The sequence below is a fragment of the Pseudomonas sp. xss_2 genome (assembly GCF_043104195.1).
In the GTDB taxonomy this organism is placed as follows: domain Bacteria; phylum Pseudomonadota; class Gammaproteobacteria; order Pseudomonadales; family Pseudomonadaceae; genus Aquipseudomonas; species Aquipseudomonas urmiensis.
Genome location: NZ_JBICKL010000076.1, coordinates 1 through 56,022 on the forward strand (window position 1 = coordinate 1; position 56,022 = coordinate 56,022).

General features: G+C 61.7%; 52 protein-coding genes and 1 riboswitch (1 of these 53 only partly in view). Of the genes, 27 read left to right on the top strand and 25 right to left on the bottom strand.

Annotation, left to right across the window (positions count from 1 at the left end; translation table 11 throughout):
• Positions 1-200 precede the first annotated feature (200 nt).
• Entirely contained in the window at positions 201-668 is a 468-nt protein-coding gene (locus tag ACF8K2_RS18425; protein ID WP_186553604.1) for a (2Fe-2S)-binding protein, read from the top strand.
• A 15-nt stretch (positions 669-683) separates the two neighbouring features.
• Positions 684-4,241 (top strand): molybdopterin cofactor-binding domain-containing protein, encoded by a 3,558-nt coding sequence (locus tag ACF8K2_RS18430; RefSeq protein WP_392466658.1) that lies wholly within the window; start codon positions 684-686, stop codon positions 4,239-4,241.
• Positions 4,242-4,244: 3 nt separating this feature from the next.
• On the opposite strand, the gene ACF8K2_RS18435 is transcribed toward ACF8K2_RS18430, so the two are convergent.
• On the bottom strand, positions 4,245-4,883 hold the full coding sequence (locus ACF8K2_RS18435) for a TetR family transcriptional regulator (protein ID WP_392466661.1): 639 nt from the start codon (positions 4,881-4,883) through the stop codon (positions 4,245-4,247).
• Positions 4,884-4,991: 108 nt separating this feature from the next.
• On the opposite strand from ACF8K2_RS18435, the gene ACF8K2_RS18440 reads away from it, so the two are divergent.
• A complete protein-coding gene (locus ACF8K2_RS18440) occupies positions 4,992-5,954 on the top strand; it encodes an XdhC family protein (protein WP_392466664.1) in 963 nt (320 codons plus the stop codon).
• Between the two features lie 316 nt (positions 5,955-6,270).
• Entirely contained in the window at positions 6,271-6,561 is a 291-nt protein-coding gene (locus tag ACF8K2_RS18445) for a DUF3077 domain-containing protein (RefSeq protein ID WP_312154168.1), read from the top strand.
• A gap of 129 nt (positions 6,562-6,690) precedes the next feature.
• On the opposite strand, the gene ACF8K2_RS18450 is transcribed toward ACF8K2_RS18445, so the two are convergent.
• Positions 6,691-7,719 (bottom strand): hypothetical protein, encoded by a 1,029-nt coding sequence (locus tag ACF8K2_RS18450; protein ID WP_392466667.1) that lies wholly within the window; start codon positions 7,717-7,719, stop codon positions 6,691-6,693.
• A gap of 350 nt (positions 7,720-8,069) precedes the next feature.
• On the opposite strand from ACF8K2_RS18450, the gene codB reads away from it, so the two are divergent.
• From codB to ACF8K2_RS18470, 4 genes are all read left to right on the top strand, one after another.
• Entirely contained in the window at positions 8,070-9,329 is a 1,260-nt protein-coding gene (gene codB, locus ACF8K2_RS18455; protein ID WP_392466669.1) for a cytosine permease, read from the top strand.
• Positions 9,326-10,543: a PucR family transcriptional regulator gene (locus ACF8K2_RS18460; RefSeq protein WP_392466672.1), complete on the top strand. Its 1,218-nt coding sequence runs from the start codon at positions 9,326-9,328 to the stop codon at positions 10,541-10,543. The genes codB and ACF8K2_RS18460 overlap by 4 nt, the downstream gene beginning before the upstream one ends.
• Positions 10,544-10,547: 4 nt before the next feature.
• Positions 10,548-11,789: a cytosine deaminase gene (codA, locus tag ACF8K2_RS18465; RefSeq protein ID WP_392466675.1), complete on the top strand. Its 1,242-nt coding sequence runs from the start codon at positions 10,548-10,550 to the stop codon at positions 11,787-11,789.
• Between the two features lie 152 nt (positions 11,790-11,941).
• The gene (locus ACF8K2_RS18470) at positions 11,942-12,679 is read left to right on the top strand and encodes a hypothetical protein (protein ID WP_392466678.1); all 738 of its coding nucleotides are present in this window, start codon (positions 11,942-11,944) and stop codon (positions 12,677-12,679) included.
• Between the two features lies 1 nt (position 12,680).
• On the opposite strand, the gene ACF8K2_RS18475 is transcribed toward ACF8K2_RS18470, so the two are convergent.
• Positions 12,681-13,220, bottom strand: a complete 540-nt coding sequence (locus tag ACF8K2_RS18475) for a WYL domain-containing protein (protein WP_392466681.1) — start codon at positions 13,218-13,220, stop codon at positions 12,681-12,683.
• A gap of 93 nt (positions 13,221-13,313) precedes the next feature.
• Positions 13,314-13,757: a PaaI family thioesterase gene (locus tag ACF8K2_RS18480; protein ID WP_392466684.1), complete on the bottom strand. Its 444-nt coding sequence runs from the start codon at positions 13,755-13,757 to the stop codon at positions 13,314-13,316.
• A gap of 175 nt (positions 13,758-13,932) precedes the next feature.
• Positions 13,933-14,047, top strand: a riboswitch (TPP riboswitch).
• Between the two features lie 78 nt (positions 14,048-14,125).
• Here ACF8K2_RS18480 and ACF8K2_RS18485 point away from each other — a divergent pair.
• Together ACF8K2_RS18485 and tenA are read left to right on the top strand one after the other, a co-directional pair.
• On the top strand, positions 14,126-14,773 hold the full coding sequence (locus ACF8K2_RS18485; protein ID WP_186553592.1) for a TenA family protein: 648 nt from the start codon (positions 14,126-14,128) through the stop codon (positions 14,771-14,773).
• A gap of 2 nt (positions 14,774-14,775) precedes the next feature.
• Positions 14,776-15,435 carry a thiaminase II gene (gene tenA / locus ACF8K2_RS18490; RefSeq protein WP_392466687.1) on the top strand — a complete coding sequence of 220 codons (660 nt, stop codon included), beginning with the start codon at positions 14,776-14,778 and terminating at the stop codon, positions 15,433-15,435.
• Positions 15,436-15,482: 47 nt separating this feature from the next.
• Here tenA and ACF8K2_RS18495 read toward each other — a convergent pair whose 3' ends face one another.
• Positions 15,483-16,397, bottom strand: a complete 915-nt coding sequence (locus ACF8K2_RS18495) for a LysR family transcriptional regulator (RefSeq protein ID WP_186553590.1) — start codon at positions 16,395-16,397, stop codon at positions 15,483-15,485.
• A 251-nt stretch (positions 16,398-16,648) separates the two neighbouring features.
• Here ACF8K2_RS18495 and ACF8K2_RS18500 point away from each other — a divergent pair, with 251 nt between their 5' ends.
• The 3 genes from ACF8K2_RS18500 to ACF8K2_RS18510 are packed head-to-tail and all read left to right on the top strand — an operon-like array spanning position 16,649 to position 20,249.
• Positions 16,649-17,953, top strand: coding sequence for an MFS transporter (locus ACF8K2_RS18500; protein WP_186553589.1), 1,305 nt, complete (start codon positions 16,649-16,651; stop codon positions 17,951-17,953).
• 32 nt (positions 17,954-17,985) lie between these two features.
• Complete coding sequence (locus ACF8K2_RS18505; protein ID WP_312153967.1) at positions 17,986-19,227, top strand: Zn-dependent hydrolase; 1,242 nt, start codon at positions 17,986-17,988, stop codon at positions 19,225-19,227.
• Positions 19,227-20,249 (top strand): histone deacetylase family protein, encoded by a 1,023-nt coding sequence (locus ACF8K2_RS18510; RefSeq protein WP_392466692.1) that lies wholly within the window; start codon positions 19,227-19,229, stop codon positions 20,247-20,249. Before ACF8K2_RS18505 ends, ACF8K2_RS18510 begins: the two co-directional genes overlap by 1 nt.
• Before the next feature lie 187 nt (positions 20,250-20,436).
• Here ACF8K2_RS18510 and ACF8K2_RS18515 read toward each other — a convergent pair whose 3' ends face one another.
• The 5 genes from ACF8K2_RS18515 to ACF8K2_RS18535 all read right to left on the bottom strand — a co-directional run bounded on the left by ACF8K2_RS18515 (position 20,437) and on the right by ACF8K2_RS18535 (position 23,364).
• Positions 20,437-20,718 (bottom strand): bacteriocin immunity protein, encoded by a 282-nt coding sequence (locus ACF8K2_RS18515; RefSeq protein ID WP_392466696.1) that lies wholly within the window; start codon positions 20,716-20,718, stop codon positions 20,437-20,439.
• Complete coding sequence (locus ACF8K2_RS18520) at positions 20,715-20,966, bottom strand: bacteriocin immunity protein (RefSeq protein WP_392466698.1); 252 nt, start codon at positions 20,964-20,966, stop codon at positions 20,715-20,717. Before ACF8K2_RS18520 ends, ACF8K2_RS18515 begins: the two co-directional genes overlap by 4 nt.
• 314 nt (positions 20,967-21,280) lie before the next feature.
• A complete protein-coding gene (locus ACF8K2_RS18525) occupies positions 21,281-21,562 on the bottom strand; it encodes a bacteriocin immunity protein (RefSeq protein WP_392466700.1) in 282 nt (93 codons plus the stop codon).
• The gene (locus ACF8K2_RS18530; protein ID WP_392466702.1) at positions 21,559-21,798 is read right to left on the bottom strand and encodes a bacteriocin immunity protein; all 240 of its coding nucleotides are present in this window, start codon (positions 21,796-21,798) and stop codon (positions 21,559-21,561) included. Before ACF8K2_RS18530 ends, ACF8K2_RS18525 begins: the two co-directional genes overlap by 4 nt.
• Positions 21,799-21,939: 141 nt before the next feature.
• Positions 21,940-23,364: a PLP-dependent aminotransferase family protein gene (locus ACF8K2_RS18535; RefSeq protein ID WP_392466704.1), complete on the bottom strand. Its 1,425-nt coding sequence runs from the start codon at positions 23,362-23,364 to the stop codon at positions 21,940-21,942.
• Between the two features lie 473 nt (positions 23,365-23,837).
• Here ACF8K2_RS18535 and ACF8K2_RS18540 point away from each other — a divergent pair, with 473 nt between their 5' ends.
• Positions 23,838-25,250: an amino acid permease gene (locus ACF8K2_RS18540; RefSeq protein ID WP_392466706.1), complete on the top strand. Its 1,413-nt coding sequence runs from the start codon at positions 23,838-23,840 to the stop codon at positions 25,248-25,250.
• 62 nt (positions 25,251-25,312) lie between these two features.
• Here ACF8K2_RS18540 and ACF8K2_RS18545 read toward each other — a convergent pair whose 3' ends face one another.
• On the bottom strand, positions 25,313-25,783 hold the full coding sequence (locus tag ACF8K2_RS18545; RefSeq protein WP_392466709.1) for a FecR domain-containing protein: 471 nt from the start codon (positions 25,781-25,783) through the stop codon (positions 25,313-25,315).
• Positions 25,784-25,964: 181 nt separating this feature from the next.
• Between ACF8K2_RS18545 and tam the strand changes: the two genes are divergently transcribed.
• Positions 25,965-26,741 (top strand): trans-aconitate 2-methyltransferase, encoded by a 777-nt coding sequence (gene tam / locus ACF8K2_RS18550; protein WP_392466711.1) that lies wholly within the window; start codon positions 25,965-25,967, stop codon positions 26,739-26,741.
• Here the strand turns inward: tam and ACF8K2_RS18555 are convergent.
• The 4 genes from ACF8K2_RS18555 to ACF8K2_RS18570 form a co-directional block, all read right to left on the bottom strand.
• Positions 26,738-27,100 (bottom strand): DUF2784 domain-containing protein, encoded by a 363-nt coding sequence (locus ACF8K2_RS18555; RefSeq protein WP_392466713.1) that lies wholly within the window; start codon positions 27,098-27,100, stop codon positions 26,738-26,740. The two genes, tam and ACF8K2_RS18555, sit on opposite strands and share 4 nt — an antisense overlap.
• Positions 27,101-27,167: 67 nt before the next feature.
• Positions 27,168-28,088 carry a pyridoxal-phosphate dependent enzyme gene (locus ACF8K2_RS18560; protein WP_392466717.1) on the bottom strand — a complete coding sequence of 307 codons (921 nt, stop codon included), beginning with the start codon at positions 28,086-28,088 and terminating at the stop codon, positions 27,168-27,170.
• A 16-nt stretch (positions 28,089-28,104) separates the two neighbouring features.
• Positions 28,105-28,815, bottom strand: a complete 711-nt coding sequence (locus ACF8K2_RS18565) for a transcriptional regulator (RefSeq protein ID WP_392466719.1) — start codon at positions 28,813-28,815, stop codon at positions 28,105-28,107.
• A gap of 178 nt (positions 28,816-28,993) precedes the next feature.
• The gene (locus tag ACF8K2_RS18570; protein ID WP_392466724.1) at positions 28,994-30,697 is read right to left on the bottom strand and encodes an amidase; all 1,704 of its coding nucleotides are present in this window, start codon (positions 30,695-30,697) and stop codon (positions 28,994-28,996) included.
• Positions 30,698-30,960: 263 nt separating this feature from the next.
• Between ACF8K2_RS18570 and ACF8K2_RS18575 the strand changes: the two genes are divergently transcribed.
• Positions 30,961-32,931: a BCCT family transporter gene (locus ACF8K2_RS18575; RefSeq protein ID WP_392466726.1), complete on the top strand. Its 1,971-nt coding sequence runs from the start codon at positions 30,961-30,963 to the stop codon at positions 32,929-32,931.
• A gap of 39 nt (positions 32,932-32,970) precedes the next feature.
• Here ACF8K2_RS18575 and yghU read toward each other — a convergent pair whose 3' ends face one another.
• Positions 32,971-33,810 (bottom strand): glutathione-dependent disulfide-bond oxidoreductase, encoded by an 840-nt coding sequence (yghU, locus tag ACF8K2_RS18580; protein ID WP_368973179.1) that lies wholly within the window; start codon positions 33,808-33,810, stop codon positions 32,971-32,973.
• 254 nt (positions 33,811-34,064) lie between these two features.
• Positions 34,065-34,970: an AraC family transcriptional regulator N-terminal domain-containing protein gene (locus ACF8K2_RS18585; RefSeq protein WP_392466729.1), complete on the bottom strand. Its 906-nt coding sequence runs from the start codon at positions 34,968-34,970 to the stop codon at positions 34,065-34,067.
• Positions 34,971-35,149: 179 nt separating this feature from the next.
• Between ACF8K2_RS18585 and ACF8K2_RS18590 the strand changes: the two genes are divergently transcribed.
• The gene (locus ACF8K2_RS18590; protein ID WP_392466731.1) at positions 35,150-36,202 is read left to right on the top strand and encodes an NAD(P)-dependent alcohol dehydrogenase; all 1,053 of its coding nucleotides are present in this window, start codon (positions 35,150-35,152) and stop codon (positions 36,200-36,202) included.
• Positions 36,203-36,291: 89 nt separating this feature from the next.
• On the opposite strand, the gene ACF8K2_RS18595 is transcribed toward ACF8K2_RS18590, so the two are convergent.
• Positions 36,292-37,608, bottom strand: coding sequence for a hypothetical protein (locus ACF8K2_RS18595; protein WP_392466733.1), 1,317 nt, complete (start codon positions 37,606-37,608; stop codon positions 36,292-36,294).
• Positions 37,609-37,808: 200 nt separating this feature from the next.
• Between ACF8K2_RS18595 and ACF8K2_RS18600 the strand changes: the two genes are divergently transcribed.
• The gene (locus tag ACF8K2_RS18600) at positions 37,809-39,014 is read left to right on the top strand and encodes a sugar transporter (RefSeq protein WP_392466736.1); all 1,206 of its coding nucleotides are present in this window, start codon (positions 37,809-37,811) and stop codon (positions 39,012-39,014) included.
• Positions 39,015-39,032: 18 nt separating this feature from the next.
• Here the strand turns inward: ACF8K2_RS18600 and ACF8K2_RS18605 are convergent, their stop codons facing one another.
• Entirely contained in the window at positions 39,033-39,617 is a 585-nt protein-coding gene (locus tag ACF8K2_RS18605) for a LysE family translocator (protein WP_392466739.1), read from the bottom strand.
• A 50-nt stretch (positions 39,618-39,667) separates the two neighbouring features.
• Positions 39,668-40,498: an AraC family ligand binding domain-containing protein gene (locus ACF8K2_RS18610; RefSeq protein WP_392466741.1), complete on the bottom strand. Its 831-nt coding sequence runs from the start codon at positions 40,496-40,498 to the stop codon at positions 39,668-39,670.
• Between the two features lie 172 nt (positions 40,499-40,670).
• On the opposite strand from ACF8K2_RS18610, the gene ACF8K2_RS18615 reads away from it, so the two are divergent.
• Positions 40,671-41,126, top strand: coding sequence for a hypothetical protein (locus ACF8K2_RS18615; protein WP_392466743.1), 456 nt, complete (start codon positions 40,671-40,673; stop codon positions 41,124-41,126).
• A 65-nt stretch (positions 41,127-41,191) separates the two neighbouring features.
• On the opposite strand, the gene ACF8K2_RS18620 is transcribed toward ACF8K2_RS18615, so the two are convergent.
• Entirely contained in the window at positions 41,192-43,735 is a 2,544-nt protein-coding gene (locus tag ACF8K2_RS18620) for an ATP-binding protein (RefSeq protein ID WP_392466745.1), read from the bottom strand.
• Positions 43,736-43,992: 257 nt separating this feature from the next.
• On the opposite strand from ACF8K2_RS18620, the gene nfsB reads away from it, so the two are divergent.
• The 3 genes from nfsB to ACF8K2_RS18635 all read left to right on the top strand — a co-directional run bounded on the left by nfsB (position 43,993) and on the right by ACF8K2_RS18635 (position 45,182).
• Positions 43,993-44,643, top strand: coding sequence for an oxygen-insensitive NAD(P)H nitroreductase (gene nfsB / locus ACF8K2_RS18625; RefSeq protein ID WP_392466747.1), 651 nt, complete (start codon positions 43,993-43,995; stop codon positions 44,641-44,643).
• Between the two features lie 105 nt (positions 44,644-44,748).
• Complete coding sequence (locus ACF8K2_RS18630; RefSeq protein WP_392466750.1) at positions 44,749-44,904, top strand: hypothetical protein; 156 nt, start codon at positions 44,749-44,751, stop codon at positions 44,902-44,904.
• Positions 44,905-44,972: 68 nt separating this feature from the next.
• Positions 44,973-45,182: a hypothetical protein gene (locus ACF8K2_RS18635; protein ID WP_186555154.1), complete on the top strand. Its 210-nt coding sequence runs from the start codon at positions 44,973-44,975 to the stop codon at positions 45,180-45,182.
• Between the two features lie 67 nt (positions 45,183-45,249).
• Here the strand turns inward: ACF8K2_RS18635 and ACF8K2_RS18640 are convergent, their stop codons facing one another.
• The gene (locus ACF8K2_RS18640; RefSeq protein ID WP_392466753.1) at positions 45,250-46,404 is read right to left on the bottom strand and encodes a cysteine desulfurase family protein; all 1,155 of its coding nucleotides are present in this window, start codon (positions 46,402-46,404) and stop codon (positions 45,250-45,252) included.
• 164 nt (positions 46,405-46,568) lie between these two features.
• Positions 46,569-47,495, bottom strand: coding sequence for a LysR family transcriptional regulator (locus ACF8K2_RS18645; RefSeq protein ID WP_186555156.1), 927 nt, complete (start codon positions 47,493-47,495; stop codon positions 46,569-46,571).
• Positions 47,496-47,635: 140 nt separating this feature from the next.
• Here ACF8K2_RS18645 and ACF8K2_RS18650 point away from each other — a divergent pair, with 140 nt between their 5' ends.
• Positions 47,636-48,862, top strand: coding sequence for an acyl-CoA dehydrogenase (locus tag ACF8K2_RS18650; protein WP_392466755.1), 1,227 nt, complete (start codon positions 47,636-47,638; stop codon positions 48,860-48,862).
• 77 nt (positions 48,863-48,939) lie between these two features.
• Here the strand turns inward: ACF8K2_RS18650 and ACF8K2_RS18655 are convergent, their stop codons facing one another.
• The gene (locus tag ACF8K2_RS18655) at positions 48,940-50,292 is read right to left on the bottom strand and encodes an SPFH domain-containing protein (RefSeq protein WP_392466757.1); all 1,353 of its coding nucleotides are present in this window, start codon (positions 50,290-50,292) and stop codon (positions 48,940-48,942) included.
• Positions 50,293-50,613: 321 nt separating this feature from the next.
• Between ACF8K2_RS18655 and ACF8K2_RS18660 the strand changes: the two genes are divergently transcribed.
• From ACF8K2_RS18660 to ACF8K2_RS18670, 3 genes are all read left to right on the top strand, one after another.
• Positions 50,614-51,096 (top strand): GNAT family N-acetyltransferase, encoded by a 483-nt coding sequence (locus tag ACF8K2_RS18660; RefSeq protein ID WP_392466759.1) that lies wholly within the window; start codon positions 50,614-50,616, stop codon positions 51,094-51,096.
• Between the two features lie 140 nt (positions 51,097-51,236).
• Positions 51,237-52,628 (top strand): PAAR domain-containing protein, encoded by a 1,392-nt coding sequence (locus ACF8K2_RS18665; RefSeq protein ID WP_392466762.1) that lies wholly within the window; start codon positions 51,237-51,239, stop codon positions 52,626-52,628.
• A gap of 83 nt (positions 52,629-52,711) precedes the next feature.
• Positions 52,712-53,023 (top strand): hypothetical protein, encoded by a 312-nt coding sequence (locus tag ACF8K2_RS18670; protein WP_392466765.1) that lies wholly within the window; start codon positions 52,712-52,714, stop codon positions 53,021-53,023.
• Between the two features lie 76 nt (positions 53,024-53,099).
• Here ACF8K2_RS18670 and ACF8K2_RS18675 read toward each other — a convergent pair whose 3' ends face one another.
• The gene (locus tag ACF8K2_RS18675; RefSeq protein WP_392466768.1) at positions 53,100-54,191 is read right to left on the bottom strand and encodes a TerC family protein; all 1,092 of its coding nucleotides are present in this window, start codon (positions 54,189-54,191) and stop codon (positions 53,100-53,102) included.
• Between the two features lie 331 nt (positions 54,192-54,522).
• On the opposite strand from ACF8K2_RS18675, the gene ACF8K2_RS18680 reads away from it, so the two are divergent.
• A protein-coding gene (locus ACF8K2_RS18680; RefSeq protein ID WP_392466770.1) for a TonB-dependent siderophore receptor crosses the window boundary here: on the top strand, positions 54,523-56,022 show its 5' portion. Its footprint extends 723 nt past the window's final position; only the first 1,500 of its 2,223 coding nucleotides appear in the window; its start codon is at positions 54,523-54,525; its stop codon lies beyond the right edge, outside the window.

Consider the following 56,022-nt stretch of genomic DNA (forward strand, 5'->3'; position numbering starts at 1 on the left):
GCGCCACATCAAATGGATAATCTCACAACGCAATCCTCAACCCCCAATCCCCAACCCCCCCCAGAATCATCCCTGGCCTGCTTCTTGCCTGATCATTTCATGTAGTGAGTACTTACCTAAATAAGCGCGCCATTTGAGTTGTTTGGTAGCGCCCAGGTACTCGCCCTGAACGGCATGCAACCACCAGAGATGAGCCAACAATGCAAACAACCATCTCCCTGCGAATCAACGGTCAGCCCGTCGAAGTCAACGCCATGGCCGACACCCCCTTGCTGCTGATCCTGCGCAACGACCTGTGCCTGAACGGCCCCAAGTACGGCTGCGGCCTAGGCGAATGCGGAGCCTGCACGGTGATCATCGACGGCGTCGCCGCACGCTCCTGCGTGATCCCGCTGTCCGGCGCCGCCAACCGCGACATCACCACCCTCGAAGGGCTGGGCAGCAAGGCCGCGCCGCATCCGGTACAGCAGGCGTTCATCGATGAGCAGGCGGCCCAATGCGGCTACTGCATGAACGGCATGATCATGACCGCCAAGGCCCTGCTTGACCGCATCCCCGATGCCAGCGACGAGCAGATCCGCAACGAGCTGTCCGGCAACCTCTGCCGTTGCGGCACCCACGTCGAAATCCTGCGCGCCGTGCGCCGCGCTGCCGGCCGCCTGGCCTGAGATCCGGAGCTGAACATGAACCACTCACAACACGTTCCCAGCCGCGAGCAACTGCTGGGCAAAAGCGGCGTATTGCTGATCGTCGACCAGATCACGCCGCCCTCCGGGCCGGTGGCCAAGGGCGTGACGCCCACGCTCAAGGCACGCGAGCTGGCACTGTTTCTTGCGGTCAGTGACGACGGCATGGTCTACGCCTTCAACGGCCACGTCGACCTGGGCACTGGCATTCGCACCTCGCTGGCGCAAATCGTTGCCGAAGAGCTCGATCTGCGCATGGATCAGGTGCACATGGTACTGGGCGACACCGAGCGCGCTCCCAACCAGGGCGCGACCATCGCCAGCGCCACCTTGCAGATTTCCGCCGTGCCGCTGCGCAAGGCCGCGGCCACGGCGCGGCGCTTCCTCCTGCAACAGGCTGCCCAGCGCTTGGACTGTGCGCCAGATGCGCTGCGCATGGAGGAGGGCGCAGTGATCAGCAGCGACGGCCGTAGCCTGCGTTTTGCCGAGCTGGTTCAGGGCGACAACCAGCAACTGCCGATTGCCGAGGATGCGCCGCTCAAGGCGGTCGACGACTATCGCCTGGTCGGTCGCAGTGCGGCGCGGGTAGACATCCCTGGCAAAGCCACTGGCGAGCTGACCTACGTCCACGACATGCGCCTGCCCGACATGCTCCATGGCCGGGTGATCCGCCCACCCTATGCCGGCCACGACAGCGGCGACTTTGTCGGCAACAGCTTGCTGGCGGTGGACCATGACTCCATCGCCCATCTCCCCGGAGTGATCGCGGTGGTGGTGATCCGCGACTTCGTCGGTGTCGTCGCCGAGCGTGAGGAGCAGGCGATCCGCGCCGCCCAAGTGCTGAAGATCAGCTGGAAACCGCACACTGGCAAGCTGCCAGATCTGAGCGATATCGCCCAGGCGATCCGCGACAACCCCCGCGTGCAGCGTACCGTGCTGGATCAGGGCGATGTCGACGGCGGCATCGCCAATGCCAGTCAGCGCCTGAGCCGCAGTTATCTGTGGCCCTATCAGCTGCATGGCTCGATTGGCCCGTCGTGCGCCTTGGCCGATTTTACCGAGGGGCAGATCCGCGTCTGGTCCGGCACGCAGAACCCGCACCTGCTGCGCGCAGACCTGGCTTGGTTGTTGGCGTGCGACGAACAGCGCATCGAGATCATCCGCATGGAAGCCGCTGGCTGCTATGGCCGCAACTGCGCTGACGATGTCTGCGCTGACGCGGTGCTGTTGTCCCGTGCGGTCGGCCGCCCGGTGCGGGTGCAGCTGACCCGTGAGCAGGAGCATGCCTGGGAGCCCAAGGGTACCGCACAGTTGATGGAAATCGACGGCGGCCTGAATGCCGATGGCACCGTGGCCGCCTACGATTTCCAGACCAGCTATCCCTCCAACGGCGCACCCACCTTGGCCTTGCTGCTCACCGGCGCGGTAGAGCCGGTGCCGGCGCTATTCGAGATGGGCGACCGGACCTCGATCCCGCCGTATGACTATGAGCACATGCGCGTGACCATCAACGACATGACACCGCTGGTGCGCGCGTCGTGGATGCGCGGTGTGTCGGCGATGCCCAACAGCTTCGCCCACGAGTCGTACATCGACGAGCTGGCCTTTGCCGCAGGCGTCGATCCGGTCGAGTACCGCCTCAAGCATCTGTCCGATCCGCGTGCCATCGATTTGGTCAAAGCCACCGCCGAACGGGCCGACTGGCAGCCGCGCAGCGAACCCATGCAAACCCCTGCCGAAGGTGATGTGTTGCGTGGTCGGGGCTTCGCTTACGCGCGCTACATCCACAGCAAGTTCCCAGGTTTTGGTGCTGCGTGGGCTGCTTGGGTGGCCGATGTTGCGGTTGATCGGCGCACCGGCGAGGTGGCCGTGACCCGCGTGGTAATCGGCCATGACGCCGGGATGATGGTCAACCCCGAAGGGGTGCGGCATCAGATTCACGGCAATGTGATCCAGTCGACCAGCCGCGTGCTCAAGGAACAGGTGAGCTTCGAGGAGTCCACCGTGGCGAGCAAGGAGTGGGGTGGCTACCCAATCCTGACCTTCCCCGAGGTGCCGGCGATCGATGTGATGATGCTGCCGCGCCAACATGAACCACCGATGGGCAGCGGTGAGTCGGCTTCGGTGCCGAGCGCGGCGGCCATCGCCAACGCGATCTTCGATGCCACGGGTATCCGCTTTCGCGAACTGCCGATCACCGCCGAACGGGTGCGCGCGGCGCTGAACGCTGAAAACCAGGCCCCTGAGCCGCCAGCGCAGCCCGCGAGCAAACGCTCGAAATGGTGGTTCGGCTCGCTCGCCGGGGTAATCGGCGCGGCATTGGGCATGGCCGCCACGGCGTTGCCCTGGCGCGCCGAGATCGCCCCGGTAACGCCACCGGCCGCTGGTAGCTGGTCGGCCTCGATGCTCGAACGTGGGCGCCAAGTGGCGGCGGCCGGTGATTGTGCGGTGTGTCATACGGTCAGCGGTGGCAAGGTCAATGTCGGCGGCCTGGCGATGGATACGCCGTTCGGCACGCTGTACAGCACCAACATCACCCCCGACCCGGAAACCGGCATTGGTCGCTGGTCATTCGCCGCGTTCGAACGGGCCATGCGCGAGGGCATCAGCCGCGATGGCCGACACCTGTATCCGGCGTTTCCCTACACCTCGTTTCGCACTATCACCGACGCAGACATGCAGGCGCTGTACGCCTATCTGATGTCGCAGACCCCGGTCCGCCAGGAGGCGCCGGCCAACCAGATGCGTTTCCCGTTCAACCAGCGCCCGCTGATGGCGGGTTGGAACGCGCTGTTTCTCAAGCGCGGCGAGTATCAGCCCGACCCGCAGCGCAGCGCACAGTGGAATCGTGGTGCCTATCTGGTCGATGGCCTGGGGCACTGCACTGCCTGTCATTCGCCGCGCAACCTGATGGGCGCGGAAAAGGGCGGTTCCAGCTATCTGGCCGGCGGCATGGTCGATGGCTGGGAAGCGCCAGCGCTGAACGCGCTAGGCAAGTCTGCGACGCCGTGGAGCGAGAGTGAGTTGTTCACGTATCTGAGCACTGGCTTTTCCGATAAGCACGGCGTTGCCGCAGGCCCCATGGGGCCGGTGGTCAGCGAGCTGGCCAGCTTGCCGCAGAGCGATGTGCGGGCGATCGCCCATTACCTGACATCCCTCGACGGCACACCGCAGCAGGTTGCAGCCAAGCCCGCGCCACAAGTCGATTCGCAGGTTTCGTTGAGTAACGGTGAGCGCCTATTCAAGGGCGCCTGCATGGCCTGCCACAGCGATGGGCTTGGGCCGAAACTGTTCGGCGTCAGCCCGTCGATGGCAGTCAACAGCAACGTCCATAGCGCGCTGCCAGACAACCTGCTGCGCGTGGTGCTACATGGCATTGCCCATCCAGCAACCCCCGACCTGGGCTACATGCCAGGGTTCAAGGACAGCTTGTCGGACCGCCAGGTAGCGGACCTTGCCGCTTACCTGCGCCAGCGTTTTGCTGGCAGCCAGCCGGCCTGGGAGGGGCTGCAGGCCAAGAGTGCTCAGGTGCGTGTCAATCCTGGCAGCCACTGAAGCTCAGCGGCGCAGGCCGCGCAGGGCCAGGTCGCTGATGAACGCCAGCCAGTCGGACTTGGCCTGCTTGTCGGCCAGGTCCACGGCAAGGAAGGAGCTGAGGGTGTAGCGGTTGGAGTTATAGAAGTAGCACAGCGAGGCGATCATCAAGTAGGTGTGCTTGATGTCGATATCGAGGCGGAACAGGCCCTGGGCCTGGCCCGCCTCGATGATTGGCCGCAATACGCCGACCGCCTCGCCGGACAGCGCCTTGAGGTTCTGCGACTTCTTGGCGTGCTTGCCCTGATGAAGGTTTTCCGTGGCCAGGATGGTGACGAATTCCGGGTGGCGCACGTAGTAGTTCCAGATGAACGCCACCAGTTCGCGCAGGGCGTTTTCGGGGTCGCACAGGTCCAGGCGCAGCTTGGCTTCGGCTTGGTTGAAGCTTGCGTAGATATGCTCCAGCACGCTGATGAACAGCTGCTCCTTGTTGCCGAAGTAGTAATAGATCATGCGGTCATTGGATTTGGCCAACGAGGAGATCTGCTCGATGCGCCCACCGGTGAAGCCTTCCTTGCTGAACACCTTCACCGCGGCCTGGAGGATGTTGTGTTTGGTGCGGTCGGCCTGCTGGGCGCGAACGCCGGTTTTGCGAGTCTGCATGGGGGATCACTGTGCGGCTGGCAAGAGCGCTAACACTGCCATAGACCCTAGGGCCTTTGCGCGGCTTTTTCAGCAGAACGGTTAACGATGCCAATGAGGTAAGCGAACATGCAGCATCTTGATCTGCAGGTCATCGACAAGGCCCTGCAATGGGCGCGGGCCGGCGAGACGATCTGGCTTTGCACGGTACTGTCCACCTATGGCTCGGCCCCACGCTCCCCGGGCGCGATGCTGGTCTGCAATGGTGGGCTGGAATCCGTTGGCTCGTTGTCGGGTGGCTGCGTCGAGGAGGAGTTTCTCGCAAGCCTTGGGCGCGGAGCCTTTACCCAGGCGGCGCAGGTGGTGCGCTATGGCGATGGGCAGGCGCAGAGCCGCCGTTTGCGTTTGCCGTGCGGCGGCGTGCTGGTGGTGTTGGTCGAACGTCGTGAGTCGAATGCTCGCTGGCTGGCGCATTTGCAGGCGCTGCGCAGTGCGCTCCTGGGCCAGCAGTGGGTAACGCGCAGGATCGCGCTGGCAAGCGGCAGCTTCGAGGTTTATGCCGACAGCAGCGTGGCCGTGCGCCTGGCCGAGGAAGTGGTCGAGATCGGCATCGGTCCGGCACTGCGCTTGCTGCTGGCTGGGTTATCTCCGGTGGCCGAGGCCTGCGCTGCTATCGCCCGCACGCTCGGTTGCGAGGTCATCGCCTGTGATCCGCGTGAAGAGATGGCGCATGTGCAGCTTGAAGGCGTGCAGATGCATCGCGTGCTGCCCTCGTTGTTCATTGCCGAGGGTGGCTGCCATGGCGCCACGGCCGTGGTCGCACTGACGCACGATCCGAAGATCGATGACTTGGCCTTGCTGGAGGCGGTCGATACCCAGGCGTTCTACATCGGCGCCATGGGGTCGCTGGCAACTTCCGCCAAGCGCGCTGAGCGCTTGCGGCGTATCGGTGGATTGACCGAGGCGCAGATCAGGCGCTTGCACATGCCAATCGGCCTGGACCTGGGAAGCAAGTCGCCGGCAGAGATTGCGCTGGCGGTCATGGCGGACGTATTACGGGTGTATCGAGGAAAAGCGCGGGACGCTTTGTAGAACCGTTCTTGCCGGCAGTGATCTCGAGCAAGTCGGCAATTTGTAGGAAAGCGCGCTTTTTTTCCTCAATTCTTGTAGTCCAATTCCCAAGGGCGTCGTTTCCCTGCTCAGCCCATTGTGACGCCCCGGCGGCACGTCTAGTCTCGCCGTGCCTGTCGCGCTTCACTCCAGCATCCACCAGTCCCACGGGCAGAGATTCGCGTAGGGTTGCGTTGAATCGGTCTGGCAGGTACTGGGGTGTTGCGCGAGAGGTTCTATCGATCATGGACAAGAGAAGGGCAGCACAATGGACGACCAAACGCTGTTGAACCAGATTATGAAATTGAAGACCACAGGTGTGGCCACGTTTGCCTGCGATACGCCCAAGGGCAAAGTCGAGCTGTTGCGGGTGATGCCCGGGCTGGCGGCCGAAGAGGTGCTGCAGGACGTGGTGAAAATGTTGAGCTGTATGACCGAGCTCACCCGCCGCGCCATGGCCCGGCCGGACGATGTGGAAGTGTTGATGCGGTCGGGTTACTACCTCAATGGCATGGCCAAGGCGTTGGTAGAGGATCTGTTGCTGGGCTTGCATGGCGAGTCGGGCGCTGAGGGCGCTACAGCGCATTGAGTATTGCGGCTATTCAGCCGTCATCGCGGGACAAGTCGCAGCGGCCTACCGCCGCTGCTAATGATTTGCACCATCACCGGGCTTGCATTGGTCCTGTTCTGCGAAAGCGCAGCGATTCGCCCGCTCGCCTCATTGTCGAGCCGAGGTACCCAGCAATGCCTCGATCTCAGCCAAGCTCTTCTTCGCCGGCACACAGGTGATCGGTTCGAAACGATAGCCAAGCTTGTCGTCAGCGATAGCGATGGCAGCAGTATCGTTCGCAAGTGGGGCAATCATGGCACCACGCTTGTCCGAAAGGCCGCAGTAGGAAGCCGGCAACGTGAACGCAGCGAAGGCAATTGCCTCACGTGCTGGTTTTTCATACGTCGATTTGCGTGAGAGTTCGGCCATCGCAGTCAGCGCTATCAACGCACACAGGTAGATCGCCACCACTGCAGCCAAGTCAGGCAGCGCGTCATATTTCTGTTTTTTGCGCATGCTGAAGTAGTCGCGCACCATCGAGCGCAGCATCAGGAACAACGAGCCGAACACCACCGCCCCCAGCGCTATCGCCACGCCCGCCGACCACAGTGACACAGTCATGATCACACTCAGCAGAAGTTGTGCGCCGACCAACTCGCGCGGTGGCAAGTGGGTCAGCTCGGCAATGACGTGATCGGCGAGAACCTTCGAAAGTGTCGCCACCCCGATCGCCAGCAGACCTGCCAGGGATTTCCACGGCAGGCGGTCGCGCAGTTTGCTGATCTCGAAGTAGCAGTACAGGAAGGCCATTCCAGACAACCAGGTCAAACCCAGCAGTGATCGGCCGAAGAGAGGGTTGAGCGGCATGCCCAGCTTGGCCAGGGCGCCAGTGGCGTAAAGAACCACAGCAAAGAAGCCGAAGATCATCATCACATGCCGCGTCAACGACCAGTCCTTGACGATCAGGTAGCGGCGATAGCACCAGACCCGTTTGCGTGGTGTGGCATAGACATTGGCGCCATAGCCCGATAACGCTGGGGCGATGATGAACAGGGTGACGCAGAGCAGTACCTCAAGCATTGCCTTTCCTTGTTTGATCTCTCTTGCTCGCCGGTCGACCGACCGGACAAGCGTCCATGGGTGCAGTGCGCACGTGGCGCGGGTTGCGATTGTGCAGGCCATGGCAGAGAGATGCATCCCTAGGGAAGGCATTTGGGAAGCGTCTGACGTGATGCAGAAGCTTGGTAGTGGGAAGTGTTAAGCAAAACGCCGATGGAGGGGGCTGAGCCTGCGGTCCGGGGTAGATAGCGGTCAAGCCCAGCTCGGTTGCCTTCGTTTCTGAACTACTCAGCACGTCCCCAAACAGTGCAGGCATGCTTTAAAATGAGTCTCCAAGCACAATAATTTTGCCTTTAGTTGGTTTTAGCTATGCATGTTGCATATAAATCGATAGTTGAATTGCTGACTTTTTCCGCCTGCTCCTCGTCCCGCGTAAGCGGCCCACATATTGCTCTAGCTGCTGCTATCGACAACCCGGAGCCCCAGCCATGAGCGCGCCCAGCGAATTCCCCCTCTCAGAAGCCCCCCAATCAGCCCGCAAGGGCTTGCTACCGATTGCCATGGTGCTGTTCAGCTTCACCTTCTTCACCGGCACGATGTTCGCCGGTGGCAAGTTGGGCATGGCCTTCAACTTCGTCGACATGCTGTGGATCGCGACCATTGGCAACAGCTTGCTGGCGCTGTACGCCGCCAGCTTGGCCTTCATCGCCTCGCGCAGCGGTCTGAACACGGTGCTGATGGGGCGCTTCTGCTTTGGCGAGGCAGGCAGCCGGCTTTCGGATTTTCTCCTGGGCTTTGCCGAACTGGGCTGGTACGCCTGGGGCACGGCGACGGTGGCGATCGTGCTGGTCAAGCTTCTGGGCCTGGCCGATGGTTTTACCATCCCGCTGATGGTGTTGTTTGGCCTGGGCTTTAGCATCACCGCAATCATTGGTTTCAAGGGCCTGGACCTGCTGTCGCGGGTGTCGGTGCCCTTGATGTTCGTCCTGCTGGTGGTGTCGATGGTCATCGCCACCCGCGATGCCGGGGGCTTTGCCGGGCTGGCGGCGGTCATACCGCATGAGGCGATGAGCTTTTCCGCCGCGGTGACCATGGTCTTTGGCACCTTCGCCAGCGGCGCCACCCAGGCCACCAACTGGACGCGGTTGTCGCGCAGTGGGCGGGTGGCAGTGACTGCGAGTGTGGTGAGTTTTCTGCTGGGTAACGGGCTGATGGTGGTCGCGGGGGCCTGGTGTGCGATGGTCTACCAGCAGGCGGATATCGTCGAGGTGATGATCCTCCAGGGCCTGTCGTTCGCGGCGGTGGTGATGCTCTGCCTGAACCTGTGGACCATCCAGGGGCCGACCATCTACAACGTTTCGGCGGCGGCCTGCCATTTGCTGCGCAGCGAGCGTCGGCGCACGGCGACCCTGGTCGCGGCGGCGGTAGGCATCGTGCTGGCGATTGGCGGTATGTACGAGTTGCTGATCCCGTTCCTGGTGCTGCTGGGCTCGATCATTCCGCCTGTGGGCGGAGTGATCATGGCCGACTTCTGGTATCGCCACCGTGGTCAGTATCCGGCCTTGGCGTCGGTGAACCTGCCGCGCTACAACCTCAAGGGCTTGTCGGCCTACGCGGTGGGCGCGTTGTTGGCCTATTGCTCGCCGTGGGTTGCGCCACTGGTGGGGATTGGCGCCTCGGCGCTGTGCTACATCCTGCTGCTTGAACTCAGTGGCCGGCGGCGCACCCTGGCGCAGGTCGAGCCGTGAGCCTGGCGCTGGAAGAGATCCTTTGTCTGCCTGGGCTGCAGGAGATGGTTGTTCGCGCTGGGGCGCGCAACGTGCAGCGGCGCGTGCGCTGGCCTTATGTGGCGGAGAACGAGGGCATCGCCGAGTGGGTGATGGGCGGCGAGCTGGTGTTCGTCACCGGCATCAACCATCCGCGCGGCGAGGCCAATCTGTTGAGCCTGGTCGAAGACGGCGAGGCGGTTGGCATTGCCGGGATGGTGATCCTCACCGGCGGCACGTTCATCCAGGGTATTCCGACCGCGGTGATCGCGCGCGCCGAGCAGTTGGGCCTGCCGCTGATCGAGCAGCCCTATGCGCTGAAGATGGTGGTGGTCACTCATTTGATCGGCACGGCGCTGGTGCAGATGAGCCAGGTACGGCGCTCGCGCAACGATATCCTGGGCCAATTGCTGACTGGGGATTACCCAAGCCTGGCCATCGCTCGCCAGCGCGCAGCGCACCTGGAACTGGCGCTGGATAGGCCGCGGCGTTTGGTGGCGCTACGCCTGTCGGCGGTCGATGAGTTGTTCGAGCGCCATGGTCCGGCGCACGGTGAGCGTCTCTGGCAAAGCACCCGCCAAGCGCTGGAAGATCATCTTCACGCCTGGTGCCGGAATCGCCCAGGCGCGGTGATGGCGCAGTTGCCGGGCGATCTGTTGGTGCTGTTGTTGGCCGAGGATGGCGACCTGCGCATGGCCTTGGCCGAGTTGCATCGGCAGCTGCTGGAAGTGGCGGGGGAGATGGGCCTGTTCATGGGCCTGTCGAGCCTCGCCGAGGACTGCGCGCATTACCGCCAGGCCCTAAATCAGGCGCGCCAGGCCCTGGAGGTGGCGCAAAACCTGCGACCAGCCACGGGCCTGTGCGACTTCAGCGAGCTAGGTGTATTGCGCTTGCTGCAAGGCATCGTCGACCGCTCGCTGATCGACGACTTCGTCGGCCAGACCCTCGGCCCGTTGATCACGCCTGGGCGCAAAAAACCGTATTCGCTGGTGCACACCCTCGACGCGCTGCTCAAGGAAAACGGCAATGGCCTGAAGGCCGCGCAGCGTCTGGGTTTGCACCGCAACACCATCAACCAACGTATGCAACGTATCGAGCAATTGAGCGGGCAGTCGCTGGACGACCCGCTTTTCCGTATGAATGCTTCGGTCGCTATGCTGATATGGCGCATGACCGAAGCCCAAGGCAAGGAGTAACCCCATGAACATCATCAACGCACGCCTGCGTGGCAAACCCGGCCTGTTTCGGATCGAACTCAACGGCGAGCGCATCGCCGCCATCGAGCCGCAAACCGCGGCGCTGGCGCTGAGCAATGCCGATGACCTGGACGCCCAGCAGAACCTGGTGGTAGCGCCGTTCATCGAGCCGCATATCCACCTCGACGCCACGCTCACCGCCGGCGAGCCGAATTGGAACATGAGCGGTACGTTGTTCGAGGGCATCGAGCGCTGGGCCGAGCGCAAAGAGCTCAACACCCACGAAGACACCAAGACCCGCGCCACCAAGACCATCGGCATGCTGGTCGATCACGGCATCCAGCATGTGCGAACCCACGTCGACGTGACTGACCCCAAGTTGACGGCGCTCAAGGCGATGATCGAGGTGCGCGAAGAAGTTCGTCACCTGATCGATCTGCAGATCGTGGCTTTCCCGCAGGAGGGCATCGAGTCGTACGCCAATGGCCGGGCGCTGATGAGCGAGGCGGTGGCGATGGGTGCCGATGTGGTCGGTGGTATTCCGCACTTTGAGAACACCCGTGACCAGGGCGTGTCGTCGATCAAGTTTCTGATGGACCTGGCCGAGCGCAGCGGCTGCCTGGTGGATGTGCACTGCGACGAGACCGATGACCCGCAGTCACGCTTTCTCGAAGTATTGGCCGAGGAGGCGCGGGTACGTGGCATGGGCGCGCGGGTCACTGCCAGCCATACCACGGCCATGGGCTCCTACGACAATGCCTACTGCTCCAAGCTGTTCCGTCTGTTGAAGATGAGTGGGATCAACTTTGTTTCCTGTCCGACCGAGAGCATCCACCTGCAGGGGCGTTTCGATACCTATCCCAAGCGCCGTGGCCTGACCCGGGTGGCCGAAATCGACCGGGCGGGGATGAATGTGTGCTTTGGCCAGGACTCGATCGTCGACCCGTGGTATCCGCTGGGCAATGGCAACATCTTGCGCATTCTCGAGGCGGGGCTGCACATCTGCCACATGCTCGGTTATGAAGATTTGCAGCGTGGGCTGGACCTGATTACCGATAACAGTGCCCGCACCCTCAACCTGGGTGAGCGCTATGGTATCGAGGTGGGGCGGCCGGCGAATCTGCTGTTGTTGTCGGCGCCGGATGATTACGAGATGGTTCGCAGCCAAGGGTATGCGTTGGTGTCGGTGCGTGCTGGCAAGGTATTGATGCGCCGCACGCCAGCGCAGGTTCAGCGGTTTGCTTGAGGTGTAGAGGCTGGGGCTGCAAAGCAGCCCCAAAAATTTCACTCATCGGCGTTGCGCGGCTTCAATTCACAATTGCCCCATAGGCCGATCGGTGGCAGGCTTTGCCGGCGCTTTTGCATCACCCACACTGCGAACAATAAGGAACCGCCAAGGTGAGTTGGGAAAAAGTCGGGAAGTCCCTCGTGGGCCTGTTGGTCGTCGGCGCCTGCGCAGCAGGGCTGTATACCGCCTTCAAGGAGGAACCAGCCCTGCAGGCACGCCTGACCTACGCCTACCTGACCTACCCGAGCCAGTTCAACGAGCGCATCAGCAAGGCCAATGACTTGCTCAAGTACGAGCGCCTGCATGAGCAGATGAGCGATATCAGCAAAGGCCTGCTCGGCCACCAGCAGCTCGACAAACTGGTCGACGTCGCCCAGGAACCCTACCTGCAGCTGTTCGCCAAGCCGTTCGAAGCAGGGCTGGTCGACCATCGCACCGGCTTGCAGATCGAGCTGGAAAATACCAGCGATAGGGCACTCAAGGATGTGCAGATCCGCCTGCCGGCCAAAGGCCTGGTGCAGGTGCGTGACGATGCCGGCAACGATGCGATTCCCCAGGCGGCGACCAATATCATCGACATTCCGAGCATCGCCGGGCGTGCGGCGTGCAAGGTGTGGATCTATTTTGATTCGGATTACTCGCAGATTCGCCAGGGTGGCCTGAGCATCCGCCATGCCGATGGCCTGGCACAGATCAGCACCTACCGCGAATACATAGGCGTGCCCGCAACGGTGGCCAAGTACAGCCAGCTGCTTATCACGCTGCTGGTGGTACTGACCCTGGCGGTGCTTGTCCTGGGCTACACCTGCCTGCGCCGAGAGGGCAGCGCCTCGAGCGCGTCCAGATAACTCACTCGCCGTCGTGCAGCGCCAGGCTCTGGCGCAGTTGCGCAAGCATTGCCGTGCGTAGCTGCGCGGGCGCGTGCAGCTGAATCGCCCCGGCGTGGGCCAGCAGCCAGCCCAACAAGGGGCGATTGTCTTCGACGGTGGCCTCAAGGTGAGCGCTGCCGTCTTCCTGATAGTTCAGGCGCATATCCGCAGAAAGCGGCTGTTGTTGCAGGCGCTGGGCCAGTGCCGGGTTGACCCAGGCGCGTAACGCCACCTGTTGTGGCCTGTCGATATCGTTCGGTTGAAGCAGCTGCGCCTCGCCCAGGCTCAAGCCCGGTTGCCAGTACCAACCGTAGGGCATGCCCTTGCTGTTGCAGTGCAAGGGGAACAACCCGGCCAGCTCATTCAGATCACGTTCCACCGTGCGCTTGCTGGTCGAGTGACCTATCTTGGCCAACGCCTGTTGCAATTGGGTGGAGCTCAAGCCCGGATGATGGTCGGGCAGCAGCTTGAGCAACTGCCACTGACGGGCGATGGTGTGGCGAGTGGGATTGCTGGGCAAAACACGGATCCTTGGCGCAGCGGGTGGCTCGCCTAGCTAGTGGCAATTGGCTATTGCTGCGCAGCATACCTTGGCACAGGATGGGATCCAAATTTAGTTAGTGCCTTCGCGCAACGGTTGCTGGATGACTTCGTATCTTGCAGTTCCTTCGACTACTAGCGTGCCTTGCTCATCCCAGAGCTCACCTCTGGCATAACGCCTATGTCCTCTGGACATGTATTGGGTACCAACGCCGACAAAGCGTCCAGGAGTGACAGGCACCCGCAGTTGGATATCCAGCCCAGTACAGCGGGCCACTTGGTTACTGGCGAGCATGGCGAAGACTGCCGGCCCCATGCATTCCTCGATCATCGCCGAGAGCATACCGGCGTGGATAAAGCCCTCTTCGTTGGTCAGGGATGACGTAGCCGTGAACAGCACCTCGGCCTGGCGCTTGACCTTGTGATACAAGATCAGCTGCCAGCCGAGCAGGCTGGCGGCGTGAGGCAACGAATGCTGGCCATCTGTGGTTCTGCAGAACAGCGTGTCCTTGTCCATCAGGTGATGCGCTCCATAGCCGAGGGCATCACCTAGCCTGCAATGGACAGTGGGGCAGGTCTACTGGCAAAAATGCCAGGTGTGCAATCGAGCGCTTGGATGTGCGCTATTTCAGTTGAGTGTCTGCGCTAGCCATGCCGGCTGATGACAAGCCACCCCCCCTCCTGTATACCTAGTCGCCACCAAGGGGAGCCCGGCAACGGGCTGAGAAACCGCTGAGATCACCAGCGCGGTGACCCTTCGAACCTGATCCGGATCATGCCGGCGAAGGGATGGGACTGCCGACCTGCCTTTTTGCCGGCCTCACTGCGAGGCCGCTTCATGCCACACCGCCACGGTCTCGCTGTCACCCTACAGAGGACAGCACCATGACCGAACGCTTCACCCAAACCCTGCGCCGCCAAAGCGAGCCGACCTGGTCTGCGGCGGTCGGCCACCGCTTCGTCAAAGAGCTGTGCGACGGCAGCGTGGCGGACCCTGTCATGGTCCGCTACCTGGTCCAGGATCACCGCTTTCTCGATAGCTTCCTGACCCTGCTGGGGGCCGCCATCGCCACGGCCGACACCTTCGAGGCACGCCTGCGCCTGGGGCGCTTCGCCGGCATGATCAGTAGCGACGAGAACACCTACTTCCTGCGCGCTTTCCAAGCCCTGGACGTCAGCCCGGCGCAGCGCGACGAGCCTGCCGACACCCTCCCAACCGCAGGCTTCAAGGCGATCATGCGCGAAGCGGCGGCCACCCGTTCGTATGCCGCCGCCCTGGCGGTACTCAATGTCGCCGAGGGCCTGTACCTGGACTGGGCGATCAAGGCACCGCAACCGTTGCCGGCCAACTTTGTCCACGCCGAGTGGATCACCCTGCATGACAACCCGTTCTTCCGCGACTTCGTCGCCTTCCTGCAAGCAGAACTGGATCGGGTCGGGCCACAGCAGGCGGCACTGAGCAGCGACTTCTACCTGCGCACGGTGCAGCTGGAGCTGGCCTTCTTCGATGCCATCTACCCAGGGGAGGCGTGAGCATGGATATCTTCGATCGCCTCAAGGGCGCGTGCGCGGCCCAATGGTCCAGCTATGTCGATCATCCGTTCGTGCGCCAGATGGGTGAGGGCAGCCTGAGCGAGGAGGCCTTCCGTACTTACCTGGTGCAGGATTACCTGTTCCTCATCCAGTTTGCCCGCGCCTGGGCCCTGGCCGCGTACAAGAGCCGTTTGCCCAGCGACATTCGCGCGGCCCAGGCGGGGCTGGCGGCGATCCTCGATGAGACCGAGCTGCACCTGCGCCTTTGCGCGCGCTGGGGGTTGTCCAAGGCCGATATCGAAGCGGCGCCTGAGCATCAGGCGACAGTGGCCTACACCCGCTATGTACTCGATTGTGGTGCGGCAGGTGATCTGCTGGAACTGCACGCGGCGCTGGCGCCTTGTGTGATTGGCTATGCAGAGATTGGCCGGGCGTTGTCCGAGCAGATTGGCGATTTGCGCGATCATCCCTATCGCGAATGGATCGGCGAGTATGCCGGGGAGGCTTACCAAGGGGTGGCGGCTGCGGCGCGCAAGCATCTGGATGAACTGGCGGCGCGGAGCATGACCGAGCAGCGCTTTGTCGACCTGGCGGCGATCTTTGGCCAGGCGTCGAAGCTGGAGGCAGATTTCTGGCAGATGGGGTTGGACGCCACGGTGTAAGGCTTTGGATTTTTGGGGCCGCACAGCGGCCCCAGGATCTGAAGGCATCACTGCACCTGCAGGCACCCCTGCAATGCCTCGATAAACACCCGCTCCGCCCGACTCAAACGCTGCTCGCGATTCCACAGCAGGTGAATATCGACATCCGCAATCCCCTCATGCGGCGGCAATCGCCAGAGCAACCCAGCCTGCACATCAGGCGCCACCACGTGCTCGGGCAAACAGCCAATGCCAAACCCGGCAATCACCAGCCGGCGCACTTCCTCAAGGCTCGGCGATGACGCCACGATGCGTCCGCTGAACCCCTGCTGATCACGAAAAATGGTCAACGGCGAGAGCATGCCGCCAATCTGGTCGCTGGTGAAACTGACGAAATTTTCCCGCTGCAGATCGCCTTCCTGCTTGCCGAACAAGCCGTGGTGCTTGCCGCAGAAAAAGGCATAGCGCTGACGCAGGAACAAGCGCTGCTCCAGGCGTGGTTGCGGCCGGCGATTGAGGCTCAAGCCTGCGGTGGCGGTTTTCTCTTGCAGGGCGGCGACGATGTCCGAGCTACGCATCACGTCGATCTCCAGGTCCACCCGTGGATGCTGGCGATGAAAGCCTGCGAGAAAATCGTCGAAGCGCTCCGAGCAGATCCGGCTGATCATCAAGAGCCGTACCTTGCCGACCAACTCATCGGCCGGCTGCTCGAGCAGGCCGCCGATCTGCGACATCTGCCCATACACCTCGCCAGCCAACTGGAACAGCTGCTCGCCCATTTCCGTCAGCACGAAGCGCGGCCCGCGGCGGGCGATCAGCTGGCGACCGAGCTGCTCCTCAAGGCGCTTGAGCGCCTGGCTGACGGCCGGCTGGGTCAGGTGCAGGCGCGCGGCGGCGCGGCTGATGGACAGTTCCTGGCCGATCACCCGGAAGGTGCGCAGCAGGTTCCAGTCGAGGCGATCGTTGAGCAGGCGGTCAGACATGGCGGGCTCGCGATAATAAATGGGCGTTATAGTTCGAATAATAAATAGAAAATTGACTAATCATAGCCCCCGGCCGAAAAATCACGTCAAGGCCAGTGCCCGTCATTGCTGGGCAAGCCGGCTCCCATGCCTGAATAGTCTGATCAGCGTGGGAGCGGGCTTGCCCCGCGATAGAGCCGCCATCCAAGCGCCCCCAGAGCGCCCCGTGACCCCTTACTCCTGCCAAAAAAACAAGCAAAGGAGCCTGACCCATGAAGCCTTCCGCTTCGCCCCAACCGCGCCGGGCCGCGGCCGCCGCGTTTATCGGCACCATGATCGAGTGGTACGACTTCTACATCTACGCCACCGCCGCCGCACTGGTGTTCGGCGCCTTGTTCTTCCCCTCCGACAACAGCCTGTTCAGCACCATGGCCGCCTTTGGCACCTTCGCCGTGGGCTTCTTCGCCAGGCCCTTGGGCGGCATCGTCTTCGGCCATATCGGCGATCGCATCGGTCGCAAGAAATCCCTGGTCATTACCCTGCTGATGATGGGCGTGGTCACCGTGGGCATCGGCCTGCTGCCGACCTACGCGCAAATCGGCGCCGCCGCACCGGTGCTGCTGATTGTGCTGCGGGTGATCCAAGGCATCGCCGTTGGAGGCGAGTGGGGCGGTGCGGTGCTGATGGCCGGCGAGCATGCGCCCAAGGGCCGGCGTACGTTCTTCGCCTCGTTCGCCCAGCTGGGCAGCCCGGCGGGCTTGATCCTCTCGCTGCTGGCGTTTGGCGCGGTTACCCGCTTGCCCGAAGAAGAGCTGATGAGCTGGGGCTGGCGCGTGCCGTTCCTGGCCAGTGCCTTGCTGCTGCTGGTTGGCCTGGCGATCCGCCTGGGGGTGAACGAGTCGCCAGAGTTTCTCGCCAGCCGCGAACAGGCCGAGAAGTCGCGCCGCAAGGAGCAGGCGCCGGTGCTGGAAGTGCTGCGTACCGCGTGGCGGCCGCTGCTGCTGTGCATCGGCGCCAATACCCTGGGGATTGCCGGGGTGTATTTCACCAACACCTTCATGATCAGCTACACCACCCAGCAACTGCACCTGGAGCGCTCGCTGATCCTGGAGTGCCTGTTCTTCGTTGCGGTCATCCAGTTCTGTGTCCAGCCGCTGGCAGCGTGGCTGTCGGAGAAGATCGGCGCTACCCGATTCCTGGCCCTGGTCGCCTTGCTGGCGATGGCCTCGCCGTATCCGATGTTCGTGCTGGTCAGCACCGGCCAGGGGCCGTTGATCGTGCTCGGTATCGCCTTGGCGGCGGCGTGCATGGCCTCGTTCTACGCAGTGATTGCCGGCTACGTCAGTGGCATGTTCGAGACCCGCGTGCGCTACACCGCGATCTCCATGGCTTATCAGGTCTGCGGCGCTATCGCCGGTGGCCTGACCCCGCTGATCGGCACCTGGCTGGCGCACAGCTTCACCGGCCAGTGGTGGCCGATGGCGGTGTTCTACACCCTGATCGCGACGATTTCCCTGGTCTGTGTGCTGGCCCTTGCCCGCCAGTACAGCCGCAGCCAGCAGCTTGAGCTGGCCTGACCCGAACCCTGGATTTGCTGGAGTAACCGCACATGTTGAAAAGCAACGGCGAGCGCCTGTGGGCGAGCCTGATGGCCATGGCCGAAGTCGGCGCCACCGCCCGTGGTGGTAGCTGCCGCCTGGCCTTGAGCGACGAAGACAAGGCCGGCCGCGAACTGTTCCAGGCCTGGTGCCGCGAGGCGGGCCTGAGCCTGTCGGTGGACGCCATCGGCAACCTGTTCGCCCGCCGCCCTGGTAGCGACCCCGAGGCCGCGCCGGTGATGATGGGCAGCCACCTGGATACCCAACCTGAGGGCGGCCGTTTCGATGGCGTCTACGGCGTGCTGGCCGGGCTTGAGGTGGTGCGCCGCCTCAATGACCTCGGCATCCGCACCCGCAAGCCCTTGGAGATCGCGGTCTGGACCAACGAGGAAGGCGCGCGCTTCACCCCGGCGATGTTCGGCTCGGCGGTGTTCACCGGCACCCTGGCACTGGAGCAAGCCCTGGCCATTCGCGATGCCAATGGCATCAGCGTCGCCGACGAACTGCAGCGCACCGGCTACGCCGGCCAACGCCCGCTGGGCGGCGCGGTCGATGCCTATTTCGAGGCGCACATCGAACAGGGGCCGATCCTTGAAGACAACGCCAAGAGCATCGGCGTGGTCAGCGGCGGCCAGGCCATTCGCTGGCTCGATGTCACCGTCGAGGGTATGGCCGCACATGCCGGCACCACGCCGATGAAGCTGCGCAAAGATGCCCTCTATGGCGCCGCACGAATGATCCAGGTGGTCGAGCAACTGGCGGCCGACTTCGCCCCTGAAGGCCTGACCACAGTCGGTGAGCTGGCCATTGCCAAGTCCTCGCGCAACACCATTCCTGGCGTGGTCAAGTTCACCGTCGATTTGCGTCATCACCGCGATGAAGCCATCGAAGCCATGGAGCGCAGCCTTGGCCAGCAGCTACAGGCCATCGCCGCACAGCGCGGCCTGAACGTGCGTATCGAGCGCCACTGGGTCAGCCCCGCCACGCCGTTCGATGGCGCCTGTGTGGCAGCGGTACAGCACGCGGTCGATGGTCTGGGCTATGCCCAACAATCCATTGTCAGCGGCGCAGGCCATGACGCCATCCTGCTGGCCCGTTATTGCCCCACGGCGATGGTGTTCATTCCTTGCGTGGGCGGCCTGAGCCACAACGAAGCCGAAGATGTATTGCCCGACGATGCCCGCCAAGGCGTCGATGTACTCCTCAACGCCGTGCTGGCCCGCGCCGGGCAAGTCGAACCAGGAGAGTTCTGATGCGCTGCTATTTCCATCCCGAGCAACTGCTGCACCATCCGCGCAGCTACTACTCACGCGGCGCCATGCGCACCCCACAGGAAGTCCCCGAGCGCGCCCAGCGCCTGTTGCAGGCAGCCAAGGACCTGGGCTTCGACATCCGCCAACCTGCAGATGCCGGCCTGGCGCCGTTGCAAGCGGTGCATGGCACGGCTTATCTGGCGTTTCTTGAAGAAGCTCATGCGCGCTGGAAAGAGGTGCCCGAGGATTGGGGCGATGAAGTCATGTCGAACATCTTCGTTCGCGAGCCCAATGCCCTGCGCGGTATCCTCGCCCAGGCCGGCCGTTATCTGGCCGACGGCAGCTGCCCGGTCGGCGAGCTCACCTGGCGCTCGGCCTACTGGTCGGCGCAAAGCGCGGTAGCAGCGGCCCAGGCCCTGCTCGACGGCGAGCCAGCGGCCTATGCCCTGTGCCGTCCACCGGGGCATCACGCCCGCTTTGATGCCGCGGGCGGTTTCTGCTACGTGAACAACGCCGCCGTCGCCGCGCAGGTGCTGCGCAGCCGCTACAGCCGTGTGGCGATTGTCGATACCGACATGCACCACGGCCAAGGCATTCAGGAGATCTTCTACGCGCGCAATGATGTGCTGTACGTCTCCACCCATGGCGACCCCACCAACTTCTACCCAGGCGTGGCCGGCTTTGCCGATGAACGCGGCGCCGGTGCAGGGGAGGGCTACAACCTCAACCTGCCAATGCCGCACGGAGCCAGTGAAGCGGACTTCATGAGCCAGCTGGAGATTGCCCTGGACGCAGTGAAGGACTTTGCTGCCGAGGTGCTGGTGCTGTCGCTAGGCTTCGATATCTATGAACTCGACCCGCAGAGCAAGGTGGCCGTGACCCGTGAAGGGTTCGCCGCATTGGGCGAGCGTATCCGTGCGCTGCGCCTGCCGTGCCTGATCGTGCAGGAGGGGGGCTATCACCTGGAGAGCCTGGAGGCGAATGCGCAGGCGTTCTTCGCTGACAAGCAAGATTGGCGCTAACTTGCGCTGATAGTGCTGGCCTCATCGCGGGACAAGCCCGCTCCTACAAGGACCGCGCTGTCCCTGTAGGAGCGGGCTTGCCCCGCGATGACGTCGATACTGAAAAAATTACAATCTGCCCAGTCGCCCAGGCGTTACCAGAACCAACTTACGCCACTCCTACATCGCCCGATCAGAGGTTTAGCCATTATGGCTCTTCTCTGAAACCAGGCTTGCCGTTGGCTGCGCACCAGGCTTTTATCTCTGCGATAACAGCTTCTGGGCTGTCTTCTACTCCGGGTCTTGGATAGAAAATCAATGCACTTTTTTCTGGGTGTTTGACAATGTTGTTGAAGTGCACTGTCAGTCTGCTGATGTGCTCAGATTGTTGTTTGCCCTTAAGGTTGCTTGGGTTCTCGAAGAATTCGTTTAAAAAGACTAAAAACTCAAGTTCAGAGTAGTCCTGTAACGTCTTTTTAAGATTTGTCATTCTGGCTTGAATCCTGTTTTTTCGTTGGCTATACGCCAAGCTTTCACCTCCGAAACAACGTGGGTTGGGCCATCTTTTCCTTCCTCGGGGTAATACAGTAAATCTGATCCGGATGGGTGCTCTGAAATTCGCTCAAATTCTATGACGGCATTGATTTGTGCTCGCTCTGTCGGGTAGTTTGCGAGGTAGATGTTTGTTACGAATTCAAGGAAATCACTTTCCGTGTAGTCGGTGATTGTTTTGCTCATTTCTCGCCTCCATGGTGGATCTATACATGATGATTTGGGGGTAGTGGCAAGTAGCAAGTAGTCAGTGGAGAGAATGGGGCTGCTATGGGGGGAGGGAGGTCTCATCGCTGGGCAAGCCAGGTCCTGCGCCAGTTTCAGCAACGCCGCATGGCGCGTAGGAGCGGGTGCTCCTACAAGAATCGTGCAGGACCTGTAGGAGCGGGCTTATCCCGCGATGACGTCGATACTGACAAAATTACATTCCGTTTTGGCATGCAGGTTTTACCAGCACCCATTGCCGCAACTCCCGCCACGCCGGGTCATAGGTTTAGCCATTATGGCGCTTCTCTGAAGCCAGGCTTGCCGTTCTCACGTAGCCAGGTTTTTATCACGGAGATAACGCCTTCGGGGGTATCCTCTACTCCTGGAGCGGGGAAATAAATCAGATCGCTCTTATCAGGGTGGTCTACGATGGCGTCGAGGTGGTTGGCTAATTTTTCAATATGCGCTCGATACTGTTCGCCTTGGAGGTTTTTTGGGTTTGCATAGAATTCGTTCAAGAGTTCGGTGAATTCAAGTTCAGAGTAGTCCTGTAGCATTTTTTTCAGAATTATCATTCTGGTTTGAACCCTGTTTTTTCGGCGGTTAAACGCCAGGCTTTGACCTCGGCGACAATGGCCTCAGGACTTTCCTTGCCTGCTTCGGAGAAGTAGATGAGATCAGAGCCTGCTGGATGTTCAGAGATTACTTCGAAATCAAGAATGGCTTTGTCGTGAGCATGTTCGGTTGGGAAGTCTGCAGTGCATATTTTTCTCACGAATTGTATAAATTCATGTTCAGTGAAATCGCTCAAGGATGCTGACATTGTTATAACGTGGTCTGGAAAGGCGTTCAGAGGAATTTAAAGGCGAGCTGCCGCGTTAGATGTCAGATGGGGTCTGAAGATCTCGAAGGACGATTCCGGGCAGCGCTTATGACTGATTCGCGAGTAATGTCAGACACTGCCTCGGCGCACATGCTTGACCAGCACCTTCTCCAGCAACTCCCACATCGCCGGATCGGTACTGAACGCCACGTTGAAGCGCATCCAGCCGGTCGCCTGGGCATCGACCATGAATAGCTGCCCAGGCCCGAGCATGATGCCTTGCTCCAGGGCATCGTCCAGCAGCGCGGCGCTGTCGGGCAGGGCGGGGTGGCGGGTCCAGACGTACATGCCTTCATCGGACTCGATGAACAACTCAAAGCCCAGCCGGTGCAGATGCCGGCCAACTTCCTGGTGCGCCTCGGCCAGGCGCTGGCGCAGGCGCTTGAGGTGCTTGCGCCAGCGCCCGTCGATGATCGCGGCATAGACCACGCGCTCCATCACCTGCGAGGTGGTCAGGCCCGAGCGCATCTTCAGGTGCAGCAACTGCTGCATCAGCTCGGGGTTGGCGACCAGGTAGCCGACCCGCACATTGGGCGAGATGCTTTTCGAGTAACTGCCCACGTAGACCACCTGTTGCAGGTGATCGAGGCTGGCCAGGCAGGGCTGCGGTTCGGCGACCATGTCGGCGTACAGGTTGTTTTCCACCAGACGGAAACCGTGCTGGGAAGACAACTGCAACAGGCGGTGCAGCTGTGGCAATGGGGTGCGCGAGCAGGTCGGGCTGTGCAGGTGCGGCTGGGTGAAGAAGGCGGTTGGGCGGTGATGCGCCAGCAGTCGTTCGAGCTGGTCGAGGTCGTAGCCGGCCGGGGTGCGCGGCACGCCGATCAGGGTTGCGCCCTGAAAGCGCAGGATGCTCATCAGGTTGGGGTAGCCGGGGTCGTCCACCAGCACCACGTCACCTGGGCGCACCAGGGTGCGCACGGCCAGGTCCAGCGCCTGGCTGGCGCCATGGGTGAGCATCAGTTGCGCCGGGTTGGCGACGATCGACAGCTCCTGTTGCAGGTTCTGCGCGGTCAGTGCGCGCAGTTCCGGCAGGCCCATCGGGTCGCCGTAGCCGGACAGCTCCAGTGGGCTGCCAGCGACCTGGCGCATGCCGCGGCGCAGGCCGTCTTCGTACATCCAGTCGTTGGGCAGCCAGCCGCAACCGGGCTTGAACGGCAATTGGCGGGTTTCGAAGATCTGTTGCAGGTACCACTCGGAGTTGAACGAGGGTCGAGTGGTGTCGGCTTCCTGATTCTGACTATCCAGCAACTCGCCTGCTGCGCGATTGACGAAGAACCCCGCGTTGCCGCGGCTGACCAGCAGCCCTTGGGCGACCAGACGGTCATAGGCTTCGACCACGGTAAAGGTGCTCACCGAGTAGGTCGCGGCAAAGGCGCGGATAGACGGGACCTTGGCGCCGGGCTTGAGGGTCTGGTTGTCGATCAGCTCGCGTAACCCGTCGATGATCTGGTTGACCAGCGGGGTGGAGGAGTCTGGATGTAGTACGAGCATTGGGCTGCCTTCAGGTGTGCATAACGCCAAGCGCCTGCAGGGTGTCGCGGGTGTATTGCATCGACGGCCTGTACAGTGCAGTGCGACTTTCATGCCACTGTGCATGGCTCTCTGTGTCCGACATTTTTACATTAGGTGTCTGAGATCGCCAGACACCTTTTGCAGTGCAGGCACACCAGCGTCATGAACAATCATAATTTTGCTGCTTTTTCGTCGAGGCCCGCCTCGCATCATCTTTTTGCCAAGTCGAATGGGCTGGAGTCTAGCCGCCGTTCGGCTTGCGCACGCGTGATCAACCGGTTCAGTTCGTCCGGGGGCCAGCCCTCGAACGCGTAAGCAGGCCGCCATGGATGGCCTGCGTGTGCCGTGTGCACACCTCCTGCCCGCATTAGCACTGATGTACAGGTGAAACCGCTAGCCATCGGGGTTTCACGGATTTCCTTGGATAAAAAGAAGCACGGGGTACACAACTGATGGACGCAACATCCACATCCACCGCATCCGCCAAAGGGGCGCCGGAGAGCAAGCTCAATGCTTCGCTCAAGTCGCGCCACCTGACGATGATGTCGATCGCCGGGGTTATCGGCGGCGCACTGTTCGTCGGCTCCGGCAGCGTGATCCACAGCGCCGGTCCCGCTGCTGTCCTGGCCTATCTGGCCGGCGGCATCCTGGTGGTGCTGATCATGCGCATGCTCGGCGAGATGGCGACCTCCTCGCCGGACACCGGCTCGTTCTCGACCTACGCCGACCGCGCCATTGGTCGCTGGGCAGGTTTCACCATCGGCTGGTTGTATTGGTGGTACTGGGTCATCCTGATGGCCTGGGAAGCTTATGTGGCGGGCAAGATCCTGCATGGTTTCTTCCCGAGTGTGAGCGTCAACGTGTTCGTCCTGGCCACCACCTTGGTGCTGATCACGGTCAACTTCTTCAACGTCAAGCACTACGGTGAGTTCGAGTTCTGGTTCGCCTTGATCAAGGTGATCGCGATCGTCTGCTTCCTGATCGTCTGCGGTGCGGCAGTGCTGAACATCTGGCAGTTCGGTGAAGTGCGCGGCATGAGCCACCTGACCGCCGAAGGCTTCATGCCCAATGGCATCACCACCGTGATTGGTGCATTGCTGGGGGTGATGTTCGCCTTCCTCGGTGCGGAAATCGTCACCATCGCCGCCTCCGAGTCCAAGGACCCAGCCGGGCAGATCGTCAAGGCCACCAACTCGGTGGTATGGCGTGTGTGCCTGTTCTACGTAGGTTCGATCTTCCTGATCGTCTGCCTGGTACCGTGGAACGACCCGCACCTGGGTGAGTCGGGTTATGGCGCCTACCGCCGGACCCTGGAGCTGCTGGGCGTGCCTTACGCTGAGCTGCTGATGAACTTCGTGGTACTGACCTCGGTGAGCAGCTGCCTGATCTCCGGTCACTACACGGCCTCGCGCATGCTGTTCTCCCTGGCCCAGCGTGGCGATGCGCCGTCGTTCTTCAAGATCACCCGCGCCGGTACCGGTGTGCCAGTATTTGCCATCATTGGCTCGTGCGCAGTGGCGGTAGTCTGTGCGCTGATCAACTTCAGCGAGACCCTGCGCCCGAAAGACGTGCTGGAAACGCTGATGAACACCACCGGCATGATCGCCTTGCTGGTGTACCTGGTGATTGCCTTCTCGCAGCTGCGCATGCGCCGCAAGCTGATTGCCGAAGGCAAGGAGATCCGCCTGCAGATGTGGCTGTTCCCGTGGCTGACCTACCTGGTGATCGCCTTCATCGTGGCCGCCCTGGTGACCATGGCGTTCATGCCTGACTACCAGATCCTGGTAATCTCCACCGGTATCGCCGCTGCGGTGGTGGTGGCGATGGGTGTGGTGCATCAGATGCGCACCTCCAACAAGCACTAAGCGACTCGTTGGTTGACGTCGGCCGGTTCCCGCAAGGGGCCGGCCGCGTTTGTTTGTGGGCGCTAATTGTGTGGGTGTTCAGGGCCTGCCTGGTCGAAGCGCAGCTGCTGTCCGGCGTTCAGGTGCAGGCGTTGGCCAGCGCTGTCGAGTTCGGCGCTACCGTCGAGCAGGATGATGTGTGAACGCTTGGCATCGCGCTCAAGCTTCAGGTTAGCGTCTTGGGTGGCGAGGGTGCCGTGCTCGGTGACGAGCATGAAAGGTCGGCTATCGGTCGCAGAAACGTGCAGTGACAGGCTGCCTTGCAACAGTGTCACACGGCGTTGCACCGGGTCGAATTCGACGTCTACCGCGCTGTCCGCTGCCAGTCGCAACAGGCTGCCGTCTTCCAGTTGGCGGGTCAGTTGCTGGTCGTTGCTGGTACGCAGGTCGGCCAGTTCGAAGGGTTGGTTCATCCATGGCGAGCCGAGCAGGGCGGCGGCGCCGATCATGGCGAGGATGGCCAGGGGCAGGGCTAGGCGGTGCTTGCTGATCATGGTGGGCGGTGATCCTGGGTTTTGAGCAATGACCTGAGAGCGGCGTTGGCAGTTCCGGCCTGATCGCGGGGCAAGCCCACTCCCACGCAGTGCGCTATGAAGCCGGGCTAACGTGGGCTTGCCCCGCGAAGCGGGCGTATATGGCTTATGCTAGACGCATTGTCCGCCTAAGGAGTTCGCCATGGCCTGGTCCGCCAACCAATATTCCCTGTTCGAAGACGAACGTACCCGCGCCGTGCGCGACTTGCTGGCCGCAGTCCCTGCCTGTTCGGTACACCATGCCACTGACCTGGGTTGCGGGCCGGGCAACTCCACCGAAGTGCTATTGCAGCGCTACCCCGATGCCCAGGTCCTGGCGCTGGACAGTGATCCAGACATGATCGCCAAGGCCAAGGAGCGCCCACGCCTGGGCGTGCCGCGAGTGCGCTGCGAGATCGGCGACATCGCCAGTTGGACTGCCCACAAACCTCAAGAGCTGATTCTCGCCAACGCATCGTTGCAGTGGGTGCCAAGCCACGGCACGCTCTATCCGCACCTGATCGAGCAGCTAAGCCAAGGTGGCAGCTTGGCCGTGCAGACCCCGGACAACCTCGACGAACCGGCCCATCGCCAGTTGCGCGAGATCGCCAGCCGTGGCCCGTGGGCGGACAAGTTCGCCGACTTCGCGCTGCCGCCGCGGCACAACGCCGGCTTCTACTACGACTTGCTGAGCCCGCTGTGCGCGCGGGTGGATGTCTGGCGCACTACCTATCACCATCCGCTGGCAGGCGGTGCAGAAACGGTGGTGGAGTGGTTCAAGGGCTCGGCCTTGCGTCCGTACCTGGCGCGGTTGGACGAGGCTGAACAGAAGGACTTCTTGCAGTTGTACCTACAGGCCATGCAAAAGGACTATCCGCCAGCGACCGATGGCAAGGTGCTGCTGGCGTTCCCGCGTTTGTTCGTGGTCGCTACCCGCTAGCGGCGCCAGCGCCAGATGACGTAGCCGTACACACCGAGGTTGAGCACCAGTACGATCAGGCCAAAAACGATCTGGATTTGCGGTGTCAGCCCGGCGGGGTAGATCAGTGGCCAGATGTAGTGCTCGATGAAGCCGCCCTGGTAGCCGGCGTCGCCTGCGGCGGCGCGCATGCGGTTTTCCCAGTCGGTCAGCGGGCATCGTAGGTGCAGGAGCTCCACGGCCAGGCCCCAGGCCAAGGCCGGCAGGTGGATCAGCACGGCTGCGCGCCATTTGAGCACCAGCAGGCCGCCGGACAACACCAGCAGGATGAAGGCCAGGTGCAGCAGGACCAGGGTGTCGGCGCTTATTCGGTAGAACATGGAGGGCGGTTCATGGTTGGTTTGGGATCTCCAGCATAAGACGTTTCATTGAGTCACAGGTCCGGGCTTACGCGGGACATGCAGCCAACCAAGCCTGGATCTGCTCGAAAGTGGCAGTAGCGCCGCCACAGACTACGACCATGACCTTCTGGTAGCTCGCCAGCGCTTGAGCGTCGTAGGCCAACGCCAGCGCCGCCCCACAGGCCGGCTCTACCAGCAGCCGGTGATCGAGCAAGAACCGCTCGCAGGCCTGCAGCGCTTCGCGGTCACTGACCAGATGACTCTTGACTGGGTGAGTGCGCAGGCACTCCATCGCCTGTTCCGCTACACGTTTGGCGCCCAGCGAAGTTGCCACCGACGCGATCCGCTCCAGCGCTACTGTGTGCCCAGCCTGCGCCGCAGCGTGCAATGAGGCGGCACCTTGGGTTTCGACTGCCAGCACCGGCACATCCTGCCAGCCATTGCGCTTGAGCCCCTCGACGACGCCGCTGAGCAAACCCCCGCCGCCGACCGACAACACCAGCGCATCGGGCTTGAAACCCGCCGCGGCAACTTCATCGATCATGCTCGCGTGGCCGGCCCACAGCAGTGGATCGTCGAACGGATGGATGAAGGCGTCGTTCGGCCCGATCAAGGTTTGCGCCAGTTCGTTGGCCTCCTGCCAGGAGCCGCCATGGACCACCACTTTGGCATCCTCCAGGTGCAGCAGCTCCTTAGCGCGTTCGGTGGTGGTTTCTGGCACCACCACGGTCACCGGCACGCCCAGCAGACGCCCGGCATAGGCCACTGCCAGGCCAGCGTTGCCGCCTGAGGACGAGACAAAGTGGCGCGCGCCACGAGCGTGGTGGACTTCACAGGCGTGGCCAACCCCGCGCAGTTTGAACGAGCCGCAAGGCTGCAAGGCATCGAGCTTGAGCCAGACCGAGCGGCCAGCAGCCAGCGACAGGGGGCGTGATTCGATCAGCGGGGTGTGGATGTGCAAGGGCATGGCGGTCTCCGTAAAGTCAGTCGTCACGAGCAGCGGACGAGGTTTCGCCACGCAATTGCTCAAGGTAGTTGTAAACGGTGTAGCGGGTCACACCGAGCGCTGCGGCGGCTTTTTCCACGCCGCCTTTGACGATGAACAGACCGCGCTCTTGCATCACCCGCACAGCCTCGACCTTGGCCTGTTTGTTCATCCGGTCGTGACCGCAGGACTGCAGCGCGTTGGCAATGATCTCGGCCATCAGCACGCTCATGTCGGCTGGATCGTCAGCTGGCAGGGGCGTGCTCAAGACCTGATCCGCGCCCAATGGCTGCAGTTGCCGGAGGAACTCAAGGGCGGCATCCAGGCCACTGTGGTCGACATTGACGCACAGGCTGGCGAACGGATGCCCTTCGCTGTCGCGCAGGATAGCGGTGGCGCTGCGCAGGCTGCGGCCTTTGAGGGTGGTGGGATAATCAGGCAGGACCACCGGCTCGCAGCCTGGCGTGTGCGCGGCGCGCATCAGCGCCTGGAAGCCTTGATCCTGTTCGGGTGCAGCGAGAATCGGGCTGCCGACGGCGCGTCCGGAAAGGTGGCCGTTGACGATTGCCACCACCGATTGCTCGGGCTGGTCGAGGTCGTGCAGGAGGATCTCCATGTTGCGCCCGGCAACGCTGCCGATCGCGGCGATAGCAGCCTTGAGGGTAGACAGGACCAGTTGGCGTTCGCGTTGGAGGTGAGTGACGGACATAAGGTATTCAACAAAATGTAATTTTTATACAGTTTGTTGAATTTTGAGGGATGAGTCAACGAGGCTAACAGTACCGGCCTTATCGCGGGCAAGCCCGCTCCTACAGGTACCCCACCAGCCTGAAGAGTGGTGGAGATCCTGTGGGAGCGGGCTGGCCCGCGAAAAGAGCGACGCGATATCAGCCCAGCGCAGGCGTGCGCGGCGGCACGATACGACGTGAGCCAGTCGACTCGAAGGCGGCGGCGAAGCTCAGCAGGGCCGAGTCATCATAAGCGCGGCCGGCAAACGTCAGCCCCACCGGCATGCCGATATCAGCCATCACGCCCATCGGCACGGTGACAGTAGGCACGCCCAGGTGACGGATCGCCAGGTTGCCGTTGGCCACCCAGATACCGTTGCTCCAGGCGATGTCGGCCGACGCAGGATTGACGTCGGCATCCGCAGGACCCACGTCGGCCACGGTTGGGAACAGCACGGCGTGCAGGCCGAGGTTGTCCATCCAGTCTTCCAGGTCGAGCTTGCGGGTCTGCTCGAGGCCGCGTAGGCCGTCCGGGACGGTCGCGATCTGATCCCAGCTCTTCAGGCCGCGCTTGGCCATGTTGACGTACTCGTCCATGCCGGCGGCCAAGTCATCTTCGCGGTTGGGCAGGGTGCCGGGGTCGTGGGGGAAGATCTTCGGCCCATCGACATCAGCCAGGCGGTTGAGCTTGGGGTCATCGTTGGCCCGCAGGAAATCGTCGAAGGCCCAACCGGACAGCTCCCACAGCTCGTCGTGGAGGAACGCCTTGGAAACGATGCCGCGGTTGTACACGGTCGGTGCACCGGGGCGGTCGCCTTCGCAGTTGGAGACCAGCGGGAAGTCCACCTCGACCACTTCGGCGCCAGCGGCCTCAAGGGCCAGGCGCGCTTGCTGCCAGAGGTCGATGACGCTGGCCCGGGTGTTGATACGCTGGCCGGTCGGGCCGCCGATACCCGGTTTTTCCGAGGTCCCGGCCAGTTCATCGGCATTGATGTACATACGTGGCACACCGAAACGCTTGCCCTTGAGCGAGCTGGCATCGACCGCCAGGTCGAGGTAGCAAGCCGGGCGAACCGAGGAGGCCGCAGGGATCGGCACCCAAGGTTGCAGGCGCCACAGATCGCCGCGTTTGTCGGCATCGTCGGCGACTACGACATCGAGGATCTCCAGCAGATCGCTCATGGTCCGCGCATACGGCACCACTACATCCATGGTCGGCGTCAGCGGCCAGTTGCCGCGCACCGAGATCACCCCGCGCGACGGGGTATAGGCGCACAGGCCGTTGTTCGAAGCAGGGCCACGACCGCTGGACCAGGTTTCTTCAGCCAGACCGAAGGCCGAGAAGCTGGCGGCGGTAGCGGTACCGGCCCCGTTGGACGAGCCGGAGGCGAATGGCGCGGTAAGATAGGCGGCGTTGTACGGGCTTTCGGCGCGGCCATAGACGCCACGCTGCATGCCGCCGTTGGCCATCGGAGGCATGTTGGTCTTGCCCAGGCAGATGGCGCCGGCGGCGCGCAGGCGCTCGATGGTGAAGGCGTCGCGCTGGGCGACCAGCTCGGCGAATGCCGGGCTACCGGAGGCAGCGGTCAGACCTTTGACCAGGTAGCTGTCCTTGGCCGTGTAGGGAATGCCATCGAGCGGGCCGAGGCTTTCACCACGAGCGCGCCGGGCGTCGGAGGCCTCGGCCTCCTTGAGTGCTTCAGGGTTGCGTACCACCACCGCGTTCAGCGCGGTGGGGGTGTCGGCGCCGTCGTAGGCGTCGATGCGGGCCAGGTAGGCCTTGACGAGTTCGACGGCCGTGGTACGGCCAGTCGTGAGCGCGTCGCGCAGCTCGGCAATGGAAACCTCGGTTACCTCGATCATGCTGTCACCAAAATGTACAGGTGGGGGCTAGTGAGGCGAGTGTACAAGAAGCCCACAGCCGACGCAGGCTTGCGCGGGGGAAAAGCATTTTTGCAGCGCGGCAGTCTTGTCGGCGAACCCTGTCAGGCAAACGTGTTCGGAGAGTAGGTAGAAAGCCAGATAGCTGGCCTTTTTCCTACAGACTAAGTCGGTAATTCTCGTCAGGATTTACCTTTGTTTGTGAATAAAGTGCGCATGAAGCGCCCCGTTGGAGCCTGCCATCGATGTCGATACCGCCAGACAAGACCCCCAAGTCCACGATCAACCCTCCGGTTTTCTGGGTTTCCGCCGTGCTGTTGCTGGTGCTGGTGCTGTATGCCAGCGTGTTTCAAGCGCATGCACAGAACCTGTTCGCCCAGGTCCAGGGGTGGATCATCGGTAATGTCAGCTGGTTCTACATCCTGGCGGTGGCGGTCATTCTCGGCACGGTGGTGTTCCTCGGCATCAGCCGCTATGGCGATATCAAGCTTGGGCCCGACCACAGCACCCCCGATTACAGCAGCACCACCTGGTTCGCCATGCTGTTTTCTGCCGGCATGGGCATCGGCTTGATGTTCTTTGGCGTGGCCGAGCCTGTGATGCATTTTCTCAATCCGCCGATGGGTGAGGGCGGCACGGTGCAGGCCGCCGGTGAAGCCATGCGCATCACCTTCTTCCACTGGGGCCTGCATGCCTGGGCGATCTACGCCATCGTGGCGTTGATCCTGGCCTACTTCAGCTACCGCCAGGGTTTGCCACTGACCTTGCGTTCGGCGCTGTACCCGCTGATTGGTGAGCGTATCTACGGGCCGATCGGCCATGCCGTGGATATCTTCGCCATCATCGGCACGGTGTTTGGCGTGGCCACTTCGCTGGGCTTTGGCGTGGCGCAGATCAACACCGGGCTCAATGCGTTGTTCGGCGTGCCGGTGTCGACGCCGATCCAGATCGGGCTGATCATCGGTACTACCTTGCTCGCCACCTTGTCGGTGATGTCGGGGCTGGACAAGGGCATTCGCCGGCTTTCCGAGCTCAACCTGGGTTTGGCGGTGCTGCTGTTGCTGATGGTGATGCTGCTGGGGCCGACTGTGCTGATCTTGCAGACCTTCGTACAGAACACCGGCAGCTACCTGGGCGAGATCGTCACCCGCACGCTTAACCTGTATGCCTACCAGCCGACGGACTGGATCGGCGGCTGGACCCTGTTCTACTGGGGCTGGTGGCTGGCCTGGTCGCCCTTCGTCGGGCTGTTCATTGCGCGCATCTCCCGGGGCCGCACGATCCGCGAATTCGTCACCGGCGTGCTGCTGGTGCCGACCGCATTCACCCTGCTGTGGATGACGGTGTTCGGCAATACCGCGATCCATATGATCCTCAACGAGGGGCTGAACGACTTGGCCATGGCGGTGAACAAGGACACCTCGCTGGCGCTGTTCGCCTTCCTTGAGCACTTTCCGTTCGCCAGTGTGATCAGCACCCTGGCAGTGATCATGGTGGTGGTGTTCTTCGTCACCTCCGCCGACACCGGGGCCATGGTGGTCGACATGCTCGCCTCGGGCGGTCAGGAGAATACGCCGATTCGCCAGCGCATCTTCTGGGCGTCGAGCATGGGCCTGGTGGCGATCGCACTGCTGCTTGCCGATGGCCTGAAGGCGTTGCAGACAGCGACCATCGCCAGTGCCTTGCCGTTCACCATCGCCTTGCTGTGCAGCACCCGTGGCTTGCTCAAGGCGCTCAAGCTCGATGCGACCAAACGCAACTTGCGCTATCAGGCGCTGGCCATCTCGCCGACCGCTTCACGTGCTGCCGGTAACTGGCAGCGGCGCCTGCGCACGCTGGCGATGTTCCCGCGTCGTGCGCATGTCTCGCGCTTCATTACCGAAGTCGGATTGCCGGCCTGTGAAGCGGTGGCCGAAGAATGGCGGCGCCAGGGCTATGAGTGCAGCGTGGAGCAGGGTGAGGAGGGCAGTGTGACGCTCAAGGTCGGCCCGAGTGACGACACCTTCGTCTACCAGATTCGTCCGCAGGCCTATGCCATGCCCAGCTTCGTCAGCAGCGATGCGCCGGGCGATGAGCGCAAGTACTTCCGCGCCGAAGTCCACCTGCGCGAGGGCGGTCAGGATCATGATGTGATGGGCTGGTCGAAGGATGAAGTGATCGGAGACATTCTCGATCACTTCGAACGTCATATGCATTTCCTGCATCTGGTGGGCTAACGCGCTGGGTGGGGCCGCTGTCTGGCGGCCCCACTTGGGTCAATCCAGATCCGCCGCCGAATGCCGCTCTGGCACTTGGCTCGCCTCATCACCCCAGGTGCGATTGACCCGGGTGCCACGCTGCACCGCGGGGCGCTGGGCGATCTCTTCAGCCCAGCGCTGCACATTAGGGTATTCCTGCACCGCGAGAAACTCGGCGGCGTCATACAAGTTGCCGCGTACCAGCTGGCCATACCACGGCCACACGGCGATGTCGGCGATGCTGTAGTCATCGCCACCCAGGTAGCGGCTCTCGGCCAGGCGTCGGTCGAGCACGTCCAATTGCCGTTTGGCTTCCATGGTGAAGCGGTTGATGGCGTATTCGATCTTCTCCGGCGCATACACATAGAAGTGGCCGAAACCACCGCCCAGGTAGGGCGCGGCGCCCATCTGCCAGAACAGCCAGTTCAGCGTTTCGGTACGCGCGGCAGGCGCCTTGGGCAGAAACGCGCCGAACTTCTCGGCCAGGTAAACCAGGATCGAACCAGACTCGAACACGCGGATGGCAGGCTCGACACTGCGATCGAGCAGGGCAGGGATCTTGGAGTTGGGGTTGACCTCGACGAAGCCGCTGGAGAACTGCTCGCCGTCGCCGATGCGGATCAGCCAGGCATCGTACTCAGCCCCGCTGTGCCCCAGCGCCAGCAGCTCTTCGAGCAAGATGGTGGCCTTGACGCCATTGGGCGTTGCCAGCGAGTACAGCTGCAAGGGCTGTTTACCTACCGGTAGCGCTTTGTCATGGGTGGCGCCGGCAACCGGGCGGTTGATACTGGCGAACTGACCGCCGGAGGCTGCGTCGTTGCGCCAGACCTTGGGCGGGACGTAGGGGGACTTGCTCATGCACGAAACTCCTCGATGACGCAAAGCGGACATGTAAAGGCAGACCCGCATCTATGCCACGGGTTCGCGGCAAAGGGCAAATGCATTGGTTGCATGACTTGTCCACTAAAGGTGATGCTATGGGGCCGCTTCGCTGCCCTTCGCGGGCAAGCCCGCTCCTACAGGTACTACGCAGAACATCAGGCTGAAGTGAACCCTGTGGGATTGGGCTCGCCTGCGCTGCGAAGGGCTGCAAAGCGGCCCCCGTTGGCTACTTAGACCGGAAGGCTCTGGTAAGGCTGCGCATCGCCTGGGCTATGGGCAAACTGGCGCTTGTACTCGCGGCTGAACTGCGAGGTGCTCTGGTACCCCACCCGGTGCGCGGTCTGCGCCACGCCCAGGCCTTCGCCGATCAGCATTTGCTGGGCCTTGAGCAGGCGCAGGCGTTTGAGGTACTGCATCGGCGCCATGTCGGTGCAGCGCTTGAAGTGCTCATGGAAGGTCGACACGCTCATGTTGGCGCAACTGGCCAACGCCTCCACGCTCAACGGCTCGGCGTAGTGCTCACGCAGATAAGCCAGCGCCGCGCCAATCCGGGCTAAATGTCCTTGTTGCTCGACCAAGGCTCGCAGTACCCCGGCCTGGGGGCCGCGCAAGGCGGTATAGAGCACCTCGCGCACCCGTGCCGGCCCCAGCACCCTGGCGTCCAGTGGATCCTGCAGGCACTGCAGCAAGCGCTCGACGCTCTCGCGCATCGGCGCGTCCAGTGCTGCCGACGTCATCGACTGGGGTGTCTGCGCCTCGACTGCAGCATCAGGGGCAAGGCCCATGTTCTGCACCAACTCGCTGAGCACTCCACGATCGATATCGACGGCCACCCCTAGTAACGGCGCCTCAGCGGTAGCGAAGGTCTCGCACATGAACGGCACCGACAGCGCCTGCACCAAGTAATGTCCGGCGCCGTACTCCAGGGTGCGTGGCCCCAGGCGCGCCAGCTTGCTGCCCTGGGCCAGGATCATCAGGCTGGGCTCATAGAGCTGCGGGCTACTGGCCACGTAATGATCCCAACTCAATACCTGCACCTGGGGCAAGTGAGTCGGTACAAAGCCTGGGCGCGTGGCCAGGCTACGGATCAGGGCGCAAAGCGGGGCATTGGCGTCGACGTGGCGAGTGAGCTGCATGATGGACCAGGGCAGAGGATCAGACACTGGCATCTTCGCAGATTGCAGCGCCAGCGCCAGATGCTCACAGCCAGGTTCGGAGAATCAGGCATGCATGCCGGAGAATCTGCTGTGGGCGAAGCGGCTTTTGGCGAACAAAATGCGCCGCCTGAATCGTTTCACTTTTTGCGAGGTCCTGCATGTATACCGCCATCGGTTACGCCGCCCAAACTCCCACCAGTCCGCTGGCCCCCATGACCTTCGAGCGCCGCAGCCCGCGTGCCGATGATGTCGCCATCGCGATCCTCTACTGCGGTGTGTGCCACTCTGACATCCATCAGGCGCGCAACGAGTGGGGCATTGCCGTGTACCCACTGATGCCAGGCCATGAGATTGTCGGCCGGGTCACTGCGGTCGGTGCCAAGGTCACCCAGCACAAGGTCGGCGACCTGGTGGGCGTGGGTTGCATGGTCGACTCCTGCCGGCATTGTGAGGCCTGCGCCAAGGACCTGGAACAGTACTGCCTGGAAGGTCCGACCATGACCTATGCCACCCCTGATCGAGTCGACGGCAGCAACACCATGGGTGGCTATTCCAACAGCATCGTGGTCAGCGAGCACTTCGTGTTGCGCATTCCCCAGGGCCTGGACCTGGCCAGCGCGGCGCCGATTCTGTGCGCCGGTATCACTACCTACTCGCCGCTCAAGCACCATGGCGTCGGCCCTGGGCACAAGGTTGGCATCCTCGGTATGGGCGGTCTGGGCCACATGGGCATCAAGTTCGCCAAGGCGCTGGGCGCTGAAGTGACGCTGTTCACCCGCTCGGCGGCCAAAGCCGAAGAAGCCCGTCGCCAGGGCGCCGATCACGTAATCGTGTCCACTGACCCGGAGCAGATGCGCGCTGCAGCGGGGCGTTTTGACTTCTTGCTCGACACCATTCCGGTACAGCACGATCTCAACCCCTACCTGGAAACGCTGACCTTCGATGGCGTGCACATTCTGGTCGGCTTGATCGAGCCGGTCGAGCCACCGCTGCATGCGGCCAATTTGGTGATGAAGCGCCGGGTGCTGGCGGGTTCGCTGATTGGCGGTATCGCCGAGACTCAGGAAGTGCTGGATTTCTGCGCCGAGCATGGCATCAGCTGCGATATCGAGATGCTCGATATCCGCAACATCAACCAGGCCTATGAGCGGATGATCGTTGGCGATGTGAAGTATCGCTTCGTGATCGACATGGCCACGCTGAAGGCCTGATGGAGTCTGCCCCGATCTCATCGCGGGACCGCGCCTACCCGATCGCTGTAGGAGCGGGCTTGCCCCGCGAGGAGGCCGGGGCAAACTGGCTACCAGGCCAGCGGCTTGTCCAGCCCCTTCCAGAACAACCAACGGCGCACCTCGGCATGCTCGCCGGTGCCGATCTGCCAGTCAGGCCGGCCACTGTCCAGGGCGATCAGCGAGATGAACCCGGCGTAGCTGGCAGCCACCAGGGTGCGGCCATCGGCACTGATATCCATCGCGCAGAGGGTCGAGCCCAGGTGATGCTGCCAGTGCTCACGACCATCCTCGCCAAAGGCCCGCAGGTAACCATGGGCATCGCCGACGATGTATTCGTGCTCGCGTGCTACACCGGCGTAGATTCGCGCGCCCTCGTGCAACAGTGGGGTACGCGGGTCGTCGCTGTAGTGCTCGGTGTCCAGCCCAGGCAGGTCGGCAGTGCGCACCCCGAGGCTGGCGCCGTTGTAGAAGTGGCAGGCGTTGAGCAGCAACTGATCGCCGCGCTGGTTGAACAGGGCAAAGTGCGGGTATTCGCTCACCGGACCGATCTCGGCGAGCAGTCGCAGCTGTTGGTCCAGGACCCGGTGGCGGCCGCACTGTTCGCCGATGGCGATCAGGCTGCCGTCGGCGGACAGGGCGCCGTGCTCCATGCCCAGCCCCAGGTTGATGTCGTCAGGGTCGATGCCTTGAGCCAGGTCTTGCAGGATCGCTTGCTCATCGGGCAGTAGCCGGGTGGCGCCAGTGGCGGCCAGCACGAACACGCCTTCGCTGCTGACCAGCAGCAGCCGTTGGCCATCGGGGAACGGCGTGATCGCGGTCGGCGTTGGCGGCAGGTCGAACGGCTCGAACGGGTAGCCGGCAGGCAACCCCTCCAGGCCGTTGGGCCAGGCAAACCGGGCGACCTGTGGCCCGCCCCAGCCATCGGTGACGCGGATACCCTCGGCGTTGGCCAGGGCAAAGTAGCGGCGTTGGGGGCAGCGGCCGAAATGCTCGACACCGATCACCGGGGTCACGCTGTAGCCATCGATGCGCACTACCTGGCCGCGGTCGAACGGCGTGCCGATGCGTGCCAGCAGGCTGCCGTCATCAAGCAGCAGCAGGGTGCCGATAGCCTGACCGTGTTGCTCGAGCAAGGGCAGCAGCGGCTGGTGCGCCGGCGGCCAGGCCTCGCGAAATGCCTGGCGCTGCGCGTCACTCACGCCGGGTTGGTTAATCGCCTGCAAGGCCGCTTGCCAGGCTGGGAGCAGGTGTTCGGTGGGCGGCGCTTGCGGCTCTTGGAGATCGTCCCAGCCTTGCGCCTGCCCTTGGCTGACGAAGCGATTGATGGCCTGGGCATAGCTACTGACCGCCTGTTGCCATTGCTGCTGGGGGTGTTGCTTGTCCATGGGCGGATCGGACTCCTTGTTCCGCGGTCTATCAGAAGCGCGCATGGTACTCCGGTTGCGCTGCGGTTGTGAGGCCCAGGCTTGACGCGTACCATGCCGGGCATCCTTCCAATAATTTTTGTCCACACCCGCCAGAGGGCCGACTCGCTGGCTGGCGGGGGTGTCGTCGTCTTTTTTCTTTGGAGCTACACGCCACTTCCATGAATGGTCCCATCCCTACATCCATGCCCGCACTGGTGGGCGGCGGCAGTTGGCTGAGCGTGATCGCGCTGGCCCTGGCGGCGTTCATCTTCAACACCACCGAGTTCGTCCCGGTGGCGCTGCTCAGTGACATCGGCCGCAGTTTCGACATGACCACCGCCCAGGTCGGCCTGATGCTGACCATCTATGCCTGGGTGGTCGCCCTGGCTTCGCTGCCGATGATGTTGCTGACGCGCAACGTCGAGCGGCGCCGGTTGCTGTTGTTCGTGTTTTTGGTGTTCATCCTCAGCCACTTGTTGTCGTGGCTGTCGCAGAGCTTTGCCATGCTGCTGGTCAGCCGGATCGGCATCGCCTTGGCCCATGCCGTGTTCTGGGCGATCACCGCCTCTCTGGCGGTGCGCGTAGCTCCACCTGGGCAGCAGGCCAAGGCCCTGGGCTTGCTAGCCACCGGCACCACGCTGGCGATGGTGCTCGGTATTCCCTTGGGGCGCGTGGTGGGTGAGGCGCTGGGTTGGCGGGTGACTTTCTTGAGCATCGCTGGGGTGGCGCTGGCGACCATGCTTTGCCTGATGAAGTCGCTGCCGCTGCTGCCGAGCCAGAACTCAGGGTCGCTGCGCAGTCTGCCGATCTTGTTCAAGCGCCCGGCGCTGGTGATTACCTACCTGCTGGTCACCCTGGTGATCACTGCGCAGTTCACCGCCTACAGCTACATCGAGCCGTTCGCCCTGCATGTGGCGCAGATCGGCGGTGAACGCACCACCTTATTGCTGCTGTTGTTCGGTGGTGCGGGTGTACTGGGTTCGGTGCTGTTCAGCCGCTATAGCGATCGCTTCCCGCATGGCTTTCTGGTTGGCTCGATCGGCTGCCTGGCGGCATGCCTGCTGTTGCTGTTGCCGCTGTCGGGCAACTTCACAGCGTTCGCTGTGCTGAGCATGTTCTGGGGCGTGGCGATTCTGAGCTTCAGCCTGTCGCTGCAGTCGAAGACCTTGAAACTCGCATCCGACGCCACCGATGTAGCCATGGCGCTGTTCTCCGGTATCTACAACATCGGCATCGGCGGCGGGGCATTGCTGGGCAGTATCGTCAGCAGCCAGATGGGTGTGGCCAATATCGGCCTGGTCGGCGGCAGTGTTGCCTTGGTTGGGCTGGTGCTGGCCGTGGCCAGCACCACGCTGTTTCGCCAGGCAGTGCCAGCGCCACACTGAGAGAGTCAGCTTCCTTGGTCAGGCCAACAACGCCGACCAGGCCGAGACGATCAGCAACCACGCCAACAGCTGATTGAACCGCCGCACCCGCTGCGGTGACTGCAACCAGCGGGCGCTGCCGACCCCGAGCAGCGCCCAGGCAGTCATGCACGGCAGGGCGATGATCAGAAAGATCAGCGCCAACTGCCACACCGGCTGTCCAGGCGCGGCAAACACGCCGATGATCACGATTGCCATCATCCATACCTTGGGGTTGATCAACTGCAAGGTGGCCGCGCTCACTGCCCCAAAGCGTGCCCGCTGGGTACTGTGCAAAGGCGCAGCGGCGCGGCGCAGCAACTGCCAGCCGAGCCAACTCAGCCAAAGTACGCCCAGCCAACTCATCAGCTGCTGCGCGACGGGGTGCTGCAACAGCACTTCGGCCAAGCCCAAGCCCACTACCCAGACCATCCCCGCTGCAGCCAGACAGCCGCTGAGGATCGGCGCCACGCTGGCGCGCAGGCCGCGCTGGGCGCCGTGGGCGAGGATCAGCAGATTGGTCGGCCCCGGGCTGATACTGGCGACCAGGGCGAACAGGACAAAGGGCAACAGCGACTGCGCCATGACGGGCTACTCCACACAATTGGAGCACCATGCTCGCCGCTGGCGGCGGATCAGTCTGGAACGATTGAGCAGCGGCGGCGGTAGTCTGCCGGGGTCAATTGATACGCCCGGCGAAACCAGCGCCCCAGGTGACTCTGGTCGGCAAAGCCCAGGGCGCTGGCCACCTCGGCGGGCGTTTGGCCTTGCGCCAGCAGGCGGCGGGCGCGGGCGACCCGCAGCTGGATCAGGTAGGCATGCGGGGCCAGGCCGAAGGCAGCCTTGAACGCCCGGCTCAGGCGGAAGCGGTCAACGCCACAGGTGCGCGCCAGGTTATCCAAGCCGATGTCCTGATCCAGATGCGCATGCAGATAGTCACGGGCCACCTGCGCGGTCAGCGGCAGGCTCGGGTCGGGGTTGAGCCGTTTGCGCCAGTGCAGGTGCTGGGTGAGGCAGGCGAGCAGATCGTCCATGGCGGTTTGCCGAACGATGCGCAGCTCTTTGCCGTGCATGGCCTGGAACACCCGTAAGGTAGCGCCCGTCAGGCGTTCGTCGCGGCACAGCGTATCGGCGAAGCTGGGCAGGCCATCGGCAGGCGCGTGCTCGAACAAGGCGCGCACTTCGGCCTCCATCCAGTTGGGGTCCAGATACAGCGTCGAATAGGTAAAGCCATCCTCGGTGGGGGCCTGGCCATCGTGGATTTCGCCAGGTTCGAGCAAGAACACCTGGCCCGGCGTACTGCGATGGCGGGCGCGGCGGCAGTGGAACTGCTGCACGCCTTGTTCGGTCACGCCCACCAGGTAGCTGTCGTGCCAGTGCGGGTCGTAGGCATGGCCGATGAAATGCGCCCGTACCGACTCGATGCCGGTATCGATGTCTTGGGCAAGGTCGATCCAGTTGCTCATGGCCATGGCCGCTTGTGAGGAGCCTGCAACCTTATCGCAGAACCGCTGCGCAGGTTTAGAACGAATGTGCAGCGCTTTGCGAACCGCAGTATATTTGCGCCCCCAGGAAACGGGGGTAGCGCTGTAAGGGCGCGATTGCGCCTTAGCGGCATCAAGAGGAAGGGAGTGGGAAGTGAGCCTGAAAGACGATCTGGTTCTTGAGAAGTACAAGTATGTCTTGTCGCAGAAACAGGCACTGAATGAAGCGACGTTCAAGATCATAACGGTGTACCAGGCCTTGGTGCTGGCGCTGTTTGCTGGACAGTTCGCGGTGGTGACGGCTACCAAGGATAAGCTGCCGGTCGAATCAGGACTTTACGCATCTTGGGTGCTGTTGGCGCTGTTCGTCATGATCTCCCTGCTGGTGCTGGCCTTGCTGGTGGGCGGGGTGTTTTCCTGGTTGAGCTATCGACAGGACGAGTCGGAATTGGCGTCGAAGTACAAGGTCGCGGTAGCGGCCAAGAAGCCGGTGGCGTGGGCAGATGTGCTGCGCTGGTATGAGACCTACCTGGTGCTGTTCGTGGTGGGGTTTGGTGGCTTGACGGTGTATGGATTCGTCAAGTACATCCCGGCGATTTTTGCTGGTTGAGGGTTTGCGCTAGTGGCGCAAAGGGGGCGGCCGCTTGACGTCATCGGCGTCTTCGCGGCCGTCGTTCAGGCTTTGCGATAGACATCGCATTCTCGGATGATGGCGTGCTCTTTAACAGTAGCGACTTTGATTTTTTCCTCTTCACTAAAGGTATAAGTTCCCCAGGCTTGGCTGATGCCCTGTCTGATGATGTCGTCAATACTGTTGGAAGCAACGCTGCTCGCGGACTTGAGTTGCCTAAGGAAATGTAGGGAGCGCTCGCTCACGGTCTCGACAACGAAACCTTCATACTGGCCGTATTTGTAAAAGTCTTTGGCGGTCACGTCATCCTCTTCTTCTGGGCTGATATAGCTGGAATGGATGGCGACCGTATCGATCGATGCACAGCCCTCGACAAATTGCTGATAGGTAACCGGTTCGCCTTTCACCAAACCAATTTTGATTTTGTGCTTATCGATCCCCATGAGCGCGAGGGTTGCATATTGGCCAAGATCCCATTGGTGCAGTGCCAGAAAGTCATCGGCGTTAGCGGTGATCCAAGCTCTGAATGCTTGTGCGGAGAGCTCAAGGGCTGCACCCCGTCTTGCCAGGTCTTCCTGCTGAGTAGTCGATAAAATGCCGACGATTCCCGAAAATGATCCTGTGACGATTCCTTTGTAGATACCGCTGGCGCTGATTTCGTTCAGCTGATAAAACCGGGACAGGTTGATGCCGATGCGCCCAACTATCCGGTTTTTCTCGTCGGTAATCGGTTTTAACTGCGTGATATCTTTTGGGTAACTATCTTCTGTAATTCGCCCAGGACTGATGCGCTTTAACAGTGACAGGTCATCTACCTTGAGCCAGTCATTGGCCTGAACCGCCTTTACTTTGCGGCCCTCGGTATTGCTGAAAAGGTTTATATCAATGGCCGGTGCTAGACTTGCACATCTCTCTTGCAGGGTGATAGGGGATGTCTCGTTATAACTCACACTCACTGTAAGCAGTTGTTCGAGTTTTCCGGCATCCAGTAGTACCGAGACCCGGGTACCGTGACGACGCAGCTTTTCATTTTCGCTAGGGACTCTCAGGGTGGGTCTGGCTGCGTGATTATTGGCAAACTCCAAAATCCATTGAGGATCGTCGTTTTCCTGAGTTTCATACCGGCGCGTGTTGACCATTACCCGGCTGCCGAGCATGAACACGGCAAAAAAGCCAATGCCAAAGCGTCCTACCGCTTCGAAGTCAGTCCGAATCAGCCGTTCCCACTCACCCATCAGCTCTTCGCTTTTCCAAAGCGATTTGCCGAAATCCAGCAGCACTTCGGTAAGCACATAGCGGCTCATGCCTATGCCGGTGTCGGTGACATGCAGCCAGTCACCTTCGGCGGTGGATTGCACGCAGACTTCAATCTCACCTTCTTCCTCGCCAAGCCCGCCCAGGCTGCGGCACGCGTTGACCGCATCCCTGGCGTTCTGGATCAGCTCCCTAAGGGCGGCAGAGGGATCGTCGCCATAAAGCCGCTGCCCACCGAACTGCTCCACGATCTTGCTGATGTTGCTGATCTTCAGGCTGGTATCGATCGGGTGCCAGCCGGTAGTGGGGACGTTTACGGCAAAGCTCTCTGTGCTGTGGAGGTGGGCCACGGACCGCACTGCAAACAGCGGTCGATTGTAGTCGAGCTGCAGGCGTTCGCTGGCGCGCAGTTCGCTGTCGATCATCTTGGCCGCGTCAAAGGCCAGCCACCAGGCAGATTGTTCCTCGAGCGGGAAGGGCGAACCTGACAGGCACAACTCTTTGCGTTGAGGATCCGCATCGCGCTTGACGCTATTGAGGCGGGACTGGAACCGCCAGTGCTCAAGTGACAGCCCAGTGGGCCTGGTCAGTGCCTGGAGAAAACGCGGCGCGCGCTGCGCATCGATGTGTGCGGCATCTGCCGTTCTGAGGATCAGCGCGAGTTTGAGCACATCGACTGTCCACAACGCCGGCTGCAGGCAAGCTGCTGGGGTAATTTTCTGAGGGTGCAACAACTCAAGTTGATGGGGATGATGCCAGTGGCTTTCGGCGACCAAACCGATCACGTCGCCATAGGCCCTGCGCAGCTCAGCATTAGGCAGCAGGAACAGCGCGCTATCGTCCCCGGCAATCGTCCAGCTTTTGTGCGCCAAGTTGCGCGCTTGCTTGGGATGCAAGGCGCGCAGCACTTCGAACAGTACTTTCTGAAACTCAGGGCTGCCTCGTTGCAGGGTTGCCGGATCGATTTTCAACGTACTGCAATAGACCGCCCATTCCGGCAACGAGACGATCTCCTCAACACCTCCCGGATACGCGGCTACGCAATGCGCTGCGTCATGCAGCAGAAACGCGCCACCCAGCACGAACGCCTCGGCAGGATTGAGCGGATAGTCAGGCCCGGTAATTTCCGACGCGGTCAGCCACAGGGCATCGATGTGAGTGATGTCATGCACGGTCAAGGACGGCATGTCCTTGTGGATATGGCTTACCAGCGTAGCCACATTTTTTCGAAACTCCGTGAACGCTTCGATTAGGCGATTTCGTTGCCTGTCGAGGCCGTCGTCCTGAGGTGCGAAGGCTGTTTTCCATAGTTCAGAAAGCTGGTAATTCTCCACGCGACGTCCTTGCTTAAGCTGGCGAAACCGCCCTGAAGGAGAGGCTGTGGCGGTCATACAAAAAGGGCTTGATCTTAATGCCGATGTGGCACTTTGTCATTAGCTCGGGAAATGCTTGAACTGGCGTGCGCGGGGTTGCAGGGGGGAGCGCAGCATTTTCACTCCCTCGACGAAAGTGTTGTTGCATGGCGAAGGTTTTTCTTTCTCAAGGGCGAGATAAGATGCCCGCCAGTTTCGATCACTACAGGAGCTTTTCGATGGACACCGTGACCTTGGCCAAACGCCGCTATACCACCAAAGCCTACGACGCCGCCCGCAAGATCCCCCAGGCGACCGTCGATACCTTGCTTGAGCAACTGCGCCACAGCCCTTCTTCGGTCAACTCGCAGCCGTGGCACTTCATCGTTGCCGACAGCGATGAAGGCAAGGCGCGTATCGCCAAGAGCACCGAGGCGTTCGCCTACAACACGCCCAAGATCCTCAACGCTTCGCACGTGATCGTCTTCGCCACCCGTACCGAAATGCCTGATGCGCATCTGCAGGCAGTGCTGGAACAGGAAGCGCAAGATGGCCGCTTCCGTGACGATCAGGCCCGCGCAGGGCAAGATCAAAGCCGCCGTTTCTACGTCAATCTGCACCGTTTCGATCAAAAAGACGTGCAGCACTGGATGGAAAAGCAGACGTACCTGGCGCTGGGCACGGCGCTGCTCGGTGCGGCCGCGCTGAACATCGATGCTACGCCAATCGAAGGTTTCGACAGCAAGGCGCTGGATGCAGAGTTGGGCCTGCGTGAGCGTGGCTTCACCAGCGTCGTGCTGTTGTGCCTGGGCTACCGCAGCCCGGAAGACTTCAACGCCGGTCTGAACAAGTCGCGCCTGCCCGCCTCGACGGTGTTCACCTTCCTCTGAAGGCCAAGATGATGGCACTGTGCAGTTAGGACACCCGCCCTAGAGTCAAAAGGTGCGAGGGGGGCAATAATCGGGGCGTTTCATTGACCACAAGGAGTGTTGATCATGACTAGCCCTGATGCGTTCAGCCATGACGCATTGCATGACTTGAGTGAAGAAGAAACCGAGCTGATCAGCGGCGGTGCCGGCCAACCGGAAATCGTCCGCGGGCCGCCGCCGCAGTTTCCCGAATGGCCTGAGCTGTTCGGCGACAGCTATTGATTGGCGACGTGCCTGGCCTCGGCTGATTCAGCCTCGGCCTGCCTCATTTACTTCAAGGAGCGTTATTTATGCCTTCTGTACATGCACAAACCCCGCGCGAGTTGAGCGTCGAGGAGCTGGATCAGGTCGCGGGTGGCTCGGATGCGACCATCATGCCGGTATTTCCGCCGGTGAGCAGGCCGATCTGCGGTGGGCCGGACGTACCACCGCCGCATCTACCGCGCTATCCCGATGTGCCACCGCCCAATGATATTCGCGGCCCAACCCTGGGGCTTTGACAACACCGCCAGAACACCTGTCCAGGTTCATGCGCAGTACAGCAGGCACATGAACTTGGACAGGCAGCTACCACAATGCAGTCGCAGCAGCCGATACCACTCGCTTGAACACCTCCACGGCTTTGTCTACATCCGCTTCCTTGGTGTAACGGCCAAGGCTCAGGCGCACACTGTTGCGTGCCTTGCGCTCGTCCAGCCCGAGTGCCAGCAATACATGTGAGGCAGCATTGCTGGCTGAGTTACAGGCTGAGGTGCTCGACAGCGCCAGCTCACTGGCCAATGCAGCGCTATTAAAACCACTGGCATCGATGCACAGGTTCAGGGTGTGGGGAATGCGTTGCTCTGGGCAGCCATTGAGGCTGACACCGGGCAAGGCCAGCAGGCCGTTACGCAGGCGCGCGCTCAAGGCCTGGATGTGTTGGTGCTCGCTGTCGCCGGGCTCGCCGGCGAGGGCGAAGGCGCTGCCCATGCCAACGATCTGATGGGTGGCCAGGGTGCCCGAGCGCAGGCCGCGCTCGTGGCCGCCACCGTGCATTTGCGCGTACAGTTTCGGGCGCGCACGAGCGCCGACGTAAAGCGCACCGATACCCTTGGGGCCATACACCTTGTGTGCCGAGAAGGACATCAGGTCGACTGCCTGCTCGGCCAGGTCGAGGTGCACCTTACCCACGGCCTGGGCGGCGTCGACATGCAGCAGCGCACCATGGGCGCGAACCAAGGCGCCAATCGCAGCGAAGTCAGTCAGCGTGCCAAGTTCGTTGTTCACCGCCATCAGCGACACCAGTCGGGTGTCTTCGCGCAATGCCTGGTGCACCGCGTCGGGCTGGATCAAGCCGGCCGCATCAGGCTTGAGTCGGGTCACTGTCCAGCCTTGGCGTTCAAGTTCGGCTGCGGTGTCCAACACGGCCTTGTGTTCCAGCAGGCTGGTGATCAGGTGGCCTGGTTCACCACAGCCTTGGGCGACGCCTTTGAGCGCCAGGTTGTTCGATTCGGTGGCGCCGGAGGTCCAGACCAGATCGTCCGGATGCGCGCCTACCCGTTGCGCCACTTGTTTACGCGCCTGCTCGACCAGCTCGCGTGCGGCTTGTCCATAAAAGTGGCCACTGGAGGCCGGGTTGCCGAAGTTCGCTGCTCGTCCAAGGCAGGCGAGCATGGTTTCGATAACCCGGTCGTCGACCGGGGTAGTGGCGGCGTAATCGAAGTAAAGCGGGGCGCTGGGCATGATGAGGCGAATCCGTGCATGTCGCCTTGGAGGTGGCGATCGATGCATTCATGCTACTAGTGTCGTCGGAAAGATTTTTTCTATCTTTTCGGATATTTGCCATTTCAGTAGAAAATACTTCTCCAAAGTAAGGCGTATATAGCAAGTATTCGCCATGGACCGGCCTAGAGAGGTTCAAGCGCCTTTTCTTCTTCGATTACCACCCGCTCGCATAGCTCGATAATTTGCTCGCGCATCCAGCGGTTGGCTGGATCCTGGTCAGTGCTTTCGTGCCAATACAGATGGGTTTCCAAGGGCGGCACTTCCACCGGCAGCGGCAGGTGACGCAGGTTGTGGCGGCGGGCGAAGCGTTCCGGCACGGTCATTACCATGTCGGTCTGCTGTAATACCTGCGAGGCCATCAGGTAGTGCTGCGAGCGCAGGGCGATCTTGCGCTGCACGCCCATCTTGCCCAGGGCCAGATCGACATAGCCCAGGCCGTTGCGGCGGCTGGAGATATGGATATGGGTCATGCCCAGGTAGTTGTCCAAGGTCAGCTTGCCGTCGGCCAAGGGGTGACCTTGGCGCAGGGCGCAGACGTAACGGTCCTGCATGAGTTTGACGTGACGCACCTGCGGGTCGGTGTTCAGTGGCGCGTCGACGGCAAAGTCCAGGCGCCCGGCGGCCAGCTCCTTGGTGGTTTCACGGCGTTTGCACAGGAAACTCTCGATCATCACCGCCGGCGCCAGACGTCGCAGACGCTGGAACAGCGGTGGCAGGATCACCGCCTCGGTGAGGTCGGTCATGCTGATGCGAAAGGTCTTGTTGGCCTGCTGTGGATTGAAGATGCGGCTCTCTTGCACCGACACCCGCAACAGCGCCAGCGCGTTGCGCACCGGGCCAATGATGTTCTGCGCCATCGGCGTGGGCACCATGCCTTGGGCGGTGCGTACGAACAGCGGGTCGTTGAAGGTCTCGCGCAGCCGCGACAGGGCGTTGGACACCGCCGGCTGGGTGATGCCGACAATCTGCCCGGCACGGGTCAGGTTGGCTTCGGTATAGATGGCGTCAAAGACGATGAACAGATTCAGGTCAACCTTGCTGAGGTTCATGGGCGCCGCTCGTTGTTGGAGTTATGGCTCGATCATATATCGGTTATGAATGTTTATACACGCGGAAAATAGACTAGGTGGATCGACTGCGGCTGTTCTAGTCTCTGGCCCATGTTCTTCATCCCGTGAAGGTAGCCCCAATGGATTTCGCCTATTCGCCCAAGGTCCAGGCTCTGCGTGAGCGCGTCAGTGCGTTCATGGAGGCCTATGTCTACCCCGCAGAACCGGTGTTCGAGCGCCAGGTTGCCGAGGGCAACCGCTGGCAACCTACTGCGATCATGGAAGAACTCAAAGCCAAGGCCCGCGCCGAGGGGCTGTGGAATCTGTTCTTGCCTGAGTCAGAGCTCGGAGCCGGCCTGAGCAACCTGGAATACGCGCCGCTGGCCGAGATCATGGGCCGCTCGCTGCTGGGGCCGGAGCCGTTCAACTGCTCGGCGCCCGATACCGGCAACATGGAAGTGCTGGTGCGCTACGGCAGCGAGGCGCAAAAACGCCAGTGGCTGGAACCGCTGCTGCGTGGCGAGATTCGTTCGGCGTTCGCCATGACCGAACCCGACGTCGCCTCTTCGGACGCCACCAACATGGCAGCCACCGCAGTGCGCGACGGTGATGAGTGGGTTATCAATGGCCGTAAATGGTGGACCTCCGGCGCCTGCGATCCGCGCTGCAAGGTGATGATCTTCATGGGCCTGTCCAACCCGGACGGACCCCGCCACCAGCAGCACTCGATGATACTGGTGCCCACCGATGCGCCGGGGGTGAAGATTGTCCGCCCACTGCCGGTATTCGGCTATGACGACGCACCGCATGGCCACGCCGAGGTACTGTTCGAGAACGTGCGGGTGCCTTATGAGAGTGTCCTGCTTGGTGAAGGTCGCGGCTTCGAGATCGCCCAGGGGCGCCTGGGGCCTGGGCGCATTCACCACTGCATGCGCTCGATCGGCATGGCCGAGCGCGCCCTGGAATTGATGTGCAAGCGTTCGGTCGAGCGCACCGCGTTCGGCCGCCCACTGGCGCGTCTGGGCGGCAACGTCGACAAGATCGCCGATTCACGGATGGAGATCGACATGGCGCGGCTGTTGACCCTCAAGGCTGCGTACATGATGGATACCGTCGGCAACAAGGTCGCGCGCAGCGAGATTGCCCAGATCAAGGTCGTGGCGCCCAATGTCGCCCTGCGCGTGATCGACCGGGCTATCCAGATTCATGGGGGGGCAGGGGTCAGCGGTGATTTTCCGCTGGCCTACATGTACGCCATGCAGCGCACACTGCGCCTGGCCGATGGGCCGGATGAAGTGCACCGGGCGGCGATTGGCAAGTACGAGATTGGCAAGTACGTGCCTAAGGAGATGTTGCGCGGGCACTGATAGCACCAGGCCGGCCTCTTTACCGATAACTGGCCGTGTGCAGCACTGCCAGTTACCGGGGTGACGCCCCTCAGGGGTCAGGGTGTTTTCAGGTCTACCAGCAGATCCTTGGCAGCCTTGGTGGCCAAGACGCTCATCAGCCTGCTCATCTCATCCTGGCGGCCAATGCCTGATTCAGCGCCGCCCATCATCACGTTCGGTACCGGGGCCTTGGCCGCCGCTTCAGCCCATGCGCGGTTGATCTGCACCAGTGCATCGAGTTTGTTTTGCAGGGCACCATCGGCCTTGAGCGACGCCTCGCGGGCGTAGGCTTCGGCGTCGGCACTGATCTTGGTGGCTTGGGCATTGACCTGGGCTTTATCGCGCAGCAGCTCAGCAGTCTGCTTATCGATCTCGGCGCGGCGTTTTTCCCGATCGGCATTGATCAATGCCAGCTGCTTTTCCGTCTCCGCCTCGGTGGTGCGCTCGATCTGCTGGCGCAGACTTTCCTGGCGCTTGGCCTCGACGTCCTTGGCGCCGCGGGCGGACACCAACTCTTTTTCCTCTTCTTCCTTGAGGCGGTTTTGCCGGGCCACCGCCAGTTCCGCCAGCGCCTGCTGCACCCGCACCATACGCTCTTGATACTGCGGGTTGGGGTCGATATGGGTTACCCGAGCATCGACGACTTCGACGCCAAACAGGCGAAATTGCTGCTGTTTGCGCAGCTCTTGGCCATCTTTGTCGAGCTTCTTTTCGATGACGAAGCGGGTGGCGCTGTTGTCGCCGAAACTGCCCTGGTCGGTGCCGGCCTGGAGCACGGCGGTCTGGGCTGGGAAGTGGTCGCGCTGTACGCGGATCTCCTTGCGACTGGTCAGGTACAGGCCATTGCGCAACTGGTTCTCGAACTCGGCACCAAAGTGGCTGCGATTGCCGGCATAGTAATCGTCGGCGCTCATCAGTGACGCCGTGGCTTGCAGGGTTTCCTTGACTGCCGGCAGCAGCGCACGCTGGAGGAAGTTATCCGGCGTGCGGTACTCCTGGGCAATCTTCAGGAACGCATCCGCTGAGGGCAGGCGAAACTGGGTGCTGAACTCGGCCTTGGCGTCGACATTGCCCAGGAACACGATGGGCAGGTTTTCCAGGGTTACTGACGGATGACCACTGCGATTGCCTTCCTCGTTGTCCGCCTGCAGGGCCGACTGGACGCCGATAGTGCGCCGCCAAGAGGTGCTGCGGCCGAACCATTTGGTTGCGTAGCCTACGTCCTCGACGACTTTTTCCTCGCCGAAAATCGTCCGTACATGGGTCATCTGACCTGCTTCGTTGTAGAACAGTACTTGGTTGAACAGCGCTGCCAGGGCGGCGCAGGCGAGCAGCGGGATGGCGATGACGGCAATGAGCTTGCGGTTGACGCGCAGTTGGCTGAGGTCAGGTATCGGTGGCTTTTCCATGGGGGCACTCCTTGTGAAGGGACGTGCATGCTGGTTAACAGGGGACAAGCTTCACAGTCAGCCAAATCAGATGTGGCTGTAGGAAGCTTCTATTTTTGTTCTGCACATATCTTTAAGGGCTCATCCATAACGTGCTAGCTGCGCTACACTCGGCGGCATGATCTATCTCGCCCAATCCACCCTGATGTGCACCTACATGACCGCCTCTGGCGGGCCATGAGGTCACGGCTGCCTAGCATCCCCGGATAGAACCTGAAGGCCCCGCCAGCAATGGACGGGGCCTTTTGCTGCTCCGTTCGCACAATTAAATGGAGACAGAGCATGTTCGAAATTCGTCGCGCCACCCGTGATGACGCCCAGATCGCCTTCGACATTCGCCGACTGGCCATCCGTGCCCAGTGCATCGGCCCCTATAGCCAGCAAGACATGCTGGCGTGGACGCGGGGCTCACTCAACGAGTGGTTTACTGATTTGGTGCAGCAGCACTTTCAGCTGGTGTGCGCGCAGGGCAGGGTGGTCGCTACCGGCATGTTGGATGTTGAGGTGGGTGAAATCGGCGCGATCTTCGTTCATCCCGAGTTCATGGGGCGTGGCATCGGACGGCTGCTGATCGAGCATCTCGAAGGGCTGGCGCTTGAGGCGAACCTGGCCCAGATCAAACTGGATGCCACGCTTAACGCGGTGGCGTTCTATCGCGCGTGCGGTTTCGTCGGCGAGCAGCGGTCGATCTATCAGTCACCTTCGGGCTTGCAGCTGGCCTGCGTGCCGATGCTCAAAGTGCTGGGCCAGTCGGTGAGGCCGTGAGAAACGTTTAAGTTTTTGCCTCAGCGATAAAGAGCTTTCCGCAAGGCGCGTAGGACCTGTCTGTTTCTTGGTTCCAAGGGAAAAAGGATGCCCTGCAACTGCTAGGTTCCGTTGCTCTAGCCAGCATAAGGAACTTGCACATGCGTGTAGATTTGGGGGGTAAGGGGCAGGCGCTGGACGGTGATCTCACCACCACCGGCGCCACCTGCATCGCCACGGGCGCGAGCTATATGTCCAATGGGCGAATGGTGTTGCGTATGGGGGACAGCACCACAGCGTGTCCGCTGTGTGGTGAAATCGGCAAGGTGGTTGAAGGCGTTTCCTTCTTCATCTCCGATGGTCAAGCCGTGGCCATGGATGGCGCGCTGGTGGCCTGTGGTTGTCCGAGTGGAAGTAACCGGGTCGTGGCCCCGCTAAACCGCGTTGAACCGATCGCGCGGGCGACGCCAGTGGCAGATTCGTCGTACTCGCAAGCGGCCACAGCAACACCGAGGAGCCTGTCCAGCGCTGCGCCACGCCACGCGGTTGATTCGCTGCCGTTCACTCAAGAGCCGGGTTTCTACCTCGTGCCGCGCAGCATGTCCTTTCCACAGGTCCTGATGCACCTGGCCGAACAGGACAGCACCTTACCCCTCTCGCGTTTGCAGATGCTCAACCCTACCTACCAGCAGGGCTTCAAAGGGGGCGAGATCTTTGTCATCGGCGATCCGGACAACGGCCATGCCTGCACACGCGAGGAAGGTCAGCTGATGGCTGCGGCGGAGCAGGCGCGTGAATCATTGGCGCTGCTGGACCGGGGTGAGGCGGACTTCATGATGCTTCACCAAGCCGAGATTGCCGGGCTGCTCAACGGTGCCAGCCAGTCGATGGGCGTAGGCAAGGACATGCTCGAGCAGGGGCTGGGGCAGGTCAGAGCCACCTTGGTGGATATCGAGCGCCTGCATCAGCAGCAGTTTGCGCGCTACGGGCATCTGAAAAGCCCGGCGTTCTTTGCAGCGCGGCAAGGACTGCTCAAGCAACTGGACGGCCAGTTGAAGACCGCCTTTCTCAATAAGCAATTGAATCTGGGCAGTTATGAGAGACTGCGACGGGATCTTGGAATTTCCACCAAGAGCCTCGTTCACCATTGGTCGAGGGCGGGTGGTCCGGGGCAGATACCGGGGTATGCGACGCATTTGGATGAGGTGGCGAAAACGGCGAAGTATCTAAAGTATGGCGGGGCTGTCGGCACTGGGCTGGGAGGGGCGGCGTCCTACCTGAAGGTGCAAGAGGTTTGTCGAAACGGTGAAACAGCTGAATGCAAAAAACTTCGCCTAAAAGAAGCCGGTAGCTTCTCAGGTGGATTGGCCGGTAGCACCGCTGGCGCATTTGGTGGTGCGAAGGCTGCCTCTATGGTGTGTAGTTTCGGTATATACGGTCGCATTGCCTGTGGTATCGCACTCGTAGTTGGCGGATCCCTCGCGAGTAACTCATTAGGTGGTGACATTGGAGAAACAACCGGTGAGGTCATTTACGAATGGACCTCACCATGATACCCAATCCGCGTTCTTGGCCTGTGCCGTGGCAGATGGTCATAATGATCGGGCCTTGCGTTACAGCCCTACTTGGAATGATCTTGAACGCCTATCTTGCCTACAGTCGTGATTTCGATCGTATGTTATCGGCGTTGCAGTCTAGTCTGTGGCTTGACCTTCAGGTGCGTATCTGGGGAACCTCAAGTTATATGTCTCGCTGGATTATTCTTGGGGCAATCAGTGGACTACTGGCATGGCCAAATATTCACATTAAACGTGGACAATTGGACGAGCAAGAAGTGCGAGATTTTCCTCGAGCCCTGAAATGCCGCTTGTTCATTTCCGATGTCATGATGTTCGGCGGGGGGATGCTTTTTTTATTGATCATTGGCTTATACAAAATGCATGGTTAGTGAGTGCGCATGCTTGGTCAGAGTGGTTAGTCGCGGGGCTTGCCATCGCAAAAATGTGGCTCGTATGACCCGCAACTCAGACCCGCAAATGCGGGTCTTTCTTTGCTTCAGCGCTAGACGTTTGGCCGGGTTTGACTGCCTGTGAATCGGTAGCTTCACCGGTTTCGATGGAGCTATGACCAGCGTTCTTTTCCTGGCTATCCCGCGTCTTGAACAGCGACAACAGCACCCCGCCGAGCAACAAGCCGAACGTCACCCCTAGTGACAGCAACGCCGGCACCTTGCCCACCATCCCGTGGTAGAAAATCTTGCAACCAATGAAGATCAACACCAGCGCCAGCGCGTATTTGAGATAGACGAAGCGGTGCATCAACGCCGCCAGGGCGAAGTACAGCGAACGTAGGCCGAGGATGGCGAAAATGTTCGAGGTGTAGACGATGAAGGGGTCTTGGGTGATGGCGAAGATCGCCGGGACACTGTCGACGGCGAACACCAGGTCAGCCAGCTCGATCAACACCAAGGCCAGAAACAGCGGCGTGGCATAGCGCAGCGCCTTGCTTTGCCCCGGTGGGGTGAGGTGGACGAAAAAGTGCGGGCCGTGGATCTGGTCGGTGACGCGCATATGCCCCCGTACGAAGCGCAACACCGGATTATTGGCCAGGTCCGGATGGCTATCTTGTTTGGAAAAGGCCATCTTCACCCCGGTGAACAGCAAGAACGCGCCGAACAGATAAAGCACCCAGGCAAAGTTCTGCACCAAAGCCGCGCCCACGCCGATCATGATCGCGCGCAAGAACACCACCCCGAGAATGCCCCAGAACAACACCCGGTGCTGGTAGCGGCGGGGGATGGCAAAGAAGCTGAAGATCATGGCCATGACGAACACGTTGTCCATCGACAACGACTGCTCGACCAAAAAACCGGTGTAGAACTCCAGCGCTGACTGCGCACCCAGTTCAAACCACACCCACACCCCGAACAGCACGCCCACGCTGAAGTAGCCCGAATACAGCAGCAGGCTTTCGCGCATCTCGATTTCGCGGTCTTTGCGGTGCAGCACGCCCAGGTCCAGCACCAGCAGACCAACGACGATGGCGATGAATACCAGCCACAACCAGGCACTGGTGCCGAGCAATGGGGTAGTGAGATAGGTGTGTAGAGCCGTCATGAGCCCCTCCTTGATTGTCGACGTTGCATGGCAACAGTGATCCGACATGGCGGCTTGGCAGCCGTCAGAGGGGCCCGGTATCACATGGGCTTGAGCCTAGACCCATTTCCCCCAGTGCTCGAATGCGGCGCTGTTACATTTCTTTGCTTGGATCCAATTATTGCGAATGATTACTAATTGTAATCAAATGTTGGAAGCGATTAAGATTCATTCCCACTGCCGCAGAGCAGCCACGCCAGGGCGTGATCAAGCAAAAAAACAACCATTGATTAGCGCCAACGTACGAGCAAATAACAACTAGGGGTCTACCAGCGTGCAACTGCACCACTCTGTGAACACGGTTCAAGCGGCAAGGATTGCCAGCAGCGAACGCCCGCGGCGTCATCCGCTGGCAATGGCAATTCTGGCAGCCAGCCTGGCAGCACCGGGCGCCATGGCCTGGGCAGAGGAGGCCAGCGGCAAGGGCGCTTTGGAGTTGGGCGCCACCGCCATCAACGATACCCATCTGGGCGAGACCACCGAGGGCTCTGGTTCCTACACCACCGGCGCCACGCGCACGGCCACGCGCATGGCCTTGTCGCCGCGCGAGACCCCGCAGTCGGTGAGTGTGATTACCCGTCAGCAGATGGATGACCAGAACCTCACCAGCATTGCTGAAGTGCTGGGCAAGACCCCAGGTATTACGGTCACCAAACTCGACAGCAGCCGCGCCAGCTTCCAGGCGCGTGGTTTTGAGATCGACAACTTCCAGATCGATGGCATTCCAGCGGCGTTCCGCTTTGGCAATGGCATCGATCAGACCGACATGGTCATCTATGACCGGGTTGAAGTGCTGCGCGGCGCCACAGGTCTGCTCAGTGGCTTTGGCTCGCCGTCGGCCACCGTCAACCTGGTGCGTAAACGGCCGACCCGCGAGTTTTCCGGTTACGCCTCGCTTGGCGCGGGCAGCTGGGACACCTACCGCGGCGAATTCGACATCGGTGGATCGCTGACACCGACCGGTAACGTGCGTGGTCGCTTCGTCACCGCCTATGAAGACGGCCAGTCGTTCATGGATAACCTGTCCGAGAAAAAACAGGTGATGTACGGCATCGTCGAAGCTGACCTGTCCGAAGACACCCTGCTCAGCGTTGGCCTGAGCCGCCAGACCAATCGCCCGGAAGGCTCGTCGTGGGGGCCATCCACTGCCCTGGTAGACAGCACCGGCAATGGCTTCAGCATGCCACGCTCGTTCAACCCGGCCACCCAATGGAGCCAGTGGGATAACACCGCCGACAACCTGTTCGTCACCCTCGAACAGCGCCTGGCCAACGATTGGTCGGTCAAGGCCTCGGTAAGCCGCACCGAAACCGACTCGCCGATCACCCTAGGCTCGGCCGCCAGTGGCAATCCCAATCCGGTCGATGGCAGCGGCATGGGCGTGTGGCTGGGCCGCTACCGCTACAAGACCGACCAGAACGCCTACGACCTGTACGCCAGCGGGCCATTCCAACTGATGGGCCGCGAGCACGAACTGGTTGCCGGTATTTCCCACCGCGACATCCGTGCCCACGAAGAGAACTGGCCGTTCTTTTTTGGCAGCGCCGATAACATCTTCCAATGGAACGGCGATTTCCCCGAACCTGACTGGGGCCGGCCGACCAGCAAGGTCGACACCCGCCTGCAGGAAAGCGCCGCCTACCTGAGCGCGCGCTTCAAGCCTACCGATCAGCTTTCGCTGATCGTCGGCAGCCGCTTGTCCAACTGGCAGCTCGATAGCACCTGCCTGGATACCACTACCGGCCAGCGCTCCAAGCAGCAGGACCTGGAAGAGAACGGCGTGGTCGTGCCC

Bases quoted from the DNA above. Each gene is read 5' to 3' on its own strand.
- ACF8K2_RS18595 (WP_392466733.1), bottom strand. From the start codon at position 37,608: ATGGACAAGCAACACCCCCAGCAGCAATGGCAACAGGCGGTCAGTAGC.
- nfsB (WP_392466747.1), top strand. From the start codon at position 43,993: ATGGACACCGTGACCTTGGCCAAACGCCGCTATACCACCAAAGCCTAC.
- codB (WP_392466669.1), top strand. From the start codon at position 8,070: ATGAGCGCGCCCAGCGAATTCCCCCTCTCAGAAGCCCCCCAATCAGCC.
- ACF8K2_RS18630 (WP_392466750.1), top strand. From the start codon at position 44,749: ATGACTAGCCCTGATGCGTTCAGCCATGACGCATTGCATGACTTGAGT.
- ACF8K2_RS18655 (WP_392466757.1), bottom strand. From the start codon at position 50,292: ATGGAAAAGCCACCGATACCTGACCTCAGCCAACTGCGCGTCAACCGC.
- ACF8K2_RS18575 (WP_392466726.1), top strand. From the start codon at position 30,961: ATGTCGATACCGCCAGACAAGACCCCCAAGTCCACGATCAACCCTCCG.
- codA (WP_392466675.1), top strand. From the start codon at position 10,548: ATGAACATCATCAACGCACGCCTGCGTGGCAAACCCGGCCTGTTTCGG.
- tenA (WP_392466687.1), top strand. From the start codon at position 14,776: ATGGATATCTTCGATCGCCTCAAGGGCGCGTGCGCGGCCCAATGGTCC.
- ACF8K2_RS18445 (WP_312154168.1), top strand. From the start codon at position 6,271: ATGAAATTGAAGACCACAGGTGTGGCCACGTTTGCCTGCGATACGCCC.
- ACF8K2_RS18525 (WP_392466700.1), bottom strand. From the start codon at position 21,562: ATGATAATTCTGAAAAAAATGCTACAGGACTACTCTGAACTTGAATTC.
- ACF8K2_RS18485 (WP_186553592.1), top strand. From the start codon at position 14,126: ATGACCGAACGCTTCACCCAAACCCTGCGCCGCCAAAGCGAGCCGACC.
- ACF8K2_RS18430 (WP_392466658.1), top strand. From the start codon at position 684: ATGAACCACTCACAACACGTTCCCAGCCGCGAGCAACTGCTGGGCAAA.
- ACF8K2_RS18590 (WP_392466731.1), top strand. From the start codon at position 35,150: ATGTATACCGCCATCGGTTACGCCGCCCAAACTCCCACCAGTCCGCTG.
- ACF8K2_RS18450 (WP_392466667.1), bottom strand. From the start codon at position 7,719: ATGCATCTCTCTGCCATGGCCTGCACAATCGCAACCCGCGCCACGTGC.
- ACF8K2_RS18570 (WP_392466724.1), bottom strand. From the start codon at position 30,697: ATGATCGAGGTAACCGAGGTTTCCATTGCCGAGCTGCGCGACGCGCTC.
- ACF8K2_RS18440 (WP_392466664.1), top strand. From the start codon at position 4,992: ATGCAGCATCTTGATCTGCAGGTCATCGACAAGGCCCTGCAATGGGCG.
- ACF8K2_RS18610 (WP_392466741.1), bottom strand. From the start codon at position 40,498: ATGAGCAACTGGATCGACCTTGCCCAAGACATCGATACCGGCATCGAG.
- ACF8K2_RS18545 (WP_392466709.1), bottom strand. From the start codon at position 25,783: ATGATCAGCAAGCACCGCCTAGCCCTGCCCCTGGCCATCCTCGCCATG.
- yghU (WP_368973179.1), bottom strand. From the start codon at position 33,810: ATGAGCAAGTCCCCCTACGTCCCGCCCAAGGTCTGGCGCAACGACGCA.
- ACF8K2_RS18555 (WP_392466713.1), bottom strand. From the start codon at position 27,100: ATGTTCTACCGAATAAGCGCCGACACCCTGGTCCTGCTGCACCTGGCC.
- ACF8K2_RS18605 (WP_392466739.1), bottom strand. From the start codon at position 39,617: ATGGCGCAGTCGCTGTTGCCCTTTGTCCTGTTCGCCCTGGTCGCCAGT.
- ACF8K2_RS18665 (WP_392466762.1), top strand. From the start codon at position 51,237: ATGCGTGTAGATTTGGGGGGTAAGGGGCAGGCGCTGGACGGTGATCTC.
- ACF8K2_RS18500 (WP_186553589.1), top strand. From the start codon at position 16,649: ATGAAGCCTTCCGCTTCGCCCCAACCGCGCCGGGCCGCGGCCGCCGCG.
- ACF8K2_RS18510 (WP_392466692.1), top strand. From the start codon at position 19,227: ATGCGCTGCTATTTCCATCCCGAGCAACTGCTGCACCATCCGCGCAGC.
- ACF8K2_RS18520 (WP_392466698.1), bottom strand. From the start codon at position 20,966: ATGAGCAAAACAATCACCGACTACACGGAAAGTGATTTCCTTGAATTC.
- ACF8K2_RS18635 (WP_186555154.1), top strand. From the start codon at position 44,973: ATGCCTTCTGTACATGCACAAACCCCGCGCGAGTTGAGCGTCGAGGAG.
- ACF8K2_RS18425 (WP_186553604.1), top strand. From the start codon at position 201: ATGCAAACAACCATCTCCCTGCGAATCAACGGTCAGCCCGTCGAAGTC.
- ACF8K2_RS18515 (WP_392466696.1), bottom strand. From the start codon at position 20,718: ATGACAAATCTTAAAAAGACGTTACAGGACTACTCTGAACTTGAGTTT.
- ACF8K2_RS18585 (WP_392466729.1), bottom strand. From the start codon at position 34,970: ATGCAGCTCACTCGCCACGTCGACGCCAATGCCCCGCTTTGCGCCCTG.
- ACF8K2_RS18600 (WP_392466736.1), top strand. From the start codon at position 37,809: ATGAATGGTCCCATCCCTACATCCATGCCCGCACTGGTGGGCGGCGGC.
- tam (WP_392466711.1), top strand. From the start codon at position 25,965: ATGGCCTGGTCCGCCAACCAATATTCCCTGTTCGAAGACGAACGTACC.
- ACF8K2_RS18540 (WP_392466706.1), top strand. From the start codon at position 23,838: ATGGACGCAACATCCACATCCACCGCATCCGCCAAAGGGGCGCCGGAG.
- ACF8K2_RS18435 (WP_392466661.1), bottom strand. From the start codon at position 4,883: ATGCAGACTCGCAAAACCGGCGTTCGCGCCCAGCAGGCCGACCGCACC.
- ACF8K2_RS18480 (WP_392466684.1), bottom strand. From the start codon at position 13,757: ATGGACAAGGACACGCTGTTCTGCAGAACCACAGATGGCCAGCATTCG.
- ACF8K2_RS18650 (WP_392466755.1), top strand. From the start codon at position 47,636: ATGGATTTCGCCTATTCGCCCAAGGTCCAGGCTCTGCGTGAGCGCGTC.
- ACF8K2_RS18640 (WP_392466753.1), bottom strand. From the start codon at position 46,404: ATGCCCAGCGCCCCGCTTTACTTCGATTACGCCGCCACTACCCCGGTC.
- ACF8K2_RS18565 (WP_392466719.1), bottom strand. From the start codon at position 28,815: ATGTCCGTCACTCACCTCCAACGCGAACGCCAACTGGTCCTGTCTACC.
- ACF8K2_RS18660 (WP_392466759.1), top strand. From the start codon at position 50,614: ATGTTCGAAATTCGTCGCGCCACCCGTGATGACGCCCAGATCGCCTTC.
- ACF8K2_RS18675 (WP_392466768.1), bottom strand. From the start codon at position 54,191: ATGACGGCTCTACACACCTATCTCACTACCCCATTGCTCGGCACCAGT.
- ACF8K2_RS18505 (WP_312153967.1), top strand. From the start codon at position 17,986: ATGTTGAAAAGCAACGGCGAGCGCCTGTGGGCGAGCCTGATGGCCATG.
- ACF8K2_RS18495 (WP_186553590.1), bottom strand. From the start codon at position 16,397: ATGTCTGACCGCCTGCTCAACGATCGCCTCGACTGGAACCTGCTGCGC.
- ACF8K2_RS18560 (WP_392466717.1), bottom strand. From the start codon at position 28,088: ATGCCCTTGCACATCCACACCCCGCTGATCGAATCACGCCCCCTGTCG.
- ACF8K2_RS18645 (WP_186555156.1), bottom strand. From the start codon at position 47,495: ATGAACCTCAGCAAGGTTGACCTGAATCTGTTCATCGTCTTTGACGCC.
- ACF8K2_RS18535 (WP_392466704.1), bottom strand. From the start codon at position 23,364: ATGCTCGTACTACATCCAGACTCCTCCACCCCGCTGGTCAACCAGATC.